A 57671-nucleotide genomic window follows, 5' to 3' on the forward strand; every position below is an offset into this window, starting at 1 on the left:
TTGTGGGTAAGGTTATGGCTCTCTATGAATCGCGTTGGAAACTCAACACAACGCTTTCCTAAGGGTCGCGTTGTGGAGTCAAGTTATTGAAATTAAAGAAATTGAATGTATAACTATAGTACACAATAACTTGACTGGAGCTGAGAGCCTGTTCCATTGAATCTTTTTTTCAGACTATTGGTGGGATTCGCCCGGTTTTTTTTTATGTCTAATTCACGTTCATAAGAATTTACGGCATTCAATTTTAAAGATCAGTAATTTTCAAAAATGAAGAACTCCGCAAAAATTATAGTATGAAAAAATGGTTAAAAAAACATGAACTCATAAAAAGAAACAAATCTATGGGAACTACTTCATAACTATTTTTGTTAAAAATTTGCAAAATGATTTTAGACGAATTGATTGATTTCTATTCCATTTTAGGAAAATATCTAAAGAAACTTCTATAAAATGAATTTTTTATGATGATAGTCATAAAACAACAAACTCTTCTGAATTAGTGAGCATGATCGTGCAAAAGGATAAAAAGCATGACCCGCAAAATAGGTAAAATTCTAGATTTGAAACCAAAGATTTATCTTAAAATTCAGAACATTTTATCTAAGATCTAATAAGATTGTTGTTTTAAGATTTTAAATTCGTTTTTTAAGTTTTATATTAGTACTTAATAATTAATAAATTTATTTAAAAAATATATTAGAGAAATTGAATGGAATATGAAAACATCAAGCCGGTCACATTGACAATCGCAGGTTCGGACTCTGGAGGAGGAGCCGGAATTCAAGCAGATTTAAAAACGTTTACAGCTCTGGGTACTTTCGGAACTTCCGCAATTACTTGTCTGACTTCTCAAAATCCTTCGGGTGTTACTGGAATTTTAGAAGTAGATACAAACTTTTTAGAAAAACAAATCTTGGCGGTTCTAGATTACTTTCCAGTAAAAGCAATTAAAACCGGAATGTTATTTTCTATATCCATTATCGAAAAAACGAGTTTTCTTCTTTCAAAGAGAAAGAAAGAGGAAAAAAATTTTTTCTTAGTAATCGATCCAGTCATGGTAGCGACAAGCGGCGCAAAACTTTTGCAGGATTCGGCAATTGACGTTTTGTTAACAAAGTTAATCCCGATTGGAAACTTAATCACACCCAACCTAGACGAAGCTGAAATTCTTTCCGGAAAAAAAATACACACAAGTGCGGAGATGCCTGATCTTGCAAAAGAAATATTCGAAAAATTTAAAGTTCCAACTCTTTTAAAAGGAGGTCACTTACAAAACGAAAAAATTGCTATAGACGTTTTGTACGACGGTAAAAAAATTTCTAAATTTGAAAAACCGTTTGTAAACGGGTTTTATCCGCACGGCACAGGATGTACATATTCTTCCGCAATTGCCTCTTATCTAGCTCGAGGAGAAAACTTAATCGATGCAATTGATCATGCAAAAGAATATTTACATGCAGCTATCGAACAATCCTACATTGCGGGAAAAGATAAAACTCTGAATCATACTCCGTTATTTCATAAAACTTAAAGTTACTTTCAAAACATTTTAAAAAATAAGACATGTAGTTCATTAATCATGAAAGAACATTCAAAATCAATAAACTATTTTAATAAAGTATAACCATCAGGACTTAATGTTCGTATTTTACTATTCGTAAGTATGAAAATAGAATTAAAAATTAACGGTCGATTTTGTAAAGATCCAGAAGTTTTCAAAAACTGCGTCTAATTTGAAATTGTCAGCTTTTTTGAAGAAAATTCCGCATTCTAACTTTTAAACTAAACATAATATTAATTTTATACATTTGAATAGTATCAGAACTTACCAAAAGATAATAACCGAATTTGTTTAAGAACTCTATAAAATCTAAAAATTCTTGATTAGAATTATCAGATAAAATCATTGTTTGACGACTAACATCACAACAAATGATCTTATAGAAGTTCCAATTTATTTTTTTTCCTGGTTGTTTAACAATTCATCTTGTATAAGTTTTTCTAAAATACTCAGTGGTAGAGAACCATTGTCCAAAACCACTGAATGAAATTCTCGAATATCAAAAGTTTCCTTTTTACGAGTCTTTACTTTCTCTCTGAGTTCTAAAATTTTCAACATTCCGAGTTTATAAGAACAAGCCTGGCCAGGATAAACTATATATCTTTCTATTTCTGCGGTTACGTCTTTTGGAGCCATTCCAGTATTTTGTATCATATAAGAGATCGCGTGTTCCCTACTCCACCTTTTATAGTGTAGACCTGTATCGACTACGAGTCTAACCGCACGGAACAATTCCGCTTGAAGTCTTCCTAAATCCGAATATGGATCTTGAAAAAAATCGTAGTCTTTTGCAAGTCGTTCCGCATATAAGGCCCAACCTTCTACATAAGCTGTAAACGTAATTGTATTTCTAAAACGAGGAAGGTTTTTTAATTCCTGCATGATTGCAATCTGTAAATGATGTCCAGGAATTGTTTCGTGATACGTCAATGTTTTCATACCAAATTTAGGAATTTCCTTTGTATCTCGAAGATTTGCATAAAAAACACCTGGTCGAGAACCGTCTAACGCTGGTTCGTCGTAATACGCTCCCGGTGCGGTTTTCTCTTTAAAGACTGGAATTCTTTCTACTTCAACCCTACTTTTCGGCATTCTGAAAAACAAAGGTTTCGTTTTTTCTTCAGAGTGTTTTAGAATTTTATTATATTCTTCTAAAGCCTGAAGTTTACCTTCTTCGTTGTCAGGAAATAAAAATTTAGAATCCTTTCTAAGTTCAGACATAGCAATTGGAATAGGCTTATTTTTTCCGATCTTTTTCAAAATTATTTTCATTTCGTTTTGAATTCTAGAAACTTCGGATAATCCTATATTATGAATTTCTTCCGGAGTCAATTCGGTCGTAGTATGTTTTTTTAATTCGTGAATATAATAAAGATCTCCGTCCGGAAGTTTCCAAACTCCAGCCCTCGAATCTGCGTGTCCTTTTTGTTCTAAAAAAAGAATTAGTAATTTTGAATATGCAGGATATACTTTCGATTCAATCGATTGTTTGACTCGTTCTAAAGAACGATTCTGAAAATCCAAGGAAACCGAATCGATCTTTTTTATTTTCTTTTCAAATGTCGTATAAAGAAGATTTTCCTTTGCCGGAACCGTTACAAACCCATTGACCTCCGAGATCAATCGATCTAAAATAAAATTGGGTGGTAGAATACCATTTTTATCCCTAAATAAAATTCCTTCTATAAGTTGATCTATCTTTTTGGGAACAGCTTCCAATCTTGCGATGTAATCTTCTACATCTTGAGAAGATGTGACAGGATGTTGTGTAGCTAAAAAAGTAGGGAGCTGATTTTGAACTCCAAATAGTTGATTTGCTGGATAATCGTGAAATAAAAATCTTTCACCGGAAATTTTTAAACGAAGAGACCATTCTAGAATTTCAAAAGAAAGTAGTTCTTGTCCTGATAAATCTTCTTTTCCATAAGATAAAAGAATTTCCAGATTCTTTTTTGTTTTTTCTAAGTCTTGTTCTTGTTTTTCGATCGATATATCGGTAAGTTTTTTTTGATAACTTCCAATTCCAAAACGATTCAGAATTCCAAGAGAAGTTAAATATTCCGGATCTTCTAAAATTGATTCCCAAAAAATTTTTTCATAGAATAACCCAAGTGTAATAGGTTTAAAAAAAATCGTATGTAAAATCAGAGTAAACGTTAAGGAAAATAAGATTAAAATTCCAAATAGAATCTTTTTAAAAACAGAAAATTTTGACATAGTAAAAACAGAATTCGCAAAGTCCGAGAATATGAAAGTTCTATTTTTAGAAACCTTTATAAAATCGAAAAACACCAAAACTCAAATTTTTACTTTTTCCGAATAAAAACACATTACTCAAACAACAATTCTAAATTATTATTTAACTTGAATTAACGCGAAAGGGATCGATGCGGAGTCAAGTTATTGAAATTAAAGAAATTGAATGTATAACTATAGCATACAATAACTTGACTGAAGCTGAGAGCCCGGTCCCGCCTGTTTCATTGAATCTTTTTTTACAGACTATTGGCGGGATTCGCCCGGTTTTTTTTATGTCTATTCACTTTATTTATTACTTTAGTAATAAATAATTTTCTAAACTAAAGGAAGGATGACCAAAAAAATAAAGGAAATCAACAAAGTCCAGATTCCTGCGGAAGACAAAGAAAACCAAAGAGAGTTTTGCCATCGGATCAAAGGAACGGCAACAAATAAAATCATTCCGAAATAGGAAAAATAAGGGGAACGATCATAAAGACGTTTTTGCCATTCTATAAATCCTTCCTTAAAATCCTTTACATCTCCTCGAAATTTCAGATCTAAGATCAATTCTCCGATCCAACCAGAGATAGAAAATACGAAAGTCCACACAAAGAATAAAATCGATACCAAAAACGGAATTTTTTCGAAACGAGTCAAAATATGAACCACGAGTAGAAGCAGACTCAAAATAGGTAAGATCGGATAGAGAATTTTAGTTCTCAAAAATTTACTTTCGGCAATATAACGAAAAAAAGATGTTGAGTTTGAAGATTGAAAAGATCCGCAAAATAAACATTGGATAGATTCCGCTAAGATATGCGTACCGCAATTCCTGCAGAATCGTTTTTCGTTCTCCATACTTTCTAAAATAAAAGATCAACTCTAATTGATAAGTTGCCGAATCAGTTGATGCAAAAAATCAACGTTAGGCGTTCCACTTTTTGGAAGAGGTTTGTTGTTAATGAACAAGGTAGGAGTCGAATTGATTTTCAGTTTTTCGGCCTCGTCTACTTCACGATTGATCTGATTTCTAATTTTTATAGAACTCATACAAGATCTAAACTGATCCATATTCAGACCGTTTTTTTCAGCGAGACGAGTAACGGTTACCGCAGTGTGCATCACTCCGGCTTCGTTATCATCGTAAAGACCGGTATAAACCGGATAAAACTTTTTCTGCTCATTGGCACAAAGCGCCGCGCTCGCAGCCACACAAGAACTCGCTTCGGGAGCCTTTCTTCCTACAAGACGATTACAATTTCCATCTAAAGGAAAATTTTTATAAGCGACTTTAATAATTCCATTATACTCGCTTAAGAAAGATTTTAAAATCTTACTCGTATGCATACAATGACCACAATTAAAGTCTGCGTATTTTACAATTGTAATCGGTGCATTTGGATCGCCTACAACTGGAACGTCTTTCAAATCGATGGAAACCGCTGGAGTTGTTCCAAATTCTTTCAATTGTTCCGAAATAGACTTTTCTCCATTGGCAGTTCCGGATACAAGTCTTGCTCCATTCGTAGAAATTTTTCCTCCGTAAAGACCGAGAACAAAAAAGGAAAGTATAACGATAATAAAATTGAAAAAATTTCCGTTTAAAGAGTTTAAAACGGCTCCAACCGATTTATCCGAAAGAGATTTAAATGCGGAAAAATTTACGGCGAGAAGTAGAATCGTCACCACATACGTTGCAACACAAAGACCGCATAACGCTTTAATTACTCCAACGGAAAGTAAAAATAATCCTAAGTCAGCAGTAAGGCCGAGAATTAAAACATAAAACGCTAATCTAAGATTTGCTTCTGCAGATTCTTTTTTGATTTCCGACAATACAAAAAGAAAACCTACAAAACCATAAAATAGAAAACCAAACAAAGCAATCGGAATATCTCCTAAACCAGGGACGTTTCGAATTGCAGAATAAGCGCTTTCGGAAACCTTATCGCAAGAACCGGATTCGCTCAGTGTGTTGCAAATTGTTTCTCCTATTGAGCTAGGATCGCCGTAATATTTTTGGATGAGTAAAAAAGAAAAAATCAGCCCTAACACGGAAAGTATGATCGATATTTTATTTTTAGAAAATTGATTCATGAATATCCCAGATCTTGTAAGATAGATTTACCTTTATGTATGGTTCCTTTTCAGATGGAAAGAAAAATCCAATTCTATTTTTTGTTTCCTTAAATAGAAGAAATCGCTTCAGCGAGATCCAACTTCCCTTCGTATAAAGCTTTTCCAGTGATCACTCCGTAGAGAGGAATTTTAGTTTTGAGAGAAGAAAGATCCATCAAATCCTTGAGAGATGCAATTCCACCGGAAGCAATCACTTGAAACGGATAAGAATTTAATATTTCTCTATATGCTTCCAGGTTCGGACCTGCGAGTGTTCCGTCTTGAGCAATATCCGTAAAAACAATATGTTCAATTCCTGCTTTTACAAGCCGTTCTAATAAATCTCTGTAATGAATACCAGAATCTTCTTCCCAACCTGCAATTTTTACAATCCCGTCTCTTGCATCAACTGCGACCACAACTCTTTCTTTTCCGTAGTTATCGAGTGCGTATTTCAAAAGATCCGGATTTGTAACGGCGGCGGTTCCAAGAATAAAACGATTGATTCCTATTTTATCGTAATATGACAGTTTTTCTTTATCACGAATTCCACCACCTAACTGCACTTTGAGGGAAGTAGTCTCTCGGATTTTCAAAATAGAACGTTCATTGATACCGAGCTGATTTCTAGCGCCGTTCAAATCTACAAGATGAAGCAAAGTAGCCCCATTCTTAGCAAAACTTTCTGCAAGTTTCCAAGGTTCGGAAGAATAGATTTTTTTTTCTTCGTAGTTTCCCTTAAATAAACGAACCGCACAATTATCAAATAGATCTATAGCAGGAATTACAATCATACGAAACGAATAAAATTCTCCAAAAGTTTAAGTCCATGAGTATGTGATTTTTCGGGATGGAATTGTGTTCCGAAAATATTATTTTTTTCTACGACGGCTGGAAATTTTTCCTGGTAATAATCACAAAGCCCGGTGATTGCATTTCCTTCGGCGTCGGTAGGTCTATAGGAATGAATAAAATAAAAGAAAGATTGATCTCCAATTCCTTTTAGAAGAACACTTTTATCTTTTCTACGAATTTGAAGGCGATTCCAACCGATATGCGGAACTTTAAAATCTTTTCCGTGAAATTTTTTGATCTTACCTTTGATATATCCCAGACCTTCGATTTGTTCTTTTTTTGAACCTTGAGCAATCTCTTCTGAAGATTCAAAAAGAATTTGAAAACCAATACAAATTCCGAAAAGAGGTTTTCCAGAAGTTACGTGTTTATCAATCGTTTCTCGAAGTCCGGTCGAATTCAAGTTCTCCATCGCTTTATCAAAATGTCCGTCACCCGGTAATATTAGAGCTTTTGAATTTTCAATCGTTGAATGATCCTTTGTAAAAACAAAATCCTTAGTATAAATAGATACGGCTTTTAAACAAGAATGAATATTTCCCATTCCGTAATCTAGAATGGCGATCATTCTAAAACACCTTTAGTGGAAGGAATTGCGCCTGCGGACGCAGAGTCTTGTGCAATCGCCATTCTGAGAGCTTTACCTAAAGCTTTAAAAATAGATTCGTGAATATGGTGTTTGTTATCTCCGTAATGAACAACTACGTGTAGATTCATCTTTGCGTTGAGAGCAAGCTTTTGTAAAAATTCTAAAGAAAGTTCCGCATCATAAATTCCGAATTTACCCGTTAGTTCAGGTCCGGTATATTTAAAAAAATATCTACCACCTAAATCCACGGCTACGGTAGTAAGAACTTCGTCCATAGTAAGAGTAAAATGTCCGTATCTAAAAATTCCAGTCTTATCACCTAACTGTTTATGAATTGTAGTTCCCATTAAAATCGCAGTATCTTCCACAGAATGATGACAATCGATTTCAATATCTCCTCTTAACCAAAGATCCAAGTCGATCAATCCATGTTTGGAAATATGTGAAAGCATATGTTCGAAAAAAGGAATCTCTGTATCGAATTGATATTGACCAGTTCCTCGAAGATTCATTTCCAATTTGATCTCGGTTTCGGAAGTTTTTCTTTCTGCTTTCATTCTAACTGGATCATAGAATCCGATCAACTTGTCTGTCAATGAATTCCAAAATAATGGATGACGGAAAAGCCAAACCTATCGAAATTGTAGGAGCAATTTCTCACTATAAATCGCCGAAGTGGCGGAATTGGTAGACGCACTGGCTTCAGGTGCCAGCGACCGCAAGGTTGTGGGGGTTCGAGTCCCTTCTTCGGCAAAAATAAAATCATTAATTTATTATTTTTCCAATAGTAGCAGAAAGCGTTGCAACTCCCAACATGCCAGCTAAAATCCAACGAGTTTGAACAGAGATAGTTTTGTGAATATCTACAATGGACTTTTGTAATTCTAAAAAATCGGTTTTTGTTTCTGCTCTAAGTTCTGCAATTTCAGTTTTTAACTCTGTTTTAAGGTCTGCAATTTCAGTTTTTAACTCTGTTCTAAGGTCTGCAATTTCAATTTTTAATTCTGCTCTAAGTTCTGCAATTTCGGTTTTTAACTCTGTTCTAAGATTAGCGATTTCGGTTTTTAATTCTGCTCTAAGATTAGCAATTTCGGTTTTTAACTCTGCTCTAAGATTAGCAATTTCGGTTTCTAAATCAGAATAAAAATCTCCAAGTTCCTTTCTAATTTTAGCCGTTTCCATTTCGAATTCAAATTGAAGCTTTAGAATTTTAGAATTTACTTCACTGAAATTTATTTTCATTTCGGCACGAAGATCTAAAATTTCTCCTTGAAGGTTCACAATTTTAATAGCCACTTCATAACGAAGCTTTTCAATTTCTCCCGATAGAGTCGTTTTTACCTGTCTTATTACAAAATCTACCTGCGAGATCTCGGACTTTAAAAAAGCTTCATACTGTTGGAAACTAATTTCAAGAGTCGCATTCTTTGAGGCAGTCAATGCTTCTTCTAAAAAAGCCAAAAATTGATCCCTTCCTTCAGGACCCAATATCTCTTCCATTTGATTCGGAATTTTATGGATTAAGTCCAGCAGCATAATTTACTCCTTTACTTGATTGAGATTCAAGCGATTTTTTCTCTGCTAGTACAGTTCTTGAAATGGAAGAAACGGATTTTAAATAGTTTAGGATTTAGTAAAATTTCTTTAAAAAATTTTTATTTTTCTAAAAAATTAAAAAAATATTGAAATTTTAATATTAGAATTGTTGAAAAATTCCATAATGCAAAATTACTTCCATTATCCATTTCAATACAACTAAAACATATGGAGAATTAATTTTTCAAAAACTCTATTTTATTATGAATTGAAAATCTCATTTTATAAAGCCGAAGTTTCACCAAAGCTATATAATAAATCACTTATAATTCTGAGCTAAATCCAAGTGGTTGGTTTAAAATTTAAAAAATATCTTATTGTCTATAAGTTACTAATTTCTATAAAATTGAGTACCGTTAATTTTATCGCAGAACATTATTTTAATGTAAAATATTAAGTATTTAATCTGAGAGTAGAATCTTTTCTAAGGTTTTATTACGAAAGCGCATAAAAGTGAATCGTGGATTTTACGAAGATGTAGAAGCTATTCATTGTGGTATTTTAAAATTTATAACTTTTTTAAGTGAGATACTACATTTTAACCTTTACTGATAAAATTATATAACAAATTTCTGATGTTTGAGATTCGAACGGATCCTTGTAATAAAAACTCTCAATGCTTTATTAGATAGTCTGAATAAAATAAACTCATAGTACTATTTTTATATATTTTTGCAATAAGCGTAGGAACTCATACAAAAATCATTAAAATTTTGAAATGAGTTATAGGTTATTATTTTCAAATTTTAATATGAATTTCAAATAACTCTTGGAGTAAAACTTGAAAACAATTACTCAGAACTGATATCAGAGTTTGTTTCAAAACCTCAAAGAATTTTACGCGATAATTCCTTAAAAATTTTTAATCAAATGCAGTATGCAGTAGTTCCTACATTTTTATGAAACTCAATGCATCGTTTCTATGGTCGCTCGAAGTAACTAAAGCGTCTCACTCCCCATGGGTCGTTTGACAAGTCGCATTTGGCAATTTGCGAACTTTCAAGCAGTTCTCTAATGTCGTTAAATTTTCGTAGTAGTTCCTACATTGGACGGTTTTGGGACAAGTCCATCATAAAATATCCAGCATTTTGCATTGAAATAGGATTTTTTAAAAAGAATTTATAATGTTCAATTTTTGAGACCGTTCCAAAGCTATAGGTTTCTTTAAAAATTTTGGTTCTTTTAGAATTTTATGGAAGCTTTTGGACAAACTCTTTATAGATTCTATAAAAAATTCATCCAACGGAATCAAACCGATTGGTTTTTAATGAAACAAAATCCTGAGTTAATTGCAATCGATTGGGAAAATAATTTAAAAATATCAGAAAACGTTTCCATGATTCCTCTCAATTTAATCTGGATCCGACCGAAAATAAAATTATCTCTAGAATAATCGTGGAAATTACGGACGCGATTCTACATTACTGGATTCGGGAATAAAGGATAGGGAATTTTAAAATAGAATGATTATCGAGTTAAAAATCATTTTAAAATCATATCTAATTCGTCATTTCTCGAGAGGACAAAAACGCTTTGATTCGAATTCTTCTTTTTGAATTTCCTTTAACTACTTTTTTCGTTTTTTTAATGGTAGTAACTTTTTTTATCGTGAATGTTTTCCTTCCTGAACATTTGATTCGACAGTATTTTTTAAATCATCCGGGGCAAATCCAACCTTTTTCTTGGATCGGAGCTGTATTCTATCACGGAAGTCTAATACATTTATTTGGAAATATGTTTTATCTTTTTTTCCTTGGAAGAGCAGTAGAATACAAAGCCGGAAAAGGAAGATGGCTTTTGTTTTTCTTTATGGCGGCTTTGATCTCTTCTTTATTGGATTCTTTCATCCGAGGAGTAATTTTGCATGATTCCACTCCGGTTGTAGGTGCATCCGGCGCGATCTCCGGAATCGCAGCAGTAGCCGCGCTACTCTCCCCTTTTTCACTTCGTTTTAATCAAAGGAACATTCCATTTCCGGTTTTTTTAATCGCTTGGATTATGGTTTATTCGGACATTACCAATGTATTTACGGAAGACGGAGTGGCACGTTGGGCACATTTAGGCGGTTTTATTTCCGTAATTTTTGCAGCTTATTTTTTAAAACCGACGGAAAGAAAACAACTTCATTCTGGTTTTATACTTAATTTAATATTTATTATTTTAACTTTAATTCTCGCATTTTTCTATTCAAATCGATCTTAGAGTTTAACTGTTGATTTGATAATTTTCAAATCGATAGTTAAACAACTTTGAATATTCGATCAATACTTAATTTATAGATCCGAGTAAAAACAGAAATAAACCTCATATTATTCAGAACTACATAATAAAAAACCTATCCAGTAGTTTACACTTCAATAATATAAATTCAGCAAAAAATAAGGGCGAATCCGGCTTGCCATTAGGCAGCCGGACCGGGCTCTCAGCTCTGGTTAATAAATTGCATGAAAGAAACGTAATACAGAATTTCGTTTTTAATTACAATTTATTAACCCCGCATCGATCCCTTTCGCGTTAATTTGAACTATAAAATTTTTTAACAACTCTCATATTAAAAGAAACATTGAAAATTTCACAGCCAAATCTAGATTCCTATATGTTTAGCCCGCCAACCTCTTTATAAAAGTTTACTTCTTACGCCAAACTTGTGTTAGTATTACTACTAATCTTATAAAATTGAATACCGTAAATTTTTATTGCAAAAACCTGTTTTAAAGCAAAATATGAATACTTTGTTATATAGTTCTGAGTAACACAAAGTATTGGAGATTCTGTTATATAATTCTGAGCAATATGAGTCGATTATACTTCACGATCAAATTCCTAAAATAAAGAACCAAGATAAAAATGATTGTCAACAAGGAAAAAATATTAGCCCTTGTAGGAAAACCGGAGAATGAATGAGCAAACACGGCTTTTTTCAGATTACCCAAAAACTTTTCCTAAGAAAAGGAGACGAACTTTTAATTCTCAGAGATCGCAAATCCGGTTTAGGAGATCTTCCCGGCGGAAGAATGAATGAGGATGAATTCTTTGAAGACTGGAGTCTTAGCATGCAACGCGAGATCGAAGAAGAATTAGGTTCGCAAGTACAAATTAGAGTTTCTCCAAAACCATTGTTCATTCACAAACACAGAGTCAACGAAGGAAATTTTCCTTGTATCATTATCGCTTATCACGCGGATTATCTAGGAGGGAACATTATTCTCTCCGATGAACACGATTATATCACATGGGAAAAAGTTCAAACCTACGAACCGAGTCCCTTATTTACCGAATATATGCTCGACGCAGTAAATCTATATCTCAAGGAATACGCTTCTTTAGTGCATTAGAAAAAAAGAATATGATTCTATTTTGGAAAAACGTAGTTGCCTCATTCATCTTAATTCCTATCTTTTTAGGAATCGCTTATATCTTTTCAGGAAAACAAATTTCATCGGAACAATACAACACTCTTCCTCGTAAAGAATATCAAATTTTAACAAATGGCTACGATAGAAACGCAGGAAACGTAGTCGTAATTCAGCCAGAATGGAGATTGGAAAATTTTTCTTCCGAAGAAAGATTTCTTAAATCTGTGGAGGCCCCTCTAAAACAAGCTAAACAAAATGGACTTTTAAAAAAGAATACTTTAGTCGTTTTTCCGTCTCATACTGGAAGTTTTTTGTATTTTTTAAATTCCCGCCAAGAAGCTTTTAAAAAAGCAAACCTTGAAGAAGCATTCCATTTTATTAAATTAGAAATTCTTTTTAAATCTATATTTGGATTGAACACGGAACAAAAATCGAACCCTAGTTCTACATATTTAAGAATTTTTTCCAATTTATCCAGGACCTACGGTGTCTATATTTTACCGGGTTCGATTTTAACTCCGATTGAAAATTCAAATCCTGAAAATCTTGATCTCAAAATTTGGCAGGAAGTAGTTTATATTTTTGATCCAAACAAACAAATCTCTTTTAAAGAAAATGTATTAACTAGAACTCCTACGGCAACCTGGAAGAAAAACTTAGCCACTTTCCAAAAAGTAGAAATGGAGCCTAATGGAATCGAAGACAAATCACTAACAACTTATCAACTTCCTTTTGCAAGATTCGGAATTTTTTATCTGGATGAATTTAAAAACCCTGAATTTCAGGAAAAAGTGAAAAAAACCTTTGTTTCAAGAGTAATCGCGTTAGGCGAAAATCCCTCCGAAACGGATCTAAAAGAATGGGCTATAAAATCCAATTTAGAATCGACGATTCGAGTCATTCCTTCGGGTTCTTTTTTGGATAAAACTTACGGAGGAGGAAGTTATATCAAAACTAGATATGGTTCTTCAACTCCGGGAGTAAACAGCAGAGAACCTCTAATTTTAAACTTGTTTCTATAATTTAAAATATTTTTATATAAAAGAATTATAAATTTACTAAAATCTAATATTTCTAATTTACTAAAATTTTAAATAAAACAGCCTTCACATTGATTTTTGAACTTATTGCAAAACTTAAGGATTACGAAAAATTGGTGCTGGATAACTATTAGAAAATTCGCAAACATTCAATTTGAGTTCCTACATTTTTGAAAACTAAAGCGTCTCACATCGATCCCTTTCGCGTTACTGAACTTATGTTATTTATTTCTTACTTCTTCGTAGAGTTTCCAGATACTCCAATCCTCGGGCTGAAAATCCAATTTGCTAAGAAATAACTGTCCCGGTTCCGCTTCGCAAACGATTCGATCATCTCCCGTTAAAAGAACACGTTCACATAAAATCGGAAGATTTTGACTTTTTTTTGCAGGCCCCCAAAGATGTACCTTTCCAGAATAACCGGACAAGAACTCATTTTTTTTAGATAACTTCCAAGGATTGATTTCTTTTCGACTAACGGTAAAAAGTTTTGTGATTACCGGTTTGGTTTTGGAAGAAAAATTGATTCTTCTTAGATGTAGTTTACCAATTTCTCCACCGATGTAATAAGCGCTTTCCCCATTTCCATAATATAGAATTGGACTGAGAATATCCTTATCTATCTTTTCCGCCGTTTTTTGGAAAGGATGAAACCAATATAAATTATAAGCACCCGCATTTCCTGAAAAAATTAAAAAAGAATTTCCCGAAGGATACATTAAAAAACGTGTTTTTAAATTAGGAAAAGGTGATACGATTTTTTCTTTTTGCAAAACAAGAATTGGTTTTCTAGGCTCGACCGTTTTTTCTTCGTAAAGATTATCATCAACGAAGTAATAAATTTTTGATCCATCAGGTAAAATAGATCCTCGACTTTTACAAGAGACCTGAGCACCTGCTTCATAAGAAAGACTAGAATCTTTTAAAGAAATAGCTACGTATCTACAACCACCGGAAGCCTGCATCGTGTATTCAACCAAAGCATAATTCGCATTTTGAGAAAGGGAAAGATTAGAAGGAATCTGATCCAAACTCCTGGAATTATTTTCTCCCGCCGCGAGATCCTGAAAGAAAATCTTTTGGTCTTCAGTCCAAACAAGTTTTAAGCGATCGTTTGAAAATTCTATGATCCGAGCGGAATCCGGAGCTTCCGCAGAAAGAAGTTCATCTCTATCCTTAGGAAATTGAAGTTTTTCCTTCAATCTTTCCGAAGCTTTTTCGTATTTTTCCTGTTCGACTAGTTCTTGAATTTCTTCGATAAAAGTTTCGTGACTACTTTTACAAAAATTAAAAAAGGAAATCGCAAATAAAGCTAGAATCGTATTTCTTTTTATAAAGACCTGTTTAAGAAAAAACAAAATATTGCTGTTTTTTATCTTTTCATAAAAGAACAAATAGGTTCCAAAAAAAATTGCAAGAAAACAAGGTTCGATTTTATTTTTCAAGATAGTTTTAAACTTCATAATATACTGATAGTCCAACTCAGAAACTTTTTTTATTTTGTATGATAACGCGTTACGTTATTATACAAATTTCCGGGACAATAAAAAATTTTTTCTAAGTCTATTCTTCAAATCGACCCGTAAATTCCAATTCCTTTTGAAAAAGTTCACTAGCTCTTCGACCAGTAGTTTTTGTATCTAGAAAAGAAATTCCTCCGTTTAAAACAGCGCCGATATATGGTAACCAATAAAACTTTGAAGAAGAATTTCCACTTCTTTGAAACAATTTCCATCCCAAATGAAATCCGATTGAACGAAAAATTTCTAAAGTAGCCGGTCTAACGAGTACTCTGGTACCAACGTCTCTCACGATAGAACGAATCAAAGCGTGATTTTTATCCGGAAAAATACAATAACTCATAATCTCGGGAGATACTTGAGATTCTTTTCCGTAAAGAGCAGCAATATCTTTTACGAGATGACCTTGAATTCTATAGAATAAGATCATTTCCGGTAATAAAGTCAAATAACCGAGATGTCTTTTAGAAATAGAAAGCCCAAGCCCGATTGCACCAGCTCGAATCGAAGTTTTTTGAATACATTCTTGAATGAGTTCGGAGGGATTTCCTACGGTTTTGCCAAATGGACTTCGATATCCTCTAAGATCGGTCAATAAGGATAGGAATTTTTCAGAAAAAACTTCTGCGAAGGAAATATGGTTTTCCATAGAGTGCGTTGATTTATAAAGGAAAGGTCGAGTTCATTCAATGATAGATAGACTTGAAAAAATACAAGAAAAATACCTTCGAATCAGCGAAGAGTTAAATCAAGCAAAAGATCCTTCTTCGCTGAAAAATCTTTATAAGGAAAGATCGAGACTCACTCCTCTTTATCTCAAAGTAGAAGAGTATCTCAAAATCTATAAGGATAGAAAAGACGCAGAAGAATTGATTCAATCCGAAAAAGATGAAGAAATGCATTCTATGCTTAAAGAAGAAATTAAAGAAGCAAACGTAAAGTTGGAAACTCTGGAAAAAGAATTCGAAATTTTACTTTTACCTCCAGATCCAAATTCGGGAAAAAACATTCTCGTGGAAATCAGAGCCGGGACCGGCGGAGAAGAAGCAGGATTATTTGTCGCAGATTTATTTAGAATGTATTCTAAATTTGCGGACAAACAAAAAATCAAAACCGAGATTATAGATTCTTCTCCAACCGGAATCGGCGGTCTAAAAGAAATTATTTTTGCTTTGGAAGACGATCGCGCCTACGATCTTTTTAAATTCGAGGGCGGAACACATCGAGTTCAAAGAATTCCAAGTACTGAATCAGGAGGAAGAATTCACACAAGCGCCGTGACGGTTGCGGTTCTTCCTGAAGCAAACGAAGAAGAAATTCAAATTAGTGAAAGTGATCTTAGAATTGATGTATATCGCTCCTCGGGCGCGGGAGGTCAGCACGTAAACACTACAGACTCTGCGGTTCGAATTACTCATATTCCCACTGGAGTTGTAGTCGCATGTCAGGACGAAAAATCTCAGCATAAAAATAAGGCGAAGGCATTGAGGATTTTAAGCGCTCGAATTCTAGAAAAACAAGCCGAAGATAAAAAACAAGCTTCAGATGCGATCAAAAAACAAATGATTGGAAGCGGAGATCGTTCTGAAAGAGTAAGAACTTATAATTTTCCTCAAGGTAGATGTACGGATCATAGAATCGGTTTTACGAGTCATAACCTTTCTGCGATTATGGAAGGAGACTTGGACGAATTGATCGGAGCCTTAACAGAAGAAGATAGGGCTCGAAAAATCTCCGAAACTCAAACACATTAGAATTTTAATAAGTTTGCATATAAAAAATTCACAATGAATGATTACTGGAATCCATAAAATGTTAAAAGAAATCAATGAACCACACAGAACACTTTGCGGAGAAAGAATTCCATTTGAGAACATCCACGCGGTTTCCGTAAGTCTTCCACAACTGTCAGACGTAATTGGTTACGAAGAAAAAAGAACAGAAACTCTTTCTAGATTGAAGTCCGGTTATCCTAGGTTTGTCGCACATTCTTATATAGCCAGAATTTTAGACTACAACAGAGATACAAAAAAAATCAACACACCTCAGTTTATCGTTTCTTCCAAAAAAGCTGCAAACTGGATCGTACAAAAATTCTCCATTCAAAACTTTGAAATTATTGAAGACGAAGGAATTACAACCTTAGTCATTTCAGATTTAAAAGATTTAGAAAAAGAAATCCTTTCTTTCATTCAACACACTGGATGTCTTGCTTCTTCTAGAATGGCGGAAGATTTTCTTTTAAAAAAAGGAATTCTACAAGAAATTTTTAGGGAGAAAGTTGAAAAAGAAAATCCGGTCGATAAAATTCTTTCTACTCTATCTTCTTTTTACGGAGATCTAAATCCTGAGATACTTCTTTCCGTTTCCGGAATGAACGGTGTCTATTCTGCTTTCGAATCTTTGAGCCAGATTCAGCGGAAAAAAGGAAAAACCATTTGGGTTCGTTTGGGTTGGTTATATGTTGATAATATTAGAATATTAGAAAAATATACAAAAGATTCTTATGTAATCCACAACGCTACCGATCTGGAAGAATTGGAAAGATTTTTAAAACAAAATTCAGAACAAGTCGCTGGAATTATAACGGAATGTCCCACCAATCCACTTCTTTTGGTTCCGGATTACGAAAAACTCAAATCTATTGTGGATCATTATAAAATTCCTTTGGTCGTGGATATTTCCGTGGCGGGATCGGCAATAATTAACATTCTTCCTTATGTAGATGTAGTCGTGGAAAGCCTGACCAAATTCGCCTGTGGAAACGGCGACCTTATGATGGGGGCCGTGGTATTGAATAAAAATTCAAGTTGGTTCTCCGAAATTCTTCCGCTATGCAAAGAATGGATTGAAAAACCATATTTCAGAGACTGTGAAAGACTAGCTTATGAAATCAAAGATTATGAAAAAAGGGTTTTTAAAATCAGTGAGAATGTTAAAAAACTTGCAGATTTTTTTTCAAAACAACCCGGTATTAAAAAAGTTTTTTGGACAGGGTCTGCAGATTCCTTTAAAAATTTCCAAAAAATTACCAGACTTCCAAATATACATTCTGGAGTTTTATCGATTGAACTTTCAACTCCATTAGAAAAATTTTATGATCGACTTACTTTATTAAAAGGACCAAGTTTTGGCACCGAATTCACTCTCAACATGCTTTATGTTTATCTAGCTCATTACGATTTAGTAATTCAAGATGAAGGAAGAAAATTTTTAAAAGAAAACGGGCTCGATCCGAATTTAATCCGAATTTCCGTTGGGACTGAAGATCCAGAGCTTTTAATTGAGGAGTATAAAAAGGCGTTGGAAGTTTAAGTAATCTTAATATACTAATTTAAAGTATAGAATTTGTTTGTGGAAGTTAAAAGGAATCTAGATAAAATCCAAAAAAAATCGTCGTCTAATTAGATTTTTGCATAAAATCGCAGTTTGTAATCATTACAAAAATGGAAAAACTATTCTATACAGAAATTCCTTCAGCGTAAATTCAATACGAAGAAAAAAATTTTTACTATGAAACATGAAAATGTGGGAACTGCTGCTTTTTATAATCACAAAATTTTAGAACAATCATCTTTGAATCCTCAATAAAACATGTGAGTTCGTGGAGAAATCCATGATTCATTTTTCTGAAATGTGGGAACTCTCACAAATCACGATTTTACGAATAAATTTTAAAATTGTAGGAACTACTACTTTTAAAAATTCTTTCTTGTTTCCTTATGCTGAACTCACGTTAAATCTATAGGAGTTCCTATAGATTTTGTCTCCTTAGAAACGTCTAAACACATCTTTCATGATTTAAATCGTATGAGTTCCTACAATTTTCAAAATGAAGGGGCTGTCCAAAACTTTAGAACAATCATTAGAATTGTTGAAAAATTCCATAGTGAAGATTCGTAAAATTGCTTCAATAAAATGCGGTAGTTCCCACATTTCACTTTTACGGAAAAATGAGCTTACATAAAAAATATTTCAGGCTAAATTAACCGAAAGAGGAATATGAATTTTAAACTGAGTTCCTTTTTTAGAGTCGGATGAAAAATCAATCTTACCACCCAATTGTCTCACAAGTATATTCACAAGTTTTAACCCAAGCGAATTAGAATCCTTCAGGTCAAAACCGAAAGGCATACCAATTCCATTGTCTTCAACACGCATTTCTAAATTTTCACCTGACTTAGAAAATGAAACCCTTAACTCCGGCTTGTTAGGAATCGATCTATCTTCCGGAAAAGCATACTTTAAGGAATTTGAAACTAGCTCATTGATAATCAATCCGATCGGAATCGCACGATTAACTGTAATATCCAAAGACTCTAATAAAGTAACTAACGCAACTGAATCTGATTTTCCATAAACTTGGAAAAGTTGATTTAAAAGTTTTTCAATATAAACGGAATATTGAATTTTACCCAAATTCTCAGATTGATAAAGTTCCTCATGAATCATGGACATAGTCCTGAGTCGATTCTGACTTTCTATAAAAACAGAAAGACTTTGTTTATCCTGTACGTAATCGGATTGCATGGACAACAAAGAAGAAATCACTTGAAGATTATTTTTTACCCTATGATGGATTTCCTTTAACATAACCTCTTTTTCGTTCAGAGAAAGTTGCAACTTTCTTTCCGCGGATTTGATTTCTGTAAAATCAAGAAGGGTCACAATCACACTAGAAAGAGAAGATTCAAAACCAGGCGGAACAGACCAGCGAATTTTAATGTCTAGTCTGGTATTGTCCTTAACTCTAAAACCAACTTCAACTTCGTAAAAATAAGATTTTTCACGGATCTTTCTTAAAACTCTTTTAAAAACTTTGAAGTTATCTTGACTGAAAAAAAATCTCCAACCTTTATAAACCTCATCTACAGATCCGACCCTCAATAAATTTACGGTTTCTTGATTTACTCCGATCACTTGGATTGAATTAAAACAATGTCGAACAAAATCGGGACGTGTTTCAACATAATCGGTAAAAATATCTCCCTGAATATGAGAAGGAAGACAATCTAAAACCCGTTTGAGTTCGGAATAATCCGCTTCGATAATTGCGACGGGAAGATGTTCAAACAATCCCATATACCGAATCTGACTTTTTTCAAGAGCGGCTCTTGCTTCATTTTTTTCTTGAATTTCCTCTCGAAGAATTTCATTAGAACGAAGAAGTTCATGGGTTCTTTCTTCCACTTTCTCTTCCAAACTTTGATGAGAAATTCTAAGCTGATCTTCCACTTCTTTTCTTTCATTCACCATACTTACAACAAGCAAACTTGTGATGGATAAGACCGCGATAAAGAACTGAAGTAAAATACTAGACTCTCCAATAGATCCTACATCGAATCTCGTAGGAATTGTTCCAAAGATCGCTACTATGATCGAAGAAACAATAACTGCCAAACTACTGACCCGTTCTCCCAGTCGAAACGCAGACCAAAGAATCAGAGGAATCAAAACATAACCTAAGGAATAATTGAAGAAAAAAACCGAAGCAGTTAAATCGAATGAAGTAAGAGAAAAAAATATGATTAAAAAAAGTAATACCGCAGATTCAAAAAATTCTTTCCATCGAAATAACTTGTACGGACCTCTAAACCAAAAAAGAATAAACGGTGCTCCTACATAAACTCCAAGCACTTCTCCCACCCACCCAGTCAACCAACTCTGGCGAATTGAAGATAAGTCGATCTCTCCTAAAAAGTACATCGAAACCACAGAACTAGTTGTATTAATTACACATACAATCGCTTCTAGAAAAATAAAAAGAAATACAAACTGAGTACGATCTGAAATTTTATATCCGGGAATCCTACGAGTAAGAACGGCCTTTCCAACATAACTTTGAAGTGCAGAAAAAAGACCGATTAAAAAGCTAAGATATAAATTATTTTCGGAAAATACATCCGTTCCAAAGTTAAAAAGAAAAGAGGCTAAAAAAATTCCTAAGACCGCATAATTTCCAAAAAGTAAAGTGCAACCAAGCGCCGCTCCAGAAGCAGGCCAAATCACGAAAGTATAACTCGGATAGATCGCAGTCTTTTTTCCAATCAGCGCGAGAATATAATAGATCATTCCGGAAATAAAAACGATTCCGCAGATCTTTAAGATTTCTTTGAAACGAAGAGACAAAATGATCAATCCAAATTAAATTTGTTCTATAATGAGAATCGAAGAACTACTATTCTCTGACCAGCCTTTTATGATTTTTGACGAAGGATTCCATCCTTTCGGAAAAATTATCTTCCGCAATCCAATTAAAACGATCGAAGTTTATCATTTAGATACACTGTTAACTTCTCTTAACGAAATAAACGTCTATATAAAACAAGGCTATCACGTAGCCGGTTTTATTTCTTATGAGGCAGGTTATTTTTTTTCCGACATGAATTGGAAAGAAAACGATACCGTTTTGCCGCTTTTATATTTTGCGGTTTTCCAAAATCCCGAAAAATTCTCCGAACTTGAAACAGGATCCTCTCAAAATTATGGCTTTTATATTTCTTCAATCCCAAATCGTAAAACTTATTTTGAAAATCTAGATACGATTCGAACCAAACTTTATCAGGGAGAAGTTTATCAGATCAATTATACCGATAAAATTTTTTTCGATTTTGAAGGAGATATATTATCTTTTTATAAAACACTATCCGAAAGACAACCAGTTCCCTATGGGTCTTGGATTAGAGCTCACGATTGGGATATACTTTCTTTTTCGCCGGAACTTTTTTTTGAAAAAAAAGAAAAAACTCTGATTACAAAACCAATGAAAGGAACCTATCCAAGAGGTAAATCACCAGAAGAGGACAAAAAAAATGCTCAAGCACTTATCAACTCCGACAAGGAAAAAGCAGAAAATCTGATGATCACAGATTTAATGCGAAATGATCTCGGAAAAATTAGCAAAGAAGGAAGCGTTCAGGTTCAAAACTTATTCTCGGTCGAAAAATATAAAACGATCTTTCAAATGACGAGCACGATCCAATCGGAACTCTCAGATTCGATTGAATGGAAAGATATTTTTAAAGAACTTTTTCCGGGTGGATCGATTACTGGAGCTCCAAAGTTCAGAGCGATGCAACTGATTCGAGAATTGGAAAAACCCAGAGGAATTTATACCGGAGCAATCGGAGTGATTCAACCAAACCAAAACGCAGTTTTTTCGATCGGAATCCGAACCTTAGAATTAAAAAAAGGAAAAGGAAATATTGGAATCGGTTCTGGAATTACTTGGGACTCCGATCCTGAAAAAGAATGGCTTGAAATTTTAGAAAAGGCGAAATTTTTTACGGAAGCTTCCAACAAGTTCTCCCTTTTTGAAACTATACTTTATAAAAATGGAATATTTTATTTTCAGAAAGAACATTTAAAAAGGATCAAAAATTCAGCTAAAAAATTCGGATTTCCTTTTTCCGAACAAGAATGGGTTTCTTGTTTGAAAAAAGTTTCCACAAACTGCCGAAGTTCGGATTCTTATCGAGTAAAGATCAGTTTAAATTCTCTCGGAAAATTTACATATGAATTTGAAATACTCGAAAACTTTCCCAAAAAAGGAACATTAAAAATATGCAATGTTTTGATGAATTCTTCTTCCGAATTTAGAAAACACAAGACAAATCTAAGAGAAATATACGATCAAGAAGGGAAACGTTCTAGAGAAGCGGGTCATCTTGATATTTTATTTTTAAATGAAAAAAAAGAAATCACCGAAGGAAGTATCAGTAATATTTTCGTAAAAATCGGAGATTCTTATTTTACTCCTCCGATGTCTTCAGGTTTACTTCCCGGTATTTTTAGAAACCGTCTTTTAAAACGGAAAGGATTTTACGAAAAAACCTTTTCTTTGGACGACTTGTTTCGATCGAATTCTGTGTTTCTCTGTAATTCTCTTAGAGGAATTTTAAGAGTAAAAGAAGTTTACAATTTCATAAAAGAATAACGTGGGAATCTAGTTGCGTAAACCCAAAGGAATTCTAAACTTTAAGTATGAGAACCTTTCTCGGAATCTCCATTCCAGAAGAAATAAAAGAACAATTAACTTCGATTTGTTACGGTCTTCCAGACATTCGATGGGTTCCGAAAGAGAACTTCCATATCACCTTAGTATTCTTAGGCGAACAACCCTCCGAACGTCTGGACATTTTATCCGACTTTTGCTCCGAAATATCTTTTACCGAATTTGATCTGAGTTTAAAATCAGTGGGAACTTTCGGAAAACAAAAATCTCCTTCTATCCTTTTTGCAGCTGTAAAACCTTCCATCGAACTTTCACAACTTCATAAAACCTTAGATTCCGGAATTCGCAAACTTAGTTTTTCTATAGACCGACAGAATTATCAGCCTCATCTTACGATCGGTCGTTTTAAAAATTCGAACGAAACAAGAGTAACTATGTACTTGGAAGAATTCGCAAATTTTGTTTCTTCCAATTTTAGGGTTTCCGAATTTCATATCTATTCTTCTAGAACATCCTCAAACGGACCGGTTTATTCCATCGAAGAATCTTTTTCACTTTTACCGTCTAAAATATGAAAGTACTGAATTATAAAGTTTCAGAATGTTTTAAAATAGGAAACAAACCTTGAAAGACTTCTCCGATTTTTTTCGAAACCCTCACGTTTGGGATCGAGAAATTGTAGCGGTCGGAGGTGATCTTTCTCCCGAACGACTTTTATACGCTTATAAGAACGGTATTTTTCCCTGGTCGGACCAACCGATTCTTTGGTACTGTTTGGACCCGAGAAGTATTTTCGATCTCAATAAACTACATGTTTCCAAACGATTAAAAAGAAAAATCAATCAAAAACGTTATACGATTACATTCAATCGTGCATTTGAACAGGTGATGCGATGTTGCGCTTATCGTCCGGGCGAGGATACTTGGATCACGGATCTTTTTATCAAAAGCTACACCGAATTTCATAAACTTGGTTATGCTCATTCTTTAGAAGTTTGGGACGAAAATGGAAAGTTAGGTGGAGGAGTTTATGGTATTGCAATTGGAAATTTTTTTGCCGGTGAATCTATGTTTTCTTTCATTCCGGACTTTGGAAAAATAGGACTCTTTCATTTATTCGAAACTTTAAAAAAAGATCATTTTACTCTGTTTGATACTCAGCAACTCAACCTAGTCACTCTAAGTCTTGGAGCTTATCAAATTCCTAAAAAAGAATATCTCAAACGATTAGAATCTGCCGTAGCTTCCGGGAAAAAATGGAATCCCTCCCATTTCGTTCTTTAAAAAACGTATTTACATTTTTACTGAGGATGTTGGAGTTCTCCAATCAATCATTCTATTCAATAGGAAATTTACAAATGACCCTTTTTAAGAAAATTCTTATCCAACTTTTGATCGCCGCGATGGCTTTAACCGGATTCTCAGCACTCGTCGCAGAAGAAACTTCAGAGACCCCAAGTGAACAAACGGAAAGTTCGAAAGAAACTAAATCCGAGAAAAAAGGAAAGAAATCTAGGAAATCCAAAAAGTCAAAGAAAGCCAAGAAATCAAAAAAATCCAAAAAAGAAAAAGCAGAAAGTAAAAAAGAAGAAGCTGCTCCCGCTTCCGAGTCTTCTACTCCTGCAGGTGAAGAGCAATAATATCTTCCCTCCGTCTATCTTTAAAAGATAGACGGACTTTTCCCTTTCATCTTTTTGCAGCGCACCTTCTAAATCCCTTCCTAAAATTTGATTGACTCTTTTAATTTTTCTCTTAGTTTAATCAGCCTTTAAACTACCGAAATCGTTTCGGTAAAACTCACTTAAGAGGAATTGAAAATGTATAAAAACCTCGCGGATATGTTGATACAATCCACCGAGAAATATGGAGATCGACCTGTATTTTGGAGTAAAGGAGAAGATAAAGAATTCCATCCAACTTCTTATAACCAACTTTACGACATGGGTATAGCACTTGCCGAAGCACTCATTGAATTGGGATTAAAAGCAAGAGAACATGTCGGAGTGTTGGCGGATAACAGACTAGAATGGATATTGACCGATTACGCGGTTCAATTTTCCGGAGCTGCTAATGTGCCAAGAGGAACGGACGTTACTGAGTCTGAGTTGGAATATATTCTCAACCACTCGGAAGCAAAAATCGTTTTTATCGAAAACGATAAGATGCTGGAAAAATACAACAAGGTTAAATCAAAACTTCCTAAAGTAGAAACGATCATCATTATGGATAAATCTTCCTCTGCAAAAGGAAAACATATTCATAAAATTTATGATCTGATTGAAGAAGGAAGATCCCTTAGAGCCAAAGGTAGTAAAAAAGCCGAAAAAAGGATCGAGGAAATTAAACCGGAAGATCTTTTTACTCTCATTTATACTTCCGGAACCACTGGAATGCCCAAGGGCGTAATGTTGATGCATTCTAATATGATTCATCAAATGGTCCACGTGGTCCCTATGCTTTTGACGGACATCAAACCTACGGATAGTATGCTTTCTATATTACCAATCTGGCATATATTTGAAAGAGTAAACGAATACGGAGCTATTTCGAGTGGTATTCAAACCTACTATACAAAAGTAGCCGATCTCAGAAACGACCTCGCGAAAGCAAAACCTTCTTTTATGGCTTCTGCCCCTCGCGTTTGGGAGAACGTTTACGCGAATATCTACAATAAAGTAAATGATCCAAAACAAACTCCTACAATTCGCAGGATTTTATTTAAACTCGCGTATTTCTTTTCGAAACACTATAATGCTTCTAGAAGATTTTTAAATGGATTAGAGGTTGATTACGAAAACAGAAATATATTAAAATCTCTTGTTATCGGAATCAAATCTCTGATTATCCTTTTGCTAACAGGTCCTTTTACGTTAAGCGCCATTTCGATTCTGGCTTATCTGACCATTCCTGTTTATGGGGCTCATCTTCCGAATTGGATTTTCTTTTCTTTGGCGGGTTTGGGACTTGTTTTTAACGCAAAAACTTTAGATACGATCGTTCTTTCTAAAATCCGCGCCGCTACCGGAGGAAGATTGAAAGCGTCTCTATCGGGTGGCGGGGCGTTACAATCACACGTGGATAATTTCTTTAACGATATAGGTATGCTCGTTTTAGAAGGATACGGTATGACCGAAACAAGTCCCGTGATCTCGGTAAGACCTTTTGTAAAACCGATCATTGGTTCCGTAGGTTTTTTAGTTCCTAAATCCGAACTAATCATCAAAGACGAAAACGGTAACGTGTTAACTCATATCAATGATCAATTTGAAGTCCTGGCGGGTAAATTAGGGCAAAAAGGAATTGTATTTGTAAAAGGTCCTCAAGTGATGAAAGGTTACTATAAAAATCCCGAAGTCACTAAAAAAACCATCGTAGACGGTTGGATGAATACCGGAGATATAGGGTTTATTAATTTCAAAAAAACCCTTACACTGACGGGTAGAGCCAAAGACACAGTAGTACTGTTAGGTGGAGAAAACGTAGAACCGGTTCCAATTGAAAATAAAATGGATGAATCTCCATTTATTAAACAATCCATGGTAATCGGTCAGGATCAAAAAGTTTTAGGTGCGATCATCGTTCCTGATATAGAACACTTAAGTGTTTGGTGTAAGGAAAACGGAATCGATCCTTCTAAAACCGATGAAATAATCAAAAATCCTAAAGTGATCGACTTTTATAAAAAGGAAGTTCGTAACTACAATAGTACTAAAACCGGGTTTAAGTCTTTTGAACAAGTTCAACACGTTATCTTAGCTAAAAAACCTTTCGAGGTAGGGGACGAGTTAACCAATCTTCTTAAGATGAAACGTCACGTGATCACTGAAAAATACAATAAAGAAATTAAAAAAATCTACGAAAAAGACTAAGTCTTTTAAATTTAATTTTTTAAAAAATAAAAGCTCGGAGTTTTTTACTTCGAGCTTTTTTATTATGCGAAATAAAAATTAAAAAACACATCCATTTTTAAAAAGAATCAAGAACACGAATTCCGGGAGTAATTTCTTCTCCTTGCTGCAAAATGGAAGGATCGTGTAACGTAAGAATTCTTGTTCCTTTATCGTTTAAGATTCGGATATATTCTATAAAATCACGATTCCGTTTTAAAGAAAAAGCGGCTTCTTTAGAAAGACCGATTCCATTTTTACATTCCTCGGTAAAATAACATTCATCACCTGTAAATAAAATTTGTAATCCAGAAGGAGAAATCCATTCCAAAGCTTGAGATCCAGGAGTATGTCCGCCTGTAAATAAAATTTGTAATCCCGGTAAAAGTGAATAAGTTCCATCAAACGAATGAATACGTTTCGCCTTTATTAAAGAATTTAAATATAGAGATTGATTAGAAAAGTAGGACTGCTTTTCTAAAAGATCCAAATCGTGATTTTGTATGTGTAAAACCGCGGAAGGAAAAAGGAAAATTCCTCCTGCATGATCGAAATGAAAATGTGTAAGTACTATATCCGTAATTTCTTTCGGATCAATTCCGCATTTTTTGATTAGGCGATCCGGACTTTCAAAATTTGAAAAACCAAATTTCTTTTTGTAAAATTCATTTAAAAAACCTGAATCCACTAAAATATTTTTTCCAGGAATTCGAATCAGATAAAATAGATAAACAATTTCGCGGTTTCCTTTATCTTCTTCTACGTTTAAAAATCGGTCCGGATACAAACTTCTCCCATAAACAAACACATAAAGACCAAAACTCGATTTACAATTTTTACGGTCCGCAATTTTCAAACGATTTGTATCTTGATTTTTTGAAATACAATTTAGGATCGAAAAAACCAAAAATCCGAAAATAAAATTTTTCATTTCAGAACTTCTACGGGTCCACTTTTGATCATGGAAAAACCCTTTTGAATAGGAGTCCTAAACTGCATTAGAATTCCTTTATGAAGATGACCGGATAATAACATCCAATCCTGTAAATTTTTTAGAGACTGAACATTATAGTGTAAAGGATAATCCACCGGAATTTTTTCTCCGTCCGGAGATCCATACTCTTCCTTGGTTCCGTTTTGCATTGTTCTCAAAACAATTCCTTTTTCATCTGTAGGTAAACTCAGTAGATTGTCTCGAAAACTACCACTGTAAGAAAAATAGTCTTCTATATTAGAAAGATAAACAACTCGAATTGGAACGTTCAACCTTGCGGCTCTTTCCGCCACAGATCTCATACTTTTTTCAGCGTTGATATCCCCTTTTAAAATCTGGATCCTTTCTTGAAGAACCATGTTACGAACATAGTTATATTCTTCTTTAGAATGAATAAACGTCCTAAGTCCAAATCTTTGAGATGTTCGATCAAGTTCATTCCATCTTTGCGGAACGTCTGATTTACCTCTATGCGCCACTTCCCAAGCTTCTCGAATGAGCGGCCATTCTGGGTCTTTCTCCCATTCTTTTTTTATGATTTCAAAGGAAGTTTGTTTATTTTTCCGAGCCCAAAATTCCCGATACGATTCCGGATCAGGAGCCATTCTAAAAAATAAAAGATGAATTCGGTTAATTAGACAAATCGTATAATCAAAATCCATTAACCATACATACTTACTTTTTGCCCAAGCGATAAATGTAAAGTTCTGATCCGTTCCAGCACCTAGATAACCACCTTCTAAGTCTTCGACATACGGTTTAAAAAGATCTATTCTGAGTTCGTTCGATGCAGGATAATGCCTTCCTCCTAAATCTTTAGAAACAAACTCATCAACTTTCAAAGGAGCTAAAAATAGTCTTTCATTCTCTTCAAGAGAAGGAACGATCCACGGGTTTTTAGGAGGAGGCGTTTTACAAGCCGAAATGAAAAAAATAAATCCAGTTAAAACAAACAGGATCGTTTTAAAATGAAACATAAACCTGATTACTTAAAGTTGAGTTTATACCAATTCAACCACTCGTTCCGAGAATGGAAGTTCTTTCCTGTAATCGATGAAAGAGAAAACATTAAAAGTTTAAAACTTACTTCCTCGTTTTCCTCCAAAATTTTAATCAAAATAGGAACACTATCACGTTCCTTTCTTTTTCCGAGCTCAGAAATCGCAGCTTGTTGTAAAGAAACGTTTTTCTTTTGTGCAAAGTTTTCTAAAACTTTGCGAGACTCCTCCCCTGGTATCGAAGCAATTGCAGAAACTACAGCAAAAGACGAATCTGGATTTTTTTCTGCGAGCGCTATCAAGGTAGAAAGCGCTTTTGGAGATCCTAAAAATCCAAGCGCTTCGATAGCCAACGAAGAAAGTTTTGGATCTTTGGATTTTGATGCTGCAATTAAATCATCTAAAGTTTCCATTGCTTGTAAAATTCCCAAAGACCAAACCGCTCCGTATCTACCCTCTCCTTCCGATTCCTTAAGAACATTCAATAAAACTGGAATACTTTTTTTATCTCCTAAATAACCTAAGGATCTTCCGATCATTTCACGATCGGGTAATCGAGAATTTATAAAACTTTTTTCAATTGATAAACGCGCCGATTTAAAACCAATTCTACCTAAAACCAAAGCGGCCGGCGCAACCGAGTTTGGCTCATTCTCCTCAAGAATTTTTAAAACCATAGGCCCGGTTTTAGAGGAAGGAATTTCCGAAAGGACGTTTACCGCCCGATAACGAATGTCTCGATTTTTATGTTTTAAAATCGGAATCGTAGATACGATCGCAGCCGGACTTTTAATCTCAATCAATGCGATCATGGAATTCTCACTTCCTTTATCAAAATCTCCCGCCAACCCTCGAACTAAAATAGGAATCGATTTTTTGCTCGAAATCCTTCCCAGAGCAAGATAAGTTGCGGCTAACGTAGGAGATGGTTCTACCGTTTTTGCAAGCTCTATCAGATAAGATTCCGCAGAATAAACTTTAAGTTTTCCTAAAGCCATTGCATACGTTTTTGCAATTTTAGGATCTTGATTTTTACGAGCTAAATTAAGAATCGCTTTTCCGGCAGAATTGGCTCCCATACGAACCAAGGTATCAACGGCAATCAGTCTCAAAGTATGATCCTGAGATTGTAAAAAAGGAAGAATAGTATTAGCACAAGAAGGATCTCCCATTCTTGCAAGAGCTTCCAGTAAAATTTCCGGAGCCACTCCAGAATCTTTAGAAAATAATTTTATGATTTCCGGAATAGAAATTTTATCTTTCCAGGTTCCGAGAGCAATCGCAGCCGTACCTTTAACCGCGGGATTGACATCGTTTTTGAGTAAATTCCGAATTTTGTTCAAAGAAGGTTTATGCATTCTATTAGAAATTTCTAAAATAGCTTGCGCTCTAACCTGTGGGTTTTCGGAATTTAATTCTTCTTGGACTTGTTCTAATGGAATTTCCTTTTTTTCTTCTGGGACCGGTAACATTTCAGGTCTCGGTGGTCCCCCACAATTCCATAGAATTAATATACAAATTGAAAATAATCGCATAGAACTCTCTCTTAAATATTTTAAATTAAAAATCTGGAATCTGGCTTTGAACCTGTTTTAATTCCGAAAGTTCTTTTTTCCAATCTTCTAAATCCTGATACGCTGTTTCAACTTGGTCTGACTCTAATCTTCCTTCTTGAATCGTATATTCAATTAATTGAATTCTTGATTCTAATTCTTCGATTCGATATTGGAAATAAGCGTGTTGTTCCTTTGGATCTACATTTGGTCGAGGAGAAGGTTCTTCAGGTGTTTTTCCTGGTTCTGCGTATTTTGCTAAAGAATATATAATCGCATTTTTGGTTTCTATATCCGTAAAAGTATCTAACCTTTCTCTTGCTTTCTTTTCTTCTACTTCCGTCAACGGAGGTCGAAACTCCGAAGGAATATATAAATTTTTAGGGTATCTTGCTATAAAGTCTGTCCATTCTTTGCGAATTTGCTCTTTTTCTTCAGGAGTTTTTTTAGGATGGAATGCTTCCGGCCAAAGTTTTTTCGCCTGAACTTCCAAATCTGGATCTTCATTAAAAGGATGAGGCGCATCCAGATAATAAGGATCCATTTCCGAATAATATTTTGTTTTTAAGATAACTTTGTTTTCTTCCGCAATCGAAACGATTTGTTTTTTTGAATTTTCAGGCCAAAAAATTAAGAACAATATTAAAAATGCCGCAAGTATAGAAATTATAAAAATATATTCTTTTTTGAATTTCATAAATAACTCCCCAAATAATTAAAGATCACATATCATTGGCAATCTTCAATTACGCTCTCCTGTTACTTTAGATAACCTGCATGAATGAGTTTTCCATTCTTAATAAAATTCGCATAATATCAATTTAATGAAAAAATCCGGTTTTACTGAGTTCTACAAAACTTAAACACCATGAATTTTTATTACAAAACATTGTTTGAATACAAAAGATCAGGGCTCTGTTATATAGTTCTGAGTAAAACCTATATATCTATATATCTTTGGATTTCATAGAGATCCCGCTTAAGTAAAAACCTGAAGAATCCAAGAAATATATATTCCAATCGTATATTCCTTTAGATATCTCTTTAGATCGATCGGATCTCTATTTAAACTATCGTAATACCAAGCTGTATATTCACTAACTTGAGGAATGCTAAAACCATAATGAGAATTTATGGCTTTAATTAACTCATTTGCAAAAACTGCATGTCCATACATGTTAGGATGTACACCGTCCAAGCTAAAAATTCCAGGTTGTCCTGGTAAAGGCCAACTTGCACGAGCATTACCCGGACTCCAACCACTAGGGCTTTCTATACGACGTCCGTTTTCTTTCAAATCGTCAAAGACTACTTTTAAATCCGCAACCGCAAACCCCATCGCTGCACCTTGAGCTTTGATTTCATCGTTCATCATGCTTAAGTAACTTGTAATCTGACTAACTTCTCTCGAATCTAAAACTTGACCTTCATGAGCTACGTAGCTACGGTAAAACGCTTTTAATCCTGTTAAATTCCCTCTTCCTTTGAAATCTCTATGTCGATCCAAAAAGAAAAGCGTAGTTACATTCGGAATTGTAAACAACACTCCTCCTTTGATGCTCCCAATAGCTGCCAAACGTTTCATTACTTCACGAATGTCCTTCTTATATCGTGTTTCATCTAAACAAGACGTAGAAGTTGTAAGTACAGTGCAAAGCACGTGATTGCCTGCCGCGGTTCCAAAAACAAAGGTAGGTTTTACCTTCTCCATAATTTCTATTTGAGTACCAGAATCGCGAAGACCAAATCGATGAAACTTATTAGGAGTTTGACAATCTTTAACTTTCACCCAACGATAAGTAGGCCAAAACCAACTCCACCAATTCCACTCTCTCTTCCATTTCATCGCGGTAATATCTTTACACTTTCCCGAAGTTCTTAAAACGGAACTATATTCGGCTCCTGTAATTCCTACATTTGTAGGAAGATCTACGGTAGAAACGTTTCCTCCTATCAAAGAACCTACAATACAAAAGAGCCCACAATCTCCTTGCAGAACACTCTCAAAATTTATCCAAGGTCCTTTAAGAACGTTATACGAAACCGAAGAACCGGCCTGCTTACTGACCAATACAGGATAAGCCCAACCTTGGGTTTTTTCCTCTACGGTAGCGCCAAAAAAACCTTGGCTTAAAGAATCACCGATAACTCCAGGTCTTGCAAAAAGTTCGGCTTGTGATTGAGCCGCTAAACTTACGACCTCAAAAACAAACGAAAACAGAAAAACCATAAACCATTTTATCTTTCTAAACATTTGCATTTCTCCTTATTAGAGTCCGGATAACCCACTCGTTTTAAGAAAAAAACTTATCCTTTGATCATCCATAACCCTTGTTTTTTTTTATAATAACACTAATAATAAAAAAAGATTCGTCAATAGGATTTATAAAACGTGTTATAAAAAAATAATTTTTTTCTATATATGCCACAAAAGTAATAGAGTTAAATCCATTGAGCAATAAATACTTTAGAATATAATATTAAATTAATAAATGAACATTATACTAAAGAAATATATATTACTTAAGAATATGTAATGTTTTTATTAATTTAACGCGAATCTGATTTTTCTTATTTGGTTTGAAATTCTGTTGAACTAAGTCAGGAGCAACTCGATTTCCATGATTAGAATCTGTCGTGGCGACTCAAAAACGTTTCTCTTGTTTTCTTTGAATTACGCAAAGTTTCATGACTTTTCTTACAATTGTCTATTTAATGAATTCTAACAACCCAGGAGTGTATTTCAAATTCATACTGCTTTGTTTAATTCTGCTACTTGTAGATCGTAAACAAGCCTGAAGGCGTTCGATTTACTGTTTGTTCTTTAAACTCTGATGAGTATTTTACTCATTTCACCTTACCTCATTTGCTGAAAAATAGGTGGTGTCCGTTTTTAAATCGTTAGGCCAAAGTAAAAAATATCGGATATTTTTTTATATAAAACTTTAAATAATGTTACGTTTCAAAAAGAAATTAAAAAGCCGGAAAAAACTTCCGGCTTTTTAATGAGACAAATTGAAAAATTTTTATTTTAATCTATACTTTTCTAATTCCCATACTACGAATTTATTTCTATATAAATTGAAATTAAAGTTTTTGTAAAATTCCAGTCGCTGCCGAATCTTCGATTTGTGTCCCCGCAACTCCACCGGATGAATTTCCACAATAAACTCCGCTAGAATTAGCAATGAGGTTAATTTTAAATTTATCTCCAGCATTTGCATTAAAAATATTAAAAGATCCAGTTTCATCACTTCCACTTACGGGATCTAAATTAAAACTATTTAAATAAACTGCAAGATGTCTTTCATTAGAAAGTGTCGAAGTCCCGCATTTAATTTTAGTATAACCACTTTTCATAGAACCTACTTTATATCTACCGCTCTTCTGAATCGTAATTTCCGCAAATCCTTTATCCATACCACAAATTGTGATCGGTCTATCTCCTGAATATGAATAAATCACTTCAATATCATCAGAAGAAAAGGATGCAATTTTTCTTGCGATCGCTACATCTGCACCACATCTCGGAGTGACAATATTATAAAACTGAACAAGGCTCATGATCTCTTCTTCAGATAAATCTTTAAACGGATCTTTTGGCCCTTCTTGATCTTGTTTACATTGTAGTAACAAAAGAATTAAAATAAATATTTTTAAAACGAAATAAGAATATCGATACATAACGTTATTTTTTATGAAATTATACACAGTCAATTTAAATTGAATATAGGATTTAAATATTTTTAGAAATCAGAAGATTGAGTATAACGTTTCGTTTTACTGATCTCTATAAAATTAAGTACCGTTAATTCTATCGCAAAAAGCTGATTCTATGTAAAATATTAGGTACTTTATTATATAGTTATGAGTAGCAAAAATAGAATTTTATATACTTAAAAAATTATTTCCAATCTTTTTACACAGAATTTACATTCATCAGTAAAAAACAAATTTTTGATCTCAGACTAGTTATATTAAATTTATTGAAAAATTCAATATCACATGACCGATCCCTATATAATAGAGCCACGAATCTATATCACAAAACCAGTTTGAGTGTAAAATATTAGATATTTTATTATATAATTATTAGTAGAAAAACTACATCGTCTATTCGGTTTAAAAGTTGTGCCAAAACCTCAAAAAACATAAACGACGATCTTCTAGAAATTTCTAACAAAATGCAGGAACTCTTACAAAAATCGTTATATCTGAACGTTTATGAACTTTCTAATAGTTTCCATTATCAAATCTTTGTAATCTTTATATTTAGGAGCAGGTTCTTACTGATCTCTATCAAATTGAGTACCGTAAATTTTATTGCAAAAACCTGTTTCAGCGCAAAAGACTGGGTATTTTATAGTTCTGAGTAGTAAAAAAGAAAATTATATTTCAAAAACTCTAATATAGGACTCTGAGTAATCGTAAAATTCTAACTTTTCTTTTCGACTTTTACGATAACTTCAAAATGTTTCGTTCTTGGAAAAAAGTCGACCAACGTTATATTCGAAAGTTCATAATTTTCATTTAAAAACAAAGAAAGATCTCTTATAAGAGTGGTATGATTACAACTAGAATATAAAAAACCATTCGGACTTGTTTTTATTAGAGTTTGCAAAACTTTTTTAGAAAGTCCCGCTCTAGGAGGATTCATAATCCAAAAAGAAGAATTCAAAACTCCTTCGGAATCAATCCAATCTGTTTCCAAATTTAACGTTTTAAAATCGCAAGATGAAATACCGTTTAATAAAACGTTTTTCTTTGCTTGTTGAACACAATCCGAAGAAATTTCGTAACCCAACCAACTCCTAGTTTTAGACTTAAGAGCAATTGCAATCAAACCTGATCCACAATATAATTCTAATATTCTACTTTGATTATCTGGGACTAATTCAAAAATTTTTTCTAACCAAGGAGCAATTAGATAACGATTTATTTGGGAGAATCCGCCTGCCGGAATTTCCCAAACAATTTCTTTTAATTCTGGAATTCTAATATTTTCACTAAATCTTACGGACTCTTTTTTGTAAGAAATAATTTTTGTTCCTTCTAATCGAAAGGAAAGAGTTTTTGATTTTGAAATCTGTTTTGATTCCTGTTTTAAAAACTCAGTAAAAGCGGAATTCATTTCTCGAGGTAAATTTTTACATCCTTCTTCAGGAAGATCTACAATAGAATGGGAAAATTCCTCGTAAAAACCCGCGAGCCTTTTGTTCCCGGCAAATCCCAATTGGATCTGAGCCGTGTTTCTATAACCGTTCGGATCACCGTTGAGAATTTCAATTTCAGGAATTTGAATATGTTTTTTGGATAAAAAACGTTCGAACGTTTCTTGAAGTAGAAATTTCTTGATCTCTAATTCTTTTTCATAAGAAACGTGACGATAAGAACAACCTCCACAACGAGGAAATACGCTACAATCGGAAGAAATTCTCTCCGGTGAAACCTCATAGATTTCGGAGGCAACTCCCCAAAATAAAGAACCGGATCTTTTAAGAAGAATCGTATCAACGGTTTCACCCGGAATTGCATTTTTTAAAAAGAAAGTTTCTTTTTCTGAATTTGCGATCGAATAACCTAAATTCACCCAAGAACGAGGTTTGAGTAAAATTTTATCTTTGTGAATTTGTATTTTAGAACTACTTTTATGTCCCTCAGAATCACTTTTCATTTCTATCTTTAGTCGATTCCAGGAAATACAAAGATCCAAGAACGCAAAGAACAATTCCCTTGACACAGAGGGGTTTTCTCGCGGTAAAGTAATTCCGTCGTCAGGAGAAGTGGCTGAGTGGTCTAAAGCAGCGGTCTTGAAAACCGTCGTGGTAATCCCACCGTGGGTTCGAATCCTACCTTCTCCGACTGCAAACCTTTGGAGACGTGCCTGAGTGGCCGAAAGGAGCAGTTTGCTAAACTGTCGTACGGGTAACTGTACCCAGGGTTCGAATCCCTGCGTCTCCGGATTTTGCTTTCATTTTAACTGAATAACTTGAATTCTCATCTTTATGTCCTCAGAACGATTCAAAACCCAGGAATTGATTCAAGAAACATTGAGAATTCTGAAAAGTGAAGAACTTCCAGGTCCGATCACGGCCCTATCCTACGTTCCTTTTTTCGGCTGGTTGTTTCTTTGGATTTTCCGCAAAACCCAAAAATTCGCGTATTTTCATATCCTGCAGTCTCTAAAACTTAACTGCGCTTTTATTATTATTTATTCCGTGGTTTGGTTTCTGAGAGAATTTCCAGTAATCAGTTGGATTTTATCTTTAATTAAAATCAACCCGATCGTTACGGATTTTATCAGTTACGTTTCTTGGATCGCATTTTTATGTTATAGTTTACTAGGGGCATGGAACGCGTATCAAGAAAAAGAATCTACTTTGCCTTTTTTCCCGGAGATGGAAAATGAACTTCAAAAAATATTTAAAAAAATACGAACCGGTTCTCCGTAACTTTCCGGAAACCGCAAATCGATTTCTCAGATCAGAAAAATTTTTGGTCTACTTAGTTTCGTTGCCCTTTTTCGGAACTTGGTTAATTGGATTCACTTTTTATTGGGAAAATCAGACGGTCCGAAAATATTCCGGAATTTCTTTCCTAAATTTTCTTTATTTTCTCGGATTTCTTTTAGTGAGTGTTTTAGTTTCTTGGATTCCGGTAGCAGGTCCTTGGCTAGGAAATATAATCCATCTTACAGGCATTTTGATTTATCTAGGGATTTCCGGATTACTGCTATACAATTACACAACTGCAAAAAAAATTGGACTTACGATTCCTGAAAGACATCTTTCTCGTTTGGAATCTTACATCCATTGACCCACGCGCCCATAGCTCAGCTGGATAGAGCGTCTGACTACGGATCAGAAGGTCGGAGGTTCGACTCCTTCTGGGCGCGCCAATTTCTTCAAGATTCCAAACAATTTCATTTTTAAAATCAAATGTCTGCAGAAAATGACAGTTACGATCATAATCGAATAACGTGAGTTGGGTGTATAAAGAATTCGTTTTTTAAAGGTTTGTTTTACAGTAAAAAAATAAAATGAGTATGGGATTAAGTTCAAAAGATTAGCTAACGTAAATTCGACATAAGAAAACGAGAAAAGATTTTCTAAAAGTATGAGTTTCCACATTTTAAAAATCGATTTGTAAAGTTCAAATCCCAACTTTTTCAGAAAAATGAGTTCACGTTAACAAAAAAGTATTCAGTATTTTGGAAATAGCCTTGCAATAAAAATTTATGATACTCAATTTTATAGGAATCAAAATACTTTTTATTGAAGATTTAAAAATAGAGTTGTCGAAAAAATCCATATCGACAAACGATTTTTATCCATTCAATTTTATAAAAAAACGGAAAAAAATTAATTTTTCAACAACTCTAATGATTCATTCTAAGGTTTTAAAGCAAACCTAATGAAAAAAATATTTGTAAATTCTAATATATTAAAGAAGAAAATTTTTATTCTTTTCATTTTTGTATTGGGAATTGGAATAAATATTTGGATTATAATCCAAAACTCTATAAATTATCAAATAACAGATTTTTCTAATATTTCAAATGAAACTCAAAAATCAATCGTTCAAACCAGTCAAAATCAAAACTCTGAAAAAATCATAGAAGGTTGTAAAATTCTCCCTCTCAATGAAAAATTTAAAAATTCTACATCAGAATACCTACGTGGCGGAGCAATATGTAATTTTACAATTCATAGGAATTTACCTATTTATAAATTTCATCTTGTGGGTGGAATCAATATATATAACGTATTTGATCGTATTGAGATTTCAAAAGGAAGTGAAAACGTTTTCGTCCAGACACTGAAGATTGAAAGAATTGATTCTCCACAAGAAGATGAAGAATTTTTTGTAGCAGAAGATATGAATTTCGATGGGTATAAAGATATTAGATTGATACTCTATCAAGGGGAAACTGGAAACAAAGGTTATACCTTTTGGTTATTTGATCCTTCTAAAAATTTTTTTATTGAGAATCAGGAATTAAGTGAATTAGTACATCCTGTCTTCGATTTAAAAACAAAAACGATTCAGACTCATTATCACATCTCTGCTTGTGAATATATAAATCAAACTTATAAAATCGCTAAAAACGGAAAGTTAATTCAGATTGGCGAAGAAATACAAGAATGGATCGCAAAAAATAAGTCGTTTCGACAAAAAATCGGAAAATTAAAAAATGAAACTTGGGTATATCGCACTCGATTAACAGAATGCTAATTTTTAATTTGAAACGAAGTAGTTCCTACATTTTGAAATCTAATCCGAACTTTGATAATTTGGGATAAATTCAAATTATAGTACCCTTATATTTCAAACCTCTAAAAATGGAAAACCATCCTTGAAATTTTTTTAAACTATGTCTCTTTTAAAATTTATAAACTCCTGGATTCAAAAAAAATTTCTTAAAAAATCAGTGTACGATTTGACACTAAGACTGAGTCTCATTTACATTGTTAAGGAAGCCGTCCCAAGAGTAGTTAAATCAAAATGGATAAATGCCACTGTGCACAAGTAGCCTTCGAAACTATAGTTGAAATCGCGAGATACGAAGGTGTAGAATATCAAGAAATTATAGAAAGAGTAAACGCAGGAAATACTTGCACAGCTTGCAAATCGTATCTTATTGACTACTGTGAATCCAGACTCCAGACCCCACAGACAACTACTTACGGATTCTCTTTTTTCGGAAGTATTGCAAAAAGCGAATACATCCCCTCGTAAAAGAGCAAACCACAACTTTCACGAACTTTCCGAAGTATATCAAAGATTTTTAAACGTGCTCACACGTGATACTTACGTACAAGCACACAGACATAAATTCCCGCCTAAACCCGAAACCTTTTTGGCGTTAAAAGGAGATCTAGGATTTATCCTTTTTAATGACGATGGCTCGATCCAAGAAACTCATTACCTAAGTTCCCAAGGTCCAATTTATGGAATCGATATTGTTCCTGGAGTATTTCATACTCTCGTTTGTCTTTCCGAAAACGCGATTTGTTTTGAAGGAAAGTCAGGGCCTTATGAACCCACAACAGATAAAGATTTTGCTCCCTGGGCGCCGGCTGAGACTGATCCAAATCGGAGCGAATATCTGGATAAGTTAAGAAAACTTTTTTAATCTGAATTCAAATTTTTTTACTTTTCTTATTCTGAATTCAAGTTTCTATTTTTAGAATATAAGGTTCTAAAACAAAAACTTGTAGTGAAAGTATAATTCCAAATTATTAACTGGATCTTTCTTATAAAGTAGAATTAGTTTTTAGGACTCGTTGTAAATTATCGATCATAAAGAATTCGAAAAATATTATGAACTACCCCGTCCAATACGGCCATTATAATCTAGTACCGGATTCTCTTCCTTCTGAAAGCGAATTTACATTAAAGTTAAGGCCTATGGATCTTCGGGTTCAATGGAGACGTTGTTCTCTCACTGCAGATTACATCTCAAACTATTGCTCTTATCAGGAGAAACTGGATCCAGATACTTCTAATACAATTTCGATTATAATCAACGAACTGATAGAAAATGCCGCAAAATTTTCCAAAGATAGAAAGGGGGAAATCTTTTTAGATCTAAAATATTATTCCGAAATACTAAAGATAGAAGTTAAAAACTTAACCGACGAAACCTCAAAAAATAAACTGGAAAAATCTATCTCTACTTTGGGAGATCGAAATTCGGACGAGACTTATCTCAACAAACTCAAAAAAGGAGAAAAAAACGATTCAGGGATCGGTCTTTTACTTCTTTCAAAGGACTTTCCTGTTCGATTAGGATTTTTAATCAACGAAGTTTCTTCAGCTACTTACGAAGTGATCGTAAGGGCTTACCTAGATTTGAACGAAGTTATTAAAACAAAATTTAAAACTTTGAATTTTTGATTTTCACTCAAGACTTGTTTGAATTTCCGATCTGAGTTTTTTAACATTCTCCAAAAACACGATTTGCCAATATCTATTTTTATTACCTTTGATTTCTACGTTACGAAAGTTTTTCTTATCATAAACCGCTACAAATCTAGAAATACTGGCAATTCCTGCGCTATTTAAAAAATCTAAATTTTTAATATCGATGACAGCCTTTCCACGTCCAGAATTATCCAACATTGTTTCAATAGCTGAAATGATCGGATCGTATTCATCCATATTCAATAAACGAAGGGTTCCGGAAATTTTAATTCTTCCGCGATTTTTTTCCGTTTCCACAGAATAATCTTCTTTTGAAATTTCCATTCCGCACTAAAGCCAAAGTTTAATCTGTTAAAGATCATACCCAATTATTTAAAAATAAGAAGGCATTTCTTGTATTTTTTAAAAAAAGATCAATCTTTTTCATAACGTTTCCAAATTTAGAATATCATTGAAAAAATAGCTTCTCACAGAGTTTCCGTATTTTTTCTGCATTCCAGATACTTCTTTTAGGAAATTCTAAAATTTTACTTCTTCCTTTCTGTTTTACAATTTCAATTTGTCTAACTTCCTCAATTTTTAAATTATGTCGTTTTACGAATTCACTTTTTATCTTCTCCATAAATATTACTTTCGGATCTGGAATAACCAATCTTCAGGAATAGTAGTCAAAAAAGAATTCTTAGCCTAAAATTATTTTAGGTCTTATCTAACATGAGTTTGGTATAAGATTTCATTTTATGAAATCTAATTCTTGCGCAAAAAATAATGTGGGACCTACCACAAATCCGGGTTTTATAGTGAAATTTTGCAAAATGTAGGAACTCATACAAACTGAATCATGAAATAGGCATTTAAAAAACTCGTAAAGAGACAAAATTTGTAGGAACTCTCACAAATCTATATTTTACGGTAAAACTCTGAAATGTGGGAACTCTTACTTTTAGAAAAATCTTCCTATTACGGTTGAACCACATTAATTATTAAAAAATTAGAAGTTACTTCTTGTATTTTAACGTGAGTTCGGCATGAGAGATTCGTTTTATAAAAACCTGATTTTTCCATAAAAAATAAAATGAGGAACTCCCCAACTCGAGTCACAAAAAATGAATGTTTAAAGATCTGTAATGCGACTTAATCTACGGAACTACTACAAATTTATATTTTAACGTGAGTTCGTAAAAAAATTGGAATCTGAACCTGCAGATTTTTTTCTAAAACGTGGGAACTACTACTTTTAGAAAATCAAACGTTTTCAACTTAAAAATCCTATTGTAAGAATAACTCTTCACAAAATTTTCAAATTCCAATACTGATTGTACAAGAATTCAGATAAATTTTATTCATCTATTAAAAGCCCAACCTAAATCAAACTCATTAACCAATATTTTCTATAAATCGTTAGATTTATTATCTCAAACTCATATAGTTTCAAACGCATTTTTTAGAGCTTACGATATGAAAACTCTTGCAAGACCGCTACTATATGAGATTGTGGGAATTTTACCCACCTATACAAATAAACCTGGAAAAGAAGCTCTATGCCTGAGTTTGATTCGATTGATCTGATGAATTATGCCGTCTACGGGAACGAATTAGATCCCGAATGGGCAGATATAAGAAATTATATTAAGTCCAATACTTCCGCACAAAAAGAACTAGAAGAATTAAGACGTTCCGCTCCCCATCCGCAGAACGCCAGAAAAAGAAGAGACCCTTCTCAACCTCAGGAATTAGGTCGGGATAAGTCGTACGATTCCGACCCAAGAAACACAAATTCTCCGGAAGAAAAAAAGAAATGGTGGTCTATTTTTTCAGGTGAATAAAATAGCTCCCCTCATCGTAACGATTCGAGGAAATGTCTATGGAAAAGGAAGTTCAAACTTATCTCAGGTTGAAACAATTCGTCGCCCCTTTTTTGGGTTTTGCCGTTAACATAAACGCTTATGGTACGGAACATATTACCCATGAAGGAAAATTAATTCTAGTCAGCAACCATAGATCCGATATGGATCCTTTCATTATTTCCTACACTTTTCCACGTTATATTTCCTGGATCGCGGCCGATTATACTTTCCGAATTCCTATCTTTAAAGACTTAGCTAAATTAGCAGGAGGAATTCCGATGGCAATCGACGGAAAAATTTCCATGGCAAGTATCAAAATGGTACAGCAAGTTTTTAAAAGAGAAGGTGTTTTGGGAATTTTTCCGGAAGGCCACGACTATATGGTAAAAAACGATTTTTCCGCACCTATGGTACCCTTTCACGAAGGTTTTGCCGCATTTTCGATCCGAAATAAAGTAGATATTCTTCCTTCCGTAATCGTTCCAACTGAAGAAAGTTATTCTGATATTCCGATTCCTTCGTTAGTTCGTTCTTTTATGGGAATGCCAAAAGAAGTCTGTGACATCAAACGAAGATCCATTTATAAAAAAGTTCGCGTTCTTTATGGACCTAAAATCGATCACAGACCTTATCTAGAAGGAAAATTGGAAAACAATCTCAAAAAACTTTCCGACGAAGTTCGAGTCAGAATGGAAAATTTACAAAAAACGGAAGTAGCTTAGAGTATATTCTAAATTTAGAATATACTAAATTTCTATTTCTCCTGAAAATATCTCGCGGGCTGGACCGGTCATTAAAATGTTTCCGGATTCTTGCCACTGAATTCTAAGTGTTCCACCTTTTAAATCAATTTGTACGTCCTTTCCGGATCTTCCCGTTAAACTTCCTGCTACCATCACGGCACAAGCCCCTGTTCCACAGGCAAGGGTTTCTCCCGCCCCTCTTTCCCAAGTTCTTTGATAAAGATGGTTTTTTCCGCGAACGGTAACAAATTCCACATTCACTCGTTTTGGAAAAATGAAATTACGTTCGATCAACGGTCCAATTCCTCTTACTGGAAATTCATCGCTATCATCTACAAAAATCACACAGTGCGGATTTCCCATACTAACCGCGGTAAATTTTAAATTTTTATCCCCAATCTCCAACGGCTGATCAATGATTGTTTCTTCATTTTTCCAAACGACCGGAATTTGAGACGGAACTAGAACCGGCTTTCCCATATCTACGCTTACAAGACTGACCTTGTTACCGGATCCAACTTTTAAATCCACTTCCAAAATTCCCGCACCCGTTTCGATCTTAGGATTTTTAGAACTCGTTAAACCGTGATCATATATGTATTTGGCAACACAACGAATTCCATTTCCGCACATTTCGGAAGAACTTCCATCCGAATTGTACATATCCATCATAAAATCGCCTTGTTTTGAATTCCGAATAAAAATGACTCCGTCGCTTCCAATTCCGAAATTACGATCGGATATTTTTTGAATCTGTTCCGGTGTTAGGCGAATATCTGTCTGAGTAGAATCGATATAAACGTAGTCGTTACCGATTCCTTCCATTTTGGTGAATTTTAGCGAAGCCACAAAAACTCCTAAAATAAATTGATTTCTATATTTTCTTAGACTGTGATCCGAGGAAATTCAAAAACGAGAAAACGTTTTATAGTTTTTTCTGGCTTTTCCGGGTTTAACCTTAAAAATTGAATATACGAGGAACATTTTTTGAATCGAACCTGTTATCTTTGCTCAAATACACAAAACTCCGTCGTTTTCGTGGAAAATGGAATTGACATCGTCCAATGCTCCAATTGCAATCACGTCTTTTCCACATACGAACAAGAAGAACACTACGAAGGTTATTGGGACGACGACTCTTCTTATGATCTAAGCTGGTGGGACAACGCTCACAGAGAAATTTATCAAGACTTTATCAATAAATTTTTAACTGCTCCTTCTGGCAAAATTTTAGACGTAGGTTGCGGACTCGGCTTTTTTGTTAAGCGCATTGTAGATCAAAAACCTAATTGGGAAGCGATCGGTTACGAAATATCCGAAAAAGCGGTTCAATTTGCAAAAGACAAAAACGGATTAAAAAATGTTTTTTCAGGAATCGTTCAAAATTCGGGAATCCAAAAGGGTTCTCTAGATATAATCACTCTTTGGGACGTAATCGAACACATTCCTAAACCTCATAGTCTATTAGAATATTTGCATTCTCTTTTAAAACCGGGTGGAATTCTTTTTTTACAAACACCTAATTTTCCGATCCAACTTTTTAAAGCGAAATTAAAGGTAATGCTCAAAGGTATGAGGACAGATGGTCATTATTTAGAAGCAAAAGATCATATTAACGATTACACCGAAAAAACGATGACGATGCTCGCAAAACAAACCGGATTTCAAAATTGTAAATTTACAATTTTGAAACCGATCGCTTCTGTTTCGGGAAGTCAAGGTGGAAATTTTGGTTCTTTTCTTAAAAAAGTTTACTACTACGTGACTAAAATTATTTGGTTGTTCAGTTTCAAAACGATGAATTTGAATAACACGTTATTCGCCATTTTAAAGAAATAATTTCAAAGCCGTTCTAAGATCGTTTGTTTCTAAATAAGAATATTCTTTTTTAAAGGAATTGATCTCAAATTCGATTTTCTTTTCTTTTAAAAGTTCGGGCTTTTGTGAAAAGACGGAAGTAAGATGGATTGCCGGAATTCCATTACGCAAAGCCCCTTCCACGTCGTCTTTGAGAGAATCTCCGATCATCGATATTGCCGTTTCATTGTTGACTAATCCGTTTGCACGAGAAAAAAATTCTTTCGATGGCTTTTCCTTTCCCACTTCTTCCGAACTTAAAATTGAATACAAAAACGATTTTGGAAATAGAAGATTCATCTTAATTAGTTGAGTTCTTAAATTTTCATTTGTACAAAAAAGAAGTTTATGTTTTTTTGAAATTGTTTTTAAAAGTATAAAAACTTCCTTATATTCTTTTTTGTATTTTTTTTTACGAACTTTTATTCCTTCTTGGAAATATTTAAAATAATCGTTCTCTAATTTTAAAATCCATTTAGGATCTAAGGTTCCCCACTTGGATAAACACATTTTTTTAAAATAGATAAGACGAAGTCGATTAGAGGGAGAATCTGATAACTCGGACTTGGTTTCCTTTCTTGCTATTTCATAAAATTGTGAAAATTCTTTAACAGATAAAAACCCGTATTCTTTTGCGTTTTTACAAAGTTGTAGAATCGTAGTCTCATAAATTCCCACCGAGTCCAAAAACGTGTTATCAAAATCCAAAAATAGAGCCATTTTTGCAAAAGAATCTTTTCAACCTCAAACGCAATTCTTTTACTCCATTTTTCCTTGCAGTATTAGAGATTCCATTGAATCTTCCCAACAAGTATGAATTACAATTCAAAAACCATTTCCAGAAAATCCTTTTTTTCCATTTTGGGTTTTTGTTTTTCGGCGCTTGTAGCCGGAATTTGGTTTTTAAAATTTAGAAAAAAAATTTCGGGAAAAATCGTAGGCCCGAACATGGAAATCGGACATAGAATTCGTAATTCAGAATTCAACCAAATGGCGAATAACGTCAATTTTTCTAATTCTGAAAAAATAAAAGTTCTAATTTTAGGCGCTGGGATTTCAGGACTGAGTACTGGTTATTATCTTCACAAATCCGGGTTTGACGAATTTAAAATTTTAGAATTAGAAAACGATTCCGGTGGAAATTCAAAATCCGGAAAAAATTCAATTGGTTCCTTTCCTTGGGGAGCACACTATTTACCACAACCAAACGAAGAAGCTGTACTCGTTCGAAAGTTTCTGGAAGAAAATAAAATCATCATCGGTAAAGATAAAAACGGAAAACTAATCTACGAAGAAAAGTATCTTTGTTTTGATCCCGAAGAAAGAATTTTTTACCAAGGAAGATGGAACGAAGGTTTATTTCCCGCCGGAACTCCAGGCTCAGCGGCTGCAAACGAAGAACAAAAATTTAAAGACTTCATTCGAATTTGGAGATCTAAAATCGGAAGAGATGGTAAAAAAGTATTTTCGATTCCGATCGATCTTTCTTCCAGAGATCCTGAATTTTTGAAATTAGATAGAATTAATTTTTTTGAATATATTAAGGAGCAAGGTTTTCAAACCAAAGAACTTTTTTGGTTTTTGGATTATTCGGTTCGAGACGATTTCGGCGGTTCTATGAATACGGTTTCCGCATGGATTGGTTTACATTATTTTTGTTCTCGTCCCGTGGATGAAAACGGAGAAGACCTGACACTTCTTACTTGGCCGGAAGGAAACGGATTTTTAGTGGAAAAACTTAGATCACCAATTCGATCTAAAATTCAAACAGAAACACTTGTAGAAAAAGTAAAACCTTCCACTTCTAAAAAAGCTAAGTTTGAAGTTCAAATTTATCTGCCCTTTACCAAAGAACAAAAACATATTCTCTGTGATTCCATCGTTTACGCTCTTCCTTCTTTTACTCGAAAATACATTCTGGATGAAACTTCAAACATAACGGATGGATTGGTTTATTCTCCTTGGCTCGTAGCCAATCTAAGTGTAGACAAGGTTCCAACTGGAAAAGGAATTCCTCCTTGCTGGGACAACGTGATTTATCAAAGTCCGTCTTTAGGTTATATCGTATCCACACATCAAGATTTACGCGCTAACAGAGAAGAATCGGTTCTAACGTATTACCAAACCTTTGGCGAAAAAGACACCACTTCCACACGCAAAAGAATGATGAAAACTTCTTGGAAAGATTGGAAAGAATCTATTTTTTTCGATTTGAAAAAAGCTCATCCCGATATAGAAAAAAGAACACGAAATATAGACGTTATGACCTACGCACACGCTATGATTCGCCCGATTCCGGGACTGATCTGGGGTGGCCAAAGGGAAAAACTTTCCCTATCTTATCCAAATCTTCATTTTGCACATTCGGACCTAAGCGGAATTTCCATTTTTGAAGAAGCACTTATAAGAGGGCATAACGCGGCTAACAAAATCCTAGGAGAACAAAAGATATGAGGCCTCAAGGTTGGATCTTTAAACCTTCTCTGGATTTGACCTTTATCATCTTTCCCGGAATTGTTTCTGTAGTCTTTTTATTTATATTAAAAGAACTTAATATTCTACCTTCCGAAATCAATCCGTGGACCTGGTTTTGTACGGTTTTGTTAATAGACGTCGCCCACGTATATTCCACTCTCTTTCGATCTTACTTTAACATGGAAGAATGGAGGGAGAAAAAAAATCTTCTCATTACGTTGCCAATCGTTTATTTTTTGTTTTCAGTATTTTTATATTCTTTTGGAACAATTTGGTTTTGGAGAATCATGGCATACGTCGCCGTATTTCACTTCATTAGACAACAATTCGGATTTTTAGCGCTTTACCGAAAGAAAACAACTTCCGTTCAAGTTCCGTTTCTATTTGATAAAATCACGATTTATCTGATGGGATGTGTTCCGATTTTATACTGGCATCTTACGGATCAAAAAAGGGAATTCTCCTGGTTTATGGAAGGAGACTTTTTAATATATCCGTTTCCTGCTTTAGCGAATTTAATACTTTGGTTACAACAAATTTGGTTTTGTTTTTATATTCTAGTTCACGTATATTATTTTGCAAAATACCGTTCATTACCTCTGGGTAAAATATTGATCGTATTGAATACTTGGATCGTTTGGTTTTTTGGAATCGTTTATTTTAATTCCGATTTTTCTTTCACAATTACGAACGTAGTCAACCACGGAATCCCTTATATCTTTTTACTTTTTTATTATACGATTCAAAACCGATCGGAGATTAAAATAGAAATATTTCAAACCGGATCTTGGATAAAAATTCTAAGTTGTTTCTTAGGTATTCTATTCGTATTTGCTTTTATTGAAGAATGGATCTGGGATAGTTTTATTTGGAAAGATCATTCTTTTATTTTTAAAAATTCAAGTTTTTATTCTTTTGAACTTCCAGAGTTTATATCCGCGCTTTTAGTTTCTGTTCTTTTTCTACCTCAATTTACACATTATATTTTAGATGCATATCTTTGGAAGATAGAGAAATCTAATCCAAGGTTGTTTCATTTTTTTGAAATTTCCGAAAAGAATTAAAAACCTATTCTTTTTAATTTCTATTACATTAGGAATCAGTTTTCGTTTTTAAATAGACAATCCAGGTTTTCCTACCACAATGACGAAAAAGTTAAACAGGACTGGATCCATGATTATCGTTGAAGGAATCGACTATTTCTTAATACCTGCGGAGAATCCGGAAGCCTCTGCGAAGTTTTATTCTGATATATTCGATTTTGAATCGTTAGATGAAAAATCAGGAGAATATGTTGTAATGGGACTTGATTCTATCAATATTAAACTCCAAAAAATTTCAGGGTTTAAAAATTCTTTAGGAGAAAATAAAATTCCTGTCCTTAGTTTTGTTCTCGATGTAGATGATTTTACAGAAGCGATTGCAGAATTAGAAGAAAATAAAATCTCCATCGTTCGCGGTCCCGAAACCAACCAAAGAGGAGAATTTTTACACTTTTTAGATCCTTCCGGAAACGTTTTAGAAATCAGCTATAAAGATTAATTTTTTACTAGCATTTTTCCAATAAAAAAAGCCTCTTAAAAAGAGGCTTTTTTTATTTTCTAAGGTTTTGAACCAATTTCTCCCGGTTCAACCTACCTTATCAACAAAAGTTCCCTTAACCTTATAGAAATCCCCGTCTTGACCGGCTTCAATTGCAAAGGCTCTTTTATCTGAAACGTTAGCCTGCTTATTTTCATAAGGCTCGACGTGAATCATCCCTTCTTCTTTTGGGATTTTTCTTGTATCCTTGACTCCTTTTTCTGGAAGCCCTAGTTGAACCGAGGAAACTACCTTCATGAGACAACTCCTAATCGCACTCTAACAGATTTATAAAAAAATCCAAACATTTTTTATAAAGAATGATTCCGGTAAGTTATAATTTCCAGCAAACTTTTCTAAAATCCATTCTTAAAGTTTCTGTTGAATGATTTTAGAAAATTTTTATTCGTTCAAAAGATCTTACACTATATTGAACATCTTTATTCGATTTGAGTTTTTCACTAAGAGCCGGTCTCAAAACCTTAAAGAATTTTATACGATAATTTTTTAGAAATTTTTAATAAAATGCAGTAGTTCCTAGATATACTCTTCTTTTCATTAGTTGGTTTTCTTGTTTGTAGTAAATGCTTGTGCACATCTAACCCACGTTTTCCAAGCCCAGAAGGAAGAGTGCTATTTTGTCCTAATTATATATGATAGAATACCTTGAATTTTAATTTATAAGCGGATTTTGGACATTCTGTTTTATAGTTCTGAATTACATCATAAAGTTCTGGTTAAAACGTTTGAGTGTTTTATAATACTTTCTGAGTGAATTCGCGAAAACTAAATTTTTACAGAACTGAATTTTTTCCAAAAACAAATGCACAAACTATTAGGTTTTTAATTTAGAACCTGTGAGAATGATCGATAATTTATTGAAAGTTGATTTTACAACTTCCCTTTCCACTAGTTATAAAATATTGAACTGCATAATTATCCGTAAAATTGATAGTAGGATTAAAAACGGGAGCATCAAAAGTACCTACATCTGTGGTTTTACAACTTGTAGAAAAATATTTTACCGCAATTAGATTATCACATTCGAACGCAAGTATCGTTCCTCCAGCCTCTCTAAGATTAGAACGAAAAGCCTTTGTGGAAAAATTTTCCTTAAACTCTATCGTCTGAGAATCCGGATAATTAATTGCGGTTTCATCTCCATAAATATTGTTGTAAGCCTTATAACAATCCACATAAAACCTTCTCGTGGAACAGTTATAACCGTCCGTTCCGTAAACAGTATCACAGGCCCCATCCGCTTTTGACACGGTTAAAAATCCCCCACTCGCTCCCATAGGAACTGTTGTAATAATTTCAGTCGTGGTTATGGAAAAAATCGTACCAGTAATTCCATTGAACTTTACAGTCGTTTCGGTTGAATTGGGAGCGAAGTTCCTTCCCTGAATGGTTATCTGAGTCCCGGTATAAGAAACTCCGTCACTTTGAGGTGGTGATCCTGCCGGTGGATCGATCAAGGTAATTACCGGATTTCCAAAACCTATCGCGGCTAACAAACCGCTATCCGAATTTTTTTTATCACATTGAATGAAGAAGTATAAGAACAGAAATAAGAACAGAATTTTTATCAATTTATGCAACATAACTTACTTTATCTGAAAAATTTAGGACGGGCTTCTAGTTTATAAAAGTAAAAAGGTTTCGGCAAGAATTATTCTATTGAAAAAATGGTGTATTGAAATGAACGAATCTTCTATAGTCTTGTATTCCACAGAAAAAGAAATCGCGGTTCTACTTTTAAATAGACCCGAAAAAAGAAATGCAATCAGCAAAGAACTTCTTTCCACACTTTACAAAAACATTCTAAAAGCAAAAAAAGAAAAATCCATTCGCGGTCTTGTTATCGGCGGTATCGGTCCTTCCTTTTGTGCAGGAGCGGACTTAAAAGAAAGAACGACCATGTCTCCTAAGGAAGTGAAACGTTTTTTAGAAGATCTTAAAAATTGTTTTTTGGAATTGGAAAATTTTCCATATCCTACGGTTGCCGCTCTGGACGGAGACGCATTCGGAGGAGGTTTGGAGCTTGCACTTTGTTGTGATTTGATTCTTCTTAAAAACGATATTAGAATCGGACTTACAGAAACTCGTTTAGGAATTATTCCTGGAGGAGGAGGAACTCAAAGACTTTCACGTAGAATTGGAATCGCAAAAGCGAAAGAAATGATTTTTACGGGCAAGACAATTGACGCACAAACCGCTTTAGATTTCGGAATCGCAAATTCCATCTGGCACGATTCCTCCCTTCCCGCAGCAAAAATGTTAGCTGAAGAAATCGCATCTCAATGTGCACCAATCGCACTTCAGCTTGCAAAGAAAGCAATTACGGAAGGTTATGGTCAGGACATACGAAAAGCTCTCATAACCGAAAGTAAATACTATAACAATACCTTAAATACGGAAGATCGGTTGGAGGCACTCAAAGCGTTTCAGGAAAAACGAAAACCGATTTTTAAAGGAAAATAAATGATTCTTACTGGAAAAGAAATTCAAAGACGAATCGGCAATGATATTGTAATTACTCCTTATTCAGAAAAACAACTCAATCCAAATTCTTACAATCTAAGACTTCATGAGGAACTTCTAGTATACACCGAACTTCCTCTGGATATGAAAAAACCAAATCCCGCCGAAAAGTTGGTCATTCCTGAATCGGGTCTTTTGTTAAAACCGGGTGTATTGTATCTAGGTAGAACTTTAGAGTTCACCGAAACTCACAATTTAGTACCTATGCTTGAAGGACGATCTTCTATTGGAAGACTGGGAATGCTCGTTCATGTTACTGCAGGATTCGGCGATGTAGGTTTTAAGGGATTTTGGACTTTGGAAATTTCTGTTATCCAGCCTCTTATCGTTTATCCGGGTGTGGAAATTTGTCAGATTTTTTATCATACACTAGAAGGACAAATAACAGAATATACTTCCGGAAAATACCAAGCCAATCGAGGTATTCAAACTTCTATGTTATATAAAGATTTTGAAAAATAGGAATCCTTTCTTTTTTGTTGACTTTATTCGTATTCTTTCCAGAATTTTGTCCGCAAAACACTCTTGGAGAATGGAATGAATAAGTCTAAATTGATCGCAATTTTTTTTGCGTTCGCATTGATTTCAACGCCGGCATTTGCAGGCGAAGAAGATGCAATTCTTGGAAAATGGTGGAATAAGGAAAAAGACGCACAAGTAGACGTACATAAATGCGGAACTAAAATTTGTGGAAAAATCGTCTGGTTAAAAGAGCCTGCTTATCCAGCGGATAGTAAGGAAGGTACTCCGGGTTCTCCAAAAGTAGACGTACATAATAAAGATGAAAATCTTCGTACTCGTCCTATTTTAGGCTTAGTTTTTCTTACCGGTTTTTCCTACGAAGGAGAACAAATTTGGACCGGAGGAAGAGTTTACGATCCAAAAGGTGGTAAAACCTATGACGGTAGACTTACTTTAAGAAATGCTGATACTCTCGATTTAAAAGGCGGCTATAAAGTCGGCTTTATGATGATCGGAAAAGAATCGACTTGGACCAGAGTTAAATAAAATTTCTAAATACTCTATTTTTCCTCTGTTGCAAACTTCAAAACCCTCCTTAGTAGGAGGGTTTTTTATTTAAAGAACTTCTTTTTAATGATAACTAACGTGAGTTCGACATAAGAAAACCAGGGCGAATCCGGCTTGCCACAGGCAACCGGCCGGGCTCTCAGCTCTGGTCAATAAATTGCATACAGGAAACATAATACAACAATCGTATTTAGATTCAATTTATTGACCCTAAAACGCTTTAATAAAAAGCGTTTTGCTGAGTTCAAACGCGACCCTGCAGAGCGACCCTTAGGGAGTGATGCATTGAGTTTCAGGAGAGCGTTTTGCTTTAGTTCATTCATCGATCCCTTTCGCGTTACGCCCTGCTCACGTTAACTATATAATAAAGTACTCAATATTTTGCATTCAAACAGGCTTTTATGATAAAAATTTGTGATACTTCATTATATACATCTGAATAATGAGTAAATGCAAAAGTTGTTTTGTATTTTAATTGAACCATTGTTTTTTCAGATTTATGAGAACAGATTTCTATAAAATTCAAAAAGAATCATTGTTTTCGCACTGATCACAATTTAAGAATAAATTCTTAAATTGTAGGAACTCATACTTTTAGAAAATCTTTTCTGAGCCAGAACTCAAATTAAAATATAGATTTGTGAGCTCCGACAGATTAAGTCGCATAATAAATTTTTAAATATTTATTTTTTGTGACTTAAGTGGGGGTTACCACATTTATTTTTTATGGAAAAATTAGATTTTTATAAAACGAATCCTTACGCCGAATCCACGTTAAGATAAATTGTATTTCGAAATTCAATCTCAGGTTTTAGATACGCCATTTTCAATTTTCCTGAGAATCTTTTTTGCGTTTTCGTTCTGAGGATCTATGTCCAATACACGAATTGCAATCTCTTTGGCTCTGGTATATTCGTTTCGAAGTCGATACAAATCGGATAGATTGACTAGATTGTTTGTATTATCCGGTTGTTTTGCTAAAACTTTTTCAGAAGCGTAAATTGCTTCTGAAAATTTCCCTAATTTTTTATTCGCAACAGAAAGATAATACCAATATTCACTTAATTCTGGATCAACTTCCAAATACTTACCTAAAACTTCCACAGCCTTTATATAGTCCTTATCCTTAAAACTCAAAAGTGCGAGTAACTTAATTACCTTGATGTCCTCAGTAGTTTTTGAATAGAGTTCTGCAAGTTCATCGATTGCTTCTTTTACGTTTCCATCCTTATACAACTGTCTAGCGTGTGAGTAAGACGCGCTCCAATCTGAAACTTCTTCTTTTAAAAAATCATTTCGGGCTTTATCAGTACTTAAAAAACTTTTCTCTTGATCAACCAAAGTAATTCCGTATTCGATTCTCAACAGAGATAGATCATCCGTAATTTCTCCTTCTTTGTAAATAAGTTGTTCAATTTGTTCTATATTCCCTTTTCCTGCTTCTACCGTTTTTAAAAAGAGTGTTTCGTCTTCGTTAATCTTTCTTGTGTCTTGATCGGGTGTAAGATCTAAATCATCTTTACCATCCGAACCAACAATCAAAACGTCTCCTTCTTTGAGAATAGTTGTAAAAACTTGGAAAGGGTATTCCGATTCTAAACCTATCTTTCGGAGCATTAAGGAAGAATCCAAAAAGGTAGCCTTACCGTCTTGATAAAGAACAGTAAAAGGATGTTCTGCGTTAAAGTAATAAGTTTTACCCGAATTTTCTTCAATTAAAAAGAAAGAAGCTGAAATCACCATACTACCGTTAAACGATTTAAATACGAAATTTATTTCCTCATAAGTTTCCGTAAGCCATTGTTCAGGAGAAATATCCAAAATCCGATTGTTTGCAGCAGATCGAGCTAGAATAGAATTAACTACAACCCCCATAACCAAAGCTCCACCTGCGCCTTGCATCGATTTACCCATCGCGTCTCCGTTCATCGCAAAAACGTATCTTTTATAATCCGATGGTATTCCTAAACGTAGATTCCCGGTTATACAAACATCTCCGCCTAAATCAGCTCGTTTTCCTCTAAATTCAAACTGCTTTTTTTGTCTGAGTAAAAATCGAGTCGAAATTCGAGTCGATTTATTTGCGTTATAGTTTAGAGGTTTTGCAAGTAGGGAAGTTAAAAAATAATCACCGTCCTGTTGAATTTTAAGTCTTTGAAATTCTTCAATTTTTTCTGACAACTCTTCTGTTCTTAATCGAACTTTTGTAGCAAGGTGTTCTGCATAATCTTGAAGTTCTTTTCTTGCGTCCCGAATGGAAGAAACCATGTCGTTGAACGAATCCGCCAAAAATCCAATTTCATCTTTGACTCTAATTGGAACTTGAACTTCTAAATCTCCGTCATTTACTTTTTCTACTCCACTTAACAAATCATTCAACGGAGCCACAAGACTTCCGCGAAAGAAAAGTGGAAATAAAAAAATGATTACTATGATTACGACTCCTAAAACTAAAATCTGTTTCAATGCGGTAGGATGCATAAACTCTCGATAGGTTCTGTAAGAGAATCCTACTTCACTTATGTTATTTTCTTTATGATCGTATTTTATAAATCCTATGTAGTGAAGACTACGATTCTCTAGGTCTTTCTTACGATAATATCTGGTAAAGGAAGGTACAAACGGTCTAAAATAGTTCAAGACTTCTTCTTTTAGTTTTGATGAAGTTATTTCCTTGCCATCCCATTTACAATCGTTCCAACGAGATTCTAATGCAACACGAAACATTTTCACTTCTTGAGCATTTTCTAAATAACTTTTTCCTTTTATACAAAAATCCTCTTCAAAGATATTGTCCAGTTTATTGGAAGCTACGAATACATGAAGTCCTAGTCTTGATAACTCTTTATTTAACTCGAGTTTAAGAGTTTTATCTTTTAAGTCAGGATGTTCTTTCAAAAAATTGATGATCGAATACTTATAACCCCCAAAGTTTTTATGAGACTCTTCCATAAGTTTTGTAAGTGATTCTCTAAAACCTTTTTCAGAAAAATTGAATATTTCATCATATAATAAAGTATTTTTAAAATCGATTTCTATCTGTTCTAGATTAGGATGAAGTTTAGAATCAAATTTTCTCCGATCAAAAGAATTATCCGTCCTATTCCATTTGAGTATATAAGCGATTCCGCCCTTTACGGTTCCACCCTCCAGCGCCTTTTCCATATAAATTCGGCTCAATATATCGTATTCGGATTCTTTATCTTGGTTGGAAATATAGACCAACACTTGCATAATCGTTAATACAGTTACAAATGTAATCCCTACGATTTTAAGCATAAAAGAAGTTTTTTCGACAGAGAAATTCAGATATAATATGAGAATGATAAAAAACGCGGCCATAAATAAAAGCACTACCGAAGTAAGATAGATCGATCTTTCAATATAACCGTCCCTACTCAAAAGATTAGCGACTACGGGTACTGTTCCTCCTACTAAAAAAGACATTAAAAATGCGAAAATGATCCATCTCGTTTTTCCTTTAAGATAAATCATTCTCCAAATCGGAATCGCAAGAAAGTTGATAAACACATAACTGAAGATAATAATCGCAATCGTTCTACTTACATTTTCTGTGTTAAAGTCCCAATGATGTGCGGTGAAATGATATTTTACGGAAGCATTCCAAGTAGAATAACAAAAATAACCTACGGAAAAAACGGCGACTATCCATAACACAATCATAGTCATCCGATTGAACTTCGGAAAATCATTCTCGGGATAACGAGCAACAAACTGTCCTATATGTAAAATCGCAGGTAAAATCAAACCTACCGTAATCCAACGATGATACGCCGCAAAAGGATGATAAAGAACGGCAGCAAAAACGTATCCAAATTGAAATATACCAAGTAGTAAAGCACCGAATGCTAAATGTTTTGTGCTTGATACTTTTTTATCGATAAAAAGGAAAACGCCAGATATGAGTATAGCCGTTACAAACGACAATAAACTCCCAAAAGAATAGTAATTGAGAAGTACATTGCTCCAAATGGATTCAGTTTCATTCATAGTTTTAATAAAACCTTTCTTTCAAAAAATTTTTTACCGATATATTTTATTCTTTCGAAACAGGCATTACTTTAACTACATGAGTCTGACTTTCAATGATAAAATCAAAATGATTTCGAATTAACGAACCTTTATAAGACCAATTACTCAGTGTCAATATTTTGCATTTAAACGGTGCTTTGCAATAAAACTTACGATACTTAATTTTATAGAAATCAGTATAATTTAAAAAACTAAAAATTTTTGGAAGATTCCAAAATCTTCACTTAAATAACGAAAATAAATGCAATTTTTTCAATATTCTATTTCTTTTAAACAATAAGCAGATCTTATACAATAGAGTTGTTGAAAAATGAATTCTCCATCTGTTTCTATTTCATGGAAACGAGCAATTGAAATAGTTTTGTTAAACTGAACTATGGAATTTTTCAATAACTCTAATAGAATATCATGAACTTTTTAGATAAATTCACAGTTTAAATACAGAATTTTAGATATTCCATTGTCCGACACTTAAACAAGAATCTAAAAATTCGATTTTTTCATGAAATCGTTGTTTTGCGAAAATTTTCTTAATGAACGTGAATTCGATCTAAGAAAGTTTGGACGAATAATAAACTCAAGTGCAACGACTCCTACAGGTCTTCGTTGAAGCTCGCAAATTTCATAATTAAAATGGCTCGCAACCTAAAACGCTTTCGTAAAAGCGTGAGTTCGGTATAAGGAATCTGTTTTCTAAAATTTCGTTTTATCGTGAAAAATGGATTTGGGAACTACCACTTTTAGAAAATTCTTTCTCACTTTCTAATGCCGAACTCACGTTAATAAAAGAATTGAACTGACATTACTTAGAACTATAGAATAAAAACACCCGGTATTTTACGCTGAAACAGAGCTTTATAACAAAAATTTACGGTATTCAACTTTATCATAAAGTGTAGTTTCACGTAAGTTTAATAGAATCCAATACGAAAGAGATCGAAACTAAAGATGAAATATTACATTATGTTTTTTTCATACAATTTATTGACTCGAACTGAAAGCGCGATCCGGTAACGCCATAACCTTACCCACAAGTATTTGGATCTCAATATTAAATCTGTGGGAATTACGACAAATCCTCTGTAAAACTGAGTTCCCACCCCACAACGCGATTCATAGAGAGCGTTGTGTTGAGTTTTCCCTATTTTGGGTGGGTGGAGAAGTTCGGAAAATTTTTCTCTATCAGAAAAACATGTTTTTTGCAAATAAAAAGACTTATTCTTTGTCGGAACATTTGAAAAATGTGCGTTTTTGAGCCTTCTGATTCTAAAATTCTATTCAACTTGTGGGTAAGGTTATGGGTAACGCCGGATTCGCCCCGGTTTCTTTCTCTGAATTCACATGATAAAAGCG

General features: G+C 34.0%; 49 protein-coding genes, 4 tRNA genes and 3 pseudogenes. 31 read left to right on the forward strand and 25 right to left on the reverse strand.

The genetic code is table 11. From position 1 onward, the window contains the following. The first annotated feature begins 709 nt into the window (after positions 1-709). A complete protein-coding gene (gene thiD / locus LEP1GSC049_RS208455; protein WP_016561200.1) occupies positions 710-1531 on the forward strand; it encodes a bifunctional hydroxymethylpyrimidine kinase/phosphomethylpyrimidine kinase in 822 nt (273 codons plus the stop codon). A 423-nt stretch (positions 1532-1954) separates the two neighbouring features. Here thiD and LEP1GSC049_RS208450 read toward each other — a convergent pair whose 3' ends face one another. The 6 genes from LEP1GSC049_RS208450 to hisB form a co-directional block, all read right to left on the reverse strand. Next, positions 1955-3778, reverse strand: a complete 1824-nt coding sequence (locus LEP1GSC049_RS208450; RefSeq protein ID WP_025186098.1) for a DUF885 domain-containing protein — start codon at positions 3776-3778, stop codon at positions 1955-1957. A 357-nt stretch (positions 3779-4135) separates the two neighbouring features. After that, positions 4136-4660, reverse strand: a complete 525-nt coding sequence (locus LEP1GSC049_RS0207520; protein WP_016748263.1) for a hypothetical protein — start codon at positions 4658-4660, stop codon at positions 4136-4138. A gap of 24 nt (positions 4661-4684) precedes the next feature. Next, positions 4685-5899: a vitamin K epoxide reductase/DsbA family protein gene (locus LEP1GSC049_RS208445; RefSeq protein ID WP_004753504.1), complete on the reverse strand. Its 1215-nt coding sequence runs from the start codon at positions 5897-5899 to the stop codon at positions 4685-4687. Between the two features lie 89 nt (positions 5900-5988). Next, on the reverse strand, positions 5989-6714 hold the full coding sequence (gene hisA / locus LEP1GSC049_RS208440) for a 1-(5-phosphoribosyl)-5-[(5-phosphoribosylamino)methylideneamino]imidazole-4-carboxamide isomerase (RefSeq protein ID WP_004753486.1): 726 nt from the start codon (positions 6712-6714) through the stop codon (positions 5989-5991). Next, positions 6711-7343: an imidazole glycerol phosphate synthase subunit HisH gene (hisH, locus tag LEP1GSC049_RS208435; protein WP_004754987.1), complete on the reverse strand. Its 633-nt coding sequence runs from the start codon at positions 7341-7343 to the stop codon at positions 6711-6713. The genes hisA and hisH overlap by 4 nt, the downstream gene beginning before the upstream one ends. Next, the gene (gene hisB, locus LEP1GSC049_RS208430; protein ID WP_004755283.1) at positions 7340-7960 is read right to left on the reverse strand and encodes an imidazoleglycerol-phosphate dehydratase HisB; all 621 of its coding nucleotides are present in this window, start codon (positions 7958-7960) and stop codon (positions 7340-7342) included. Before hisB ends, hisH begins: the two co-directional genes overlap by 4 nt. 73 nt (positions 7961-8033) lie before the next feature. Between hisB and LEP1GSC049_RS208425 the strand changes: the two genes are divergently transcribed. Continuing rightward, positions 8034-8117, forward strand: a tRNA-Leu gene (locus LEP1GSC049_RS208425). Positions 8118-8129: 12 nt separating this feature from the next. On the opposite strand, the gene LEP1GSC049_RS208420 is transcribed toward LEP1GSC049_RS208425, so the two are convergent. After that, positions 8130-8900: an LA_3696 family protein gene (locus LEP1GSC049_RS208420; protein WP_016561208.1), complete on the reverse strand. Its 771-nt coding sequence runs from the start codon at positions 8898-8900 to the stop codon at positions 8130-8132. Positions 8901-10152: 1252 nt separating this feature from the next. On the opposite strand from LEP1GSC049_RS208420, the gene LEP1GSC049_RS208415 reads away from it, so the two are divergent. The 5 genes and pseudogenes from LEP1GSC049_RS208415 (at position 10153) to LEP1GSC049_RS208400 (ending at position 13338) form a co-directional block, all read left to right on the forward strand. After that, a complete protein-coding gene (locus LEP1GSC049_RS208415) occupies positions 10153-10353 on the forward strand; it encodes a hypothetical protein (RefSeq protein WP_004754893.1) in 201 nt (66 codons plus the stop codon). Then, positions 10281-10516, forward strand: a pseudogene (locus tag LEP1GSC049_RS2000000228595) (hypothetical protein). Before LEP1GSC049_RS208415 ends, LEP1GSC049_RS2000000228595 begins: the two are co-directional and overlap by 73 nt. Next, positions 10494-11162: a rhomboid family intramembrane serine protease gene (locus LEP1GSC049_RS208410; RefSeq protein ID WP_004756665.1), complete on the forward strand. Its 669-nt coding sequence runs from the start codon at positions 10494-10496 to the stop codon at positions 11160-11162. Before LEP1GSC049_RS2000000228595 ends, LEP1GSC049_RS208410 begins: the two are co-directional and overlap by 23 nt. 698 nt (positions 11163-11860) lie before the next feature. Next, entirely contained in the window at positions 11861-12295 is a 435-nt protein-coding gene (locus LEP1GSC049_RS208405) for an NUDIX hydrolase (protein ID WP_004754261.1), read from the forward strand. A gap of 11 nt (positions 12296-12306) precedes the next feature. Beyond that, the gene (locus LEP1GSC049_RS208400) at positions 12307-13338 is read left to right on the forward strand and encodes a carbon-nitrogen hydrolase family protein (RefSeq protein WP_004756711.1); all 1032 of its coding nucleotides are present in this window, start codon (positions 12307-12309) and stop codon (positions 13336-13338) included. 239 nt (positions 13339-13577) lie between these two features. Here LEP1GSC049_RS208400 and LEP1GSC049_RS208395 read toward each other — a convergent pair whose 3' ends face one another. Together LEP1GSC049_RS208395 and LEP1GSC049_RS208390 are read right to left on the reverse strand one after the other, a co-directional pair. Next, a complete protein-coding gene (locus tag LEP1GSC049_RS208395; RefSeq protein WP_016561215.1) occupies positions 13578-14819 on the reverse strand; it encodes a hypothetical protein in 1242 nt (413 codons plus the stop codon). Positions 14820-14919: 100 nt separating this feature from the next. Next, entirely contained in the window at positions 14920-15525 is a 606-nt protein-coding gene (locus tag LEP1GSC049_RS208390; RefSeq protein ID WP_004756749.1) for a hypothetical protein, read from the reverse strand. Between the two features lie 40 nt (positions 15526-15565). Between LEP1GSC049_RS208390 and prfA the strand changes: the two genes are divergently transcribed. Continuing rightward, positions 15566-16630: a peptide chain release factor 1 gene (gene prfA, locus LEP1GSC049_RS208385; RefSeq protein WP_004756754.1), complete on the forward strand. Its 1065-nt coding sequence runs from the start codon at positions 15566-15568 to the stop codon at positions 16628-16630. A gap of 58 nt (positions 16631-16688) precedes the next feature. Further along, entirely contained in the window at positions 16689-18191 is a 1503-nt protein-coding gene (locus LEP1GSC049_RS208380) for an aminotransferase class I/II-fold pyridoxal phosphate-dependent enzyme (protein WP_004768656.1), read from the forward strand. Between the two features lie 660 nt (positions 18192-18851). Here the strand turns inward: LEP1GSC049_RS208380 and LEP1GSC049_RS208375 are convergent. Then, a complete protein-coding gene (locus LEP1GSC049_RS208375) occupies positions 18852-21005 on the reverse strand; it encodes an MASE1 domain-containing protein (RefSeq protein WP_004755095.1) in 2154 nt (717 codons plus the stop codon). A 31-nt stretch (positions 21006-21036) separates the two neighbouring features. Between LEP1GSC049_RS208375 and pabB the strand changes: the two genes are divergently transcribed. The 5 genes from pabB to LEP1GSC049_RS208350 all read left to right on the forward strand — a co-directional run bounded on the left by pabB (position 21037) and on the right by LEP1GSC049_RS208350 (position 26699). Then, complete coding sequence (gene pabB, locus LEP1GSC049_RS208370; protein ID WP_004754934.1) at positions 21037-22812, forward strand: aminodeoxychorismate synthase component I; 1776 nt, start codon at positions 21037-21039, stop codon at positions 22810-22812. A gap of 47 nt (positions 22813-22859) precedes the next feature. Next, positions 22860-23405: an RNA 2',3'-cyclic phosphodiesterase gene (gene thpR, locus LEP1GSC049_RS208365; protein WP_004753600.1), complete on the forward strand. Its 546-nt coding sequence runs from the start codon at positions 22860-22862 to the stop codon at positions 23403-23405. Between the two features lie 49 nt (positions 23406-23454). Further along, positions 23455-24114 carry a leucyl/phenylalanyl-tRNA--protein transferase gene (aat, locus tag LEP1GSC049_RS208360; RefSeq protein WP_002155406.1) on the forward strand — a complete coding sequence of 220 codons (660 nt, stop codon included), beginning with the start codon at positions 23455-23457 and terminating at the stop codon, positions 24112-24114. Between the two features lie 74 nt (positions 24115-24188). Further along, entirely contained in the window at positions 24189-24470 is a 282-nt protein-coding gene (locus tag LEP1GSC049_RS208355; protein ID WP_004756729.1) for a hypothetical protein, read from the forward strand. A 177-nt stretch (positions 24471-24647) separates the two neighbouring features. Continuing rightward, positions 24648-26699, forward strand: a complete 2052-nt coding sequence (locus LEP1GSC049_RS208350; protein ID WP_004755019.1) for an AMP-dependent synthetase/ligase — start codon at positions 24648-24650, stop codon at positions 26697-26699. 97 nt (positions 26700-26796) lie between these two features. Here the strand turns inward: LEP1GSC049_RS208350 and LEP1GSC049_RS208345 are convergent, their stop codons facing one another. From LEP1GSC049_RS208345 to LEP1GSC049_RS208315, 8 genes and pseudogenes are all read right to left on the reverse strand, one after another. Then, positions 26797-27648, reverse strand: a complete 852-nt coding sequence (locus LEP1GSC049_RS208345) for an N-acyl homoserine lactonase family protein (RefSeq protein WP_016561222.1) — start codon at positions 27646-27648, stop codon at positions 26797-26799. Further along, positions 27645-28688: an LIC_10091 family lipoprotein gene (locus LEP1GSC049_RS208340; protein ID WP_016561204.1), complete on the reverse strand. Its 1044-nt coding sequence runs from the start codon at positions 28686-28688 to the stop codon at positions 27645-27647. The genes LEP1GSC049_RS208345 and LEP1GSC049_RS208340 overlap by 4 nt, the downstream gene beginning before the upstream one ends. A gap of 8 nt (positions 28689-28696) precedes the next feature. Further along, a complete protein-coding gene (locus LEP1GSC049_RS208335; RefSeq protein WP_016561227.1) occupies positions 28697-30181 on the reverse strand; it encodes a HEAT repeat domain-containing protein in 1485 nt (494 codons plus the stop codon). A gap of 88 nt (positions 30182-30269) precedes the next feature. Further along, positions 30270-30959, reverse strand: a complete 690-nt coding sequence (locus LEP1GSC049_RS208330; RefSeq protein WP_016561239.1) for a hypothetical protein — start codon at positions 30957-30959, stop codon at positions 30270-30272. Between the two features lie 282 nt (positions 30960-31241). Next, complete coding sequence (locus tag LEP1GSC049_RS208325; RefSeq protein ID WP_004756676.1) at positions 31242-32516, reverse strand: hypothetical protein; 1275 nt, start codon at positions 32514-32516, stop codon at positions 31242-31244. A gap of 280 nt (positions 32517-32796) precedes the next feature. Further along, a pseudogene (locus LEP1GSC049_RS2000000227155) lies at positions 32797-32964 on the reverse strand (IS3 family transposase); the annotation flags it as partial. A gap of 385 nt (positions 32965-33349) precedes the next feature. Continuing rightward, the gene (locus LEP1GSC049_RS208320; RefSeq protein WP_004763616.1) at positions 33350-33946 is read right to left on the reverse strand and encodes a hypothetical protein; all 597 of its coding nucleotides are present in this window, start codon (positions 33944-33946) and stop codon (positions 33350-33352) included. A gap of 751 nt (positions 33947-34697) precedes the next feature. Next, positions 34698-35936: a class I SAM-dependent RNA methyltransferase gene (locus LEP1GSC049_RS208315; protein ID WP_025183298.1), complete on the reverse strand. Its 1239-nt coding sequence runs from the start codon at positions 35934-35936 to the stop codon at positions 34698-34700. Positions 35937-36039: 103 nt separating this feature from the next. On the opposite strand from LEP1GSC049_RS208315, the gene LEP1GSC049_RS208310 reads away from it, so the two are divergent. The 8 genes from LEP1GSC049_RS208310 (at position 36040) to LEP1GSC049_RS208275 (ending at position 40162) form a co-directional block, all read left to right on the forward strand. Continuing rightward, a tRNA-Ser gene (locus tag LEP1GSC049_RS208310) sits at positions 36040-36123 on the forward strand. A gap of 13 nt (positions 36124-36136) precedes the next feature. Next, positions 36137-36223: transfer RNA gene (locus tag LEP1GSC049_RS208305), tRNA-Ser, on the forward strand. Between the two features lie 44 nt (positions 36224-36267). Continuing rightward, positions 36268-36714, forward strand: coding sequence for a hypothetical protein (locus LEP1GSC049_RS208300; protein ID WP_004755077.1), 447 nt, complete (start codon positions 36268-36270; stop codon positions 36712-36714). Continuing rightward, complete coding sequence (locus LEP1GSC049_RS208295) at positions 36668-37078, forward strand: hypothetical protein (RefSeq protein WP_004754183.1); 411 nt, start codon at positions 36668-36670, stop codon at positions 37076-37078. The genes LEP1GSC049_RS208300 and LEP1GSC049_RS208295 overlap by 47 nt, the downstream gene beginning before the upstream one ends. Before the next feature lie 5 nt (positions 37079-37083). Next, positions 37084-37160, forward strand: a tRNA-Arg gene (locus tag LEP1GSC049_RS208290). 515 nt (positions 37161-37675) lie between these two features. Then, the gene (locus LEP1GSC049_RS208285; protein ID WP_004781215.1) at positions 37676-38497 is read left to right on the forward strand and encodes an XAC2610-related protein; all 822 of its coding nucleotides are present in this window, start codon (positions 37676-37678) and stop codon (positions 38495-38497) included. 415 nt (positions 38498-38912) lie between these two features. Further along, complete coding sequence (locus tag LEP1GSC049_RS208280) at positions 38913-39398, forward strand: WbuC family cupin fold metalloprotein (protein ID WP_004781198.1); 486 nt, start codon at positions 38913-38915, stop codon at positions 39396-39398. Between the two features lie 188 nt (positions 39399-39586). Beyond that, entirely contained in the window at positions 39587-40162 is a 576-nt protein-coding gene (locus LEP1GSC049_RS208275) for a slr1658 superfamily regulator (protein ID WP_004753720.1), read from the forward strand. Positions 40163-40165: 3 nt separating this feature from the next. Here the strand turns inward: LEP1GSC049_RS208275 and LEP1GSC049_RS208270 are convergent, their stop codons facing one another. Beyond that, positions 40166-40513, reverse strand: a complete 348-nt coding sequence (locus LEP1GSC049_RS208270; protein ID WP_004754802.1) for a slr1659 superfamily regulator — start codon at positions 40511-40513, stop codon at positions 40166-40168. 1217 nt (positions 40514-41730) lie between these two features. Between LEP1GSC049_RS208270 and LEP1GSC049_RS208265 the strand changes: the two genes are divergently transcribed. Together LEP1GSC049_RS208265 and LEP1GSC049_RS208260 are read left to right on the forward strand one after the other, a co-directional pair. Further along, positions 41731-42015: a hypothetical protein gene (locus tag LEP1GSC049_RS208265; protein WP_004754947.1), complete on the forward strand. Its 285-nt coding sequence runs from the start codon at positions 41731-41733 to the stop codon at positions 42013-42015. Between the two features lie 38 nt (positions 42016-42053). Then, on the forward strand, positions 42054-42758 hold the full coding sequence (locus LEP1GSC049_RS208260) for a lysophospholipid acyltransferase family protein (RefSeq protein WP_004754303.1): 705 nt from the start codon (positions 42054-42056) through the stop codon (positions 42756-42758). Positions 42759-42782: 24 nt separating this feature from the next. Here LEP1GSC049_RS208260 and dapF read toward each other — a convergent pair whose 3' ends face one another. Beyond that, on the reverse strand, positions 42783-43628 hold the full coding sequence (gene dapF, locus LEP1GSC049_RS208255; protein WP_004755136.1) for a diaminopimelate epimerase: 846 nt from the start codon (positions 43626-43628) through the stop codon (positions 42783-42785). Between the two features lie 138 nt (positions 43629-43766). Between dapF and LEP1GSC049_RS208250 the strand changes: the two genes are divergently transcribed. Next, a complete protein-coding gene (locus tag LEP1GSC049_RS208250; RefSeq protein WP_004763571.1) occupies positions 43767-44618 on the forward strand; it encodes a class I SAM-dependent methyltransferase in 852 nt (283 codons plus the stop codon). On the opposite strand, the gene LEP1GSC049_RS208245 is transcribed toward LEP1GSC049_RS208250, so the two are convergent. Beyond that, a complete protein-coding gene (locus LEP1GSC049_RS208245) occupies positions 44607-45356 on the reverse strand; it encodes an HAD family hydrolase (protein ID WP_004756643.1) in 750 nt (249 codons plus the stop codon). The genes LEP1GSC049_RS208250 and LEP1GSC049_RS208245 overlap by 12 nt on opposite strands. Before the next feature lie 93 nt (positions 45357-45449). Here LEP1GSC049_RS208245 and LEP1GSC049_RS208240 point away from each other — a divergent pair, with 93 nt between their 5' ends. From LEP1GSC049_RS208240 to LEP1GSC049_RS208230, 3 genes are all read left to right on the forward strand, one after another. Next, positions 45450-47090, forward strand: coding sequence for a flavin monoamine oxidase family protein (locus LEP1GSC049_RS208240; RefSeq protein WP_004769536.1), 1641 nt, complete (start codon positions 45450-45452; stop codon positions 47088-47090). After that, complete coding sequence (locus tag LEP1GSC049_RS208235) at positions 47087-48175, forward strand: hypothetical protein (RefSeq protein WP_016561234.1); 1089 nt, start codon at positions 47087-47089, stop codon at positions 48173-48175. The genes LEP1GSC049_RS208240 and LEP1GSC049_RS208235 overlap by 4 nt, the downstream gene beginning before the upstream one ends. 109 nt (positions 48176-48284) lie before the next feature. Beyond that, the gene (locus LEP1GSC049_RS208230; RefSeq protein WP_004755171.1) at positions 48285-48653 is read left to right on the forward strand and encodes a VOC family protein; all 369 of its coding nucleotides are present in this window, start codon (positions 48285-48287) and stop codon (positions 48651-48653) included. 87 nt (positions 48654-48740) lie between these two features. Here LEP1GSC049_RS208230 and LEP1GSC049_RS208225 read toward each other — a convergent pair whose 3' ends face one another. Then, positions 48741-48950 carry a hypothetical protein gene (locus tag LEP1GSC049_RS208225; RefSeq protein ID WP_000869875.1) on the reverse strand — a complete coding sequence of 70 codons (210 nt, stop codon included), beginning with the start codon at positions 48948-48950 and terminating at the stop codon, positions 48741-48743. A 617-nt stretch (positions 48951-49567) separates the two neighbouring features. Beyond that, a complete protein-coding gene (locus LEP1GSC049_RS208220) occupies positions 49568-50296 on the reverse strand; it encodes an LIC10067 family putative lipoprotein (RefSeq protein WP_004763649.1) in 729 nt (242 codons plus the stop codon). Positions 50297-50393: 97 nt separating this feature from the next. Here LEP1GSC049_RS208220 and LEP1GSC049_RS208215 point away from each other — a divergent pair, with 97 nt between their 5' ends. From LEP1GSC049_RS208215 to LEP1GSC049_RS208205, 3 genes are all read left to right on the forward strand, one after another. Further along, positions 50394-51176, forward strand: a complete 783-nt coding sequence (locus LEP1GSC049_RS208215) for an enoyl-CoA hydratase/isomerase family protein (protein ID WP_004764214.1) — start codon at positions 50394-50396, stop codon at positions 51174-51176. Next, the gene (gene dcd / locus LEP1GSC049_RS208210; RefSeq protein WP_004756686.1) at positions 51177-51698 is read left to right on the forward strand and encodes a dCTP deaminase; all 522 of its coding nucleotides are present in this window, start codon (positions 51177-51179) and stop codon (positions 51696-51698) included. 75 nt (positions 51699-51773) lie between these two features. Next, positions 51774-52244 carry a DUF2147 domain-containing protein gene (locus LEP1GSC049_RS208205; RefSeq protein ID WP_004755383.1) on the forward strand — a complete coding sequence of 157 codons (471 nt, stop codon included), beginning with the start codon at positions 51774-51776 and terminating at the stop codon, positions 52242-52244. Between the two features lie 825 nt (positions 52245-53069). Here LEP1GSC049_RS208205 and LEP1GSC049_RS208200 read toward each other — a convergent pair. Continuing rightward, positions 53070-56276, reverse strand: coding sequence for a SpoIIE family protein phosphatase (locus LEP1GSC049_RS208200; RefSeq protein ID WP_016748274.1), 3207 nt, complete (start codon positions 56274-56276; stop codon positions 53070-53072). Between the two features lie 46 nt (positions 56277-56322). Then, positions 56323-56542: pseudogene (locus LEP1GSC049_RS2000000228405) on the reverse strand (hypothetical protein). Positions 56543-57671: the final 1129 nt, after the last annotated feature.

Source organism: Leptospira kirschneri serovar Cynopteri str. 3522 CT, from assembly GCF_000243695.2.
GTDB lineage: Bacteria > Spirochaetota > Leptospiria > Leptospirales > Leptospiraceae > Leptospira > Leptospira kirschneri.

Coding starts and splice junctions, on each gene's coding strand:
- thiD (WP_016561200.1), top strand. CDS start 710: ATGGAATATGAAAACATCAAGCCGGTCACATTGACAATCGCAGGTTCG.
- LEP1GSC049_RS208450 (WP_025186098.1), bottom strand. CDS start 3,778: ATGTCAAAATTTTCTGTTTTTAAAAAGATTCTATTTGGAATTTTAATC.
- LEP1GSC049_RS0207520 (WP_016748263.1), bottom strand. CDS start 4,660: ATGGAGAACGAAAAACGATTCTGCAGGAATTGCGGTACGCATATCTTA.
- LEP1GSC049_RS208445 (WP_004753504.1), bottom strand. CDS start 5,899: ATGAATCAATTTTCTAAAAATAAAATATCGATCATACTTTCCGTGTTA.
- hisA (WP_004753486.1), bottom strand. CDS start 6,714: ATGATTGTAATTCCTGCTATAGATCTATTTGATAATTGTGCGGTTCGT.
- hisH (WP_004754987.1), bottom strand. CDS start 7,343: ATGATCGCCATTCTAGATTACGGAATGGGAAATATTCATTCTTGTTTA.
- LEP1GSC049_RS208420 (WP_016561208.1), bottom strand. CDS start 8,900: ATGCTGCTGGACTTAATCCATAAAATTCCGAATCAAATGGAAGAGATA.
- LEP1GSC049_RS208415 (WP_004754893.1), top strand. CDS start 10,153: ATGGAAGCTTTTGGACAAACTCTTTATAGATTCTATAAAAAATTCATC.
- LEP1GSC049_RS208405 (WP_004754261.1), top strand. CDS start 11,861: ATGAGCAAACACGGCTTTTTTCAGATTACCCAAAAACTTTTCCTAAGA.
- LEP1GSC049_RS208400 (WP_004756711.1), top strand. CDS start 12,307: ATGATTCTATTTTGGAAAAACGTAGTTGCCTCATTCATCTTAATTCCT.
- LEP1GSC049_RS208395 (WP_016561215.1), bottom strand. CDS start 14,819: ATGAAGTTTAAAACTATCTTGAAAAATAAAATCGAACCTTGTTTTCTT.
- LEP1GSC049_RS208390 (WP_004756749.1), bottom strand. CDS start 15,525: ATGGAAAACCATATTTCCTTCGCAGAAGTTTTTTCTGAAAAATTCCTA.
- prfA (WP_004756754.1), top strand. CDS start 15,566: ATGATAGATAGACTTGAAAAAATACAAGAAAAATACCTTCGAATCAGC.
- LEP1GSC049_RS208380 (WP_004768656.1), top strand. CDS start 16,689: ATGTTAAAAGAAATCAATGAACCACACAGAACACTTTGCGGAGAAAGA.
- pabB (WP_004754934.1), top strand. CDS start 21,037: ATGAGAATCGAAGAACTACTATTCTCTGACCAGCCTTTTATGATTTTT.
- thpR (WP_004753600.1), top strand. CDS start 22,860: ATGAGAACCTTTCTCGGAATCTCCATTCCAGAAGAAATAAAAGAACAA.
- LEP1GSC049_RS208355 (WP_004756729.1), top strand. CDS start 24,189: ATGACCCTTTTTAAGAAAATTCTTATCCAACTTTTGATCGCCGCGATG.
- LEP1GSC049_RS208350 (WP_004755019.1), top strand. CDS start 24,648: ATGTATAAAAACCTCGCGGATATGTTGATACAATCCACCGAGAAATAT.
- LEP1GSC049_RS208345 (WP_016561222.1), bottom strand. CDS start 27,648: ATGAAAAATTTTATTTTCGGATTTTTGGTTTTTTCGATCCTAAATTGT.
- LEP1GSC049_RS208340 (WP_016561204.1), bottom strand. CDS start 28,688: ATGTTTCATTTTAAAACGATCCTGTTTGTTTTAACTGGATTTATTTTT.
- LEP1GSC049_RS208335 (WP_016561227.1), bottom strand. CDS start 30,181: ATGTTACCGGTCCCAGAAGAAAAAAAGGAAATTCCATTAGAACAAGTC.
- LEP1GSC049_RS208330 (WP_016561239.1), bottom strand. CDS start 30,959: ATGAAATTCAAAAAAGAATATATTTTTATAATTTCTATACTTGCGGCA.
- LEP1GSC049_RS208325 (WP_004756676.1), bottom strand. CDS start 32,516: ATGTTTAGAAAGATAAAATGGTTTATGGTTTTTCTGTTTTCGTTTGTT.
- LEP1GSC049_RS208320 (WP_004763616.1), bottom strand. CDS start 33,946: ATGTATCGATATTCTTATTTCGTTTTAAAAATATTTATTTTAATTCTT.
- LEP1GSC049_RS208315 (WP_025183298.1), bottom strand. CDS start 35,936: ATGAAAAGTGATTCTGAGGGACATAAAAGTAGTTCTAAAATACAAATT.
- LEP1GSC049_RS208300 (WP_004755077.1), top strand. CDS start 36,268: ATGTCCTCAGAACGATTCAAAACCCAGGAATTGATTCAAGAAACATTG.
- LEP1GSC049_RS208295 (WP_004754183.1), top strand. CDS start 36,668: ATGAACTTCAAAAAATATTTAAAAAAATACGAACCGGTTCTCCGTAAC.
- LEP1GSC049_RS208285 (WP_004781215.1), top strand. CDS start 37,676: ATGAAAAAAATATTTGTAAATTCTAATATATTAAAGAAGAAAATTTTT.
- LEP1GSC049_RS208275 (WP_004753720.1), top strand. CDS start 39,587: ATGAACTACCCCGTCCAATACGGCCATTATAATCTAGTACCGGATTCT.
- LEP1GSC049_RS208270 (WP_004754802.1), bottom strand. CDS start 40,513: ATGGAAATTTCAAAAGAAGATTATTCTGTGGAAACGGAAAAAAATCGC.
- LEP1GSC049_RS208265 (WP_004754947.1), top strand. CDS start 41,731: ATGCCTGAGTTTGATTCGATTGATCTGATGAATTATGCCGTCTACGGG.
- LEP1GSC049_RS208260 (WP_004754303.1), top strand. CDS start 42,054: ATGGAAAAGGAAGTTCAAACTTATCTCAGGTTGAAACAATTCGTCGCC.
- LEP1GSC049_RS208245 (WP_004756643.1), bottom strand. CDS start 45,356: ATGGCTCTATTTTTGGATTTTGATAACACGTTTTTGGACTCGGTGGGA.
- LEP1GSC049_RS208240 (WP_004769536.1), top strand. CDS start 45,450: ATGAATTACAATTCAAAAACCATTTCCAGAAAATCCTTTTTTTCCATT.
- LEP1GSC049_RS208235 (WP_016561234.1), top strand. CDS start 47,087: ATGAGGCCTCAAGGTTGGATCTTTAAACCTTCTCTGGATTTGACCTTT.
- LEP1GSC049_RS208230 (WP_004755171.1), top strand. CDS start 48,285: ATGATTATCGTTGAAGGAATCGACTATTTCTTAATACCTGCGGAGAAT.
- LEP1GSC049_RS208225 (WP_000869875.1), bottom strand. CDS start 48,950: ATGAAGGTAGTTTCCTCGGTTCAACTAGGGCTTCCAGAAAAAGGAGTC.
- LEP1GSC049_RS208220 (WP_004763649.1), bottom strand. CDS start 50,296: ATGTTGCATAAATTGATAAAAATTCTGTTCTTATTTCTGTTCTTATAC.
- LEP1GSC049_RS208215 (WP_004764214.1), top strand. CDS start 50,394: ATGAACGAATCTTCTATAGTCTTGTATTCCACAGAAAAAGAAATCGCG.
- dcd (WP_004756686.1), top strand. CDS start 51,177: ATGATTCTTACTGGAAAAGAAATTCAAAGACGAATCGGCAATGATATT.
- LEP1GSC049_RS208205 (WP_004755383.1), top strand. CDS start 51,774: ATGAATAAGTCTAAATTGATCGCAATTTTTTTTGCGTTCGCATTGATT.
- LEP1GSC049_RS208200 (WP_016748274.1), bottom strand. CDS start 56,276: ATGAATGAAACTGAATCCATTTGGAGCAATGTACTTCTCAATTACTAT.